Source organism: Cupriavidus sp. DB3, from assembly GCF_020418465.1.
GTDB lineage: Bacteria > Pseudomonadota > Gammaproteobacteria > Burkholderiales > Burkholderiaceae > Cupriavidus > Cupriavidus cauae.
This window is the reverse complement of record NZ_JAIZPL010000004.1, coordinates 56,597-111,138: the sequence shown is the minus strand read 5'-3', so window position 1 is coordinate 111,138 and position 54,542 is coordinate 56,597. Positions and strand designations below refer to the sequence as shown.

At 68.0% G+C, this 54,542-nt stretch carries 56 protein-coding genes, 1 tRNA gene and 2 riboswitches (2 of these 59 running past the window's edge); of the genes, 34 read left to right on the top strand and 23 right to left on the bottom strand.

Going from position 1 to position 54,542, the window contains the following annotated elements; translation table 11 throughout:
* A riboswitch (glycine riboswitch) is annotated at window positions 1–43 on the bottom strand (it extends 104 nt beyond the left edge of the window).
* 21 nt (window positions 44–64) lie between these two features.
* Window positions 65–161, bottom strand: a riboswitch (glycine riboswitch).
* 209 nt (window positions 162–370) lie between these two features.
* Window positions 371–2,455, top strand: a complete 2,085-nt coding sequence (locus tag K7G19_RS14055) for a UvrD-helicase domain-containing protein (RefSeq protein WP_226107785.1) — start codon at window positions 371–373, stop codon at window positions 2,453–2,455.
* Between the two features lie 272 nt (window positions 2,456–2,727).
* Window positions 2,728–4,347, top strand: a complete 1,620-nt coding sequence (hemN, locus tag K7G19_RS14050; RefSeq protein ID WP_226107783.1) for an oxygen-independent coproporphyrinogen III oxidase — start codon at window positions 2,728–2,730, stop codon at window positions 4,345–4,347.
* Window positions 4,348–4,553: 206 nt separating this feature from the next.
* Here the strand turns inward: hemN and K7G19_RS14045 are convergent, their stop codons facing one another.
* On the bottom strand, window positions 4,554–5,477 hold the full coding sequence (locus K7G19_RS14045) for a cytochrome c5 family protein (protein ID WP_149317500.1): 924 nt from the start codon (window positions 5,475–5,477) through the stop codon (window positions 4,554–4,556).
* 364 nt (window positions 5,478–5,841) lie between these two features.
* On the opposite strand from K7G19_RS14045, the gene K7G19_RS14040 reads away from it, so the two are divergent.
* Window positions 5,842–5,917, top strand: a tRNA-Arg gene (locus K7G19_RS14040).
* A 67-nt stretch (window positions 5,918–5,984) separates the two neighbouring features.
* Here the strand turns inward: K7G19_RS14040 and K7G19_RS14035 are convergent.
* The 6 genes from K7G19_RS14035 to K7G19_RS14010 all read right to left on the bottom strand — a co-directional run bounded on the left by K7G19_RS14035 (window position 5,985) and on the right by K7G19_RS14010 (window position 10,753).
* The gene (locus K7G19_RS14035; protein ID WP_226107781.1) at window positions 5,985–6,155 is read right to left on the bottom strand and encodes a hypothetical protein; all 171 of its coding nucleotides are present in this window, start codon (window positions 6,153–6,155) and stop codon (window positions 5,985–5,987) included.
* A 40-nt stretch (window positions 6,156–6,195) separates the two neighbouring features.
* Window positions 6,196–6,384 carry a PAAR domain-containing protein gene (locus tag K7G19_RS14030; protein WP_226107779.1) on the bottom strand — a complete coding sequence of 63 codons (189 nt, stop codon included), beginning with the start codon at window positions 6,382–6,384 and terminating at the stop codon, window positions 6,196–6,198.
* 144 nt (window positions 6,385–6,528) lie between these two features.
* Entirely contained in the window at window positions 6,529–7,758 is a 1,230-nt protein-coding gene (locus K7G19_RS14025; RefSeq protein ID WP_226107777.1) for a type II restriction endonuclease, read from the bottom strand.
* A complete protein-coding gene (locus K7G19_RS14020; protein ID WP_226107775.1) occupies window positions 7,755–8,225 on the bottom strand; it encodes a very short patch repair endonuclease in 471 nt (156 codons plus the stop codon). Before K7G19_RS14020 ends, K7G19_RS14025 begins: the two co-directional genes overlap by 4 nt.
* A 4-nt stretch (window positions 8,226–8,229) precedes the next feature.
* Window positions 8,230–9,498: a DNA (cytosine-5-)-methyltransferase gene (gene dcm / locus K7G19_RS14015; RefSeq protein WP_226107773.1), complete on the bottom strand. Its 1,269-nt coding sequence runs from the start codon at window positions 9,496–9,498 to the stop codon at window positions 8,230–8,232.
* A 526-nt stretch (window positions 9,499–10,024) separates the two neighbouring features.
* Window positions 10,025–10,753: a class I SAM-dependent methyltransferase gene (locus K7G19_RS14010; protein ID WP_226107771.1), complete on the bottom strand. Its 729-nt coding sequence runs from the start codon at window positions 10,751–10,753 to the stop codon at window positions 10,025–10,027.
* Between the two features lie 202 nt (window positions 10,754–10,955).
* On the opposite strand from K7G19_RS14010, the gene K7G19_RS14005 reads away from it, so the two are divergent.
* The 6 genes from K7G19_RS14005 to K7G19_RS13980 all read left to right on the top strand — a co-directional run bounded on the left by K7G19_RS14005 (window position 10,956) and on the right by K7G19_RS13980 (window position 16,203).
* Window positions 10,956–11,330 carry a VOC family protein gene (locus K7G19_RS14005; protein ID WP_150082029.1) on the top strand — a complete coding sequence of 125 codons (375 nt, stop codon included), beginning with the start codon at window positions 10,956–10,958 and terminating at the stop codon, window positions 11,328–11,330.
* Between the two features lie 70 nt (window positions 11,331–11,400).
* A complete protein-coding gene (locus K7G19_RS14000; protein WP_226107769.1) occupies window positions 11,401–12,090 on the top strand; it encodes a YafY family protein in 690 nt (229 codons plus the stop codon).
* Window positions 12,091–12,326: 236 nt separating this feature from the next.
* On the top strand, window positions 12,327–13,022 hold the full coding sequence (locus tag K7G19_RS13995) for an MOSC domain-containing protein (RefSeq protein ID WP_226107767.1): 696 nt from the start codon (window positions 12,327–12,329) through the stop codon (window positions 13,020–13,022).
* Window positions 13,023–13,146: 124 nt separating this feature from the next.
* On the top strand, window positions 13,147–13,545 hold the full coding sequence (arfB, locus tag K7G19_RS13990) for an alternative ribosome rescue aminoacyl-tRNA hydrolase ArfB (RefSeq protein WP_150082026.1): 399 nt from the start codon (window positions 13,147–13,149) through the stop codon (window positions 13,543–13,545).
* Window positions 13,546–13,861: 316 nt separating this feature from the next.
* Window positions 13,862–15,064, top strand: coding sequence for an MFS transporter (locus K7G19_RS13985; RefSeq protein ID WP_226107765.1), 1,203 nt, complete (start codon window positions 13,862–13,864; stop codon window positions 15,062–15,064).
* A 68-nt stretch (window positions 15,065–15,132) separates the two neighbouring features.
* Window positions 15,133–16,203: a GlxA family transcriptional regulator gene (locus K7G19_RS13980; protein WP_226108152.1), complete on the top strand. Its 1,071-nt coding sequence runs from the start codon at window positions 15,133–15,135 to the stop codon at window positions 16,201–16,203.
* Window positions 16,204–16,236: 33 nt separating this feature from the next.
* Here the strand turns inward: K7G19_RS13980 and htpX are convergent, their stop codons facing one another.
* Both htpX and K7G19_RS13970 read right to left on the bottom strand, forming a co-directional pair.
* Window positions 16,237–17,115: a protease HtpX gene (gene htpX / locus K7G19_RS13975; RefSeq protein WP_149317504.1), complete on the bottom strand. Its 879-nt coding sequence runs from the start codon at window positions 17,113–17,115 to the stop codon at window positions 16,237–16,239.
* Between the two features lie 103 nt (window positions 17,116–17,218).
* On the bottom strand, window positions 17,219–17,692 hold the full coding sequence (locus K7G19_RS13970) for a hypothetical protein (RefSeq protein ID WP_226107763.1): 474 nt from the start codon (window positions 17,690–17,692) through the stop codon (window positions 17,219–17,221).
* 309 nt (window positions 17,693–18,001) lie between these two features.
* Between K7G19_RS13970 and K7G19_RS13965 the strand changes: the two genes are divergently transcribed.
* The 4 genes from K7G19_RS13965 (at window position 18,002) to K7G19_RS13950 (ending at window position 20,078) form a co-directional block, all read left to right on the top strand.
* A complete protein-coding gene (locus tag K7G19_RS13965) occupies window positions 18,002–18,445 on the top strand; it encodes a Cd(II)/Pb(II)-responsive transcriptional regulator (protein ID WP_149317505.1) in 444 nt (147 codons plus the stop codon).
* A gap of 133 nt (window positions 18,446–18,578) precedes the next feature.
* Window positions 18,579–18,845 carry a hypothetical protein gene (locus K7G19_RS13960; protein WP_149317506.1) on the top strand — a complete coding sequence of 89 codons (267 nt, stop codon included), beginning with the start codon at window positions 18,579–18,581 and terminating at the stop codon, window positions 18,843–18,845.
* Between the two features lie 199 nt (window positions 18,846–19,044).
* Window positions 19,045–19,464 carry a nucleoside diphosphate kinase regulator gene (gene rnk, locus K7G19_RS13955; protein WP_149317507.1) on the top strand — a complete coding sequence of 140 codons (420 nt, stop codon included), beginning with the start codon at window positions 19,045–19,047 and terminating at the stop codon, window positions 19,462–19,464.
* 260 nt (window positions 19,465–19,724) lie between these two features.
* Window positions 19,725–20,078 (top strand): hypothetical protein, encoded by a 354-nt coding sequence (locus K7G19_RS13950; protein WP_226107761.1) that lies wholly within the window; start codon window positions 19,725–19,727, stop codon window positions 20,076–20,078.
* A gap of 212 nt (window positions 20,079–20,290) precedes the next feature.
* Here K7G19_RS13950 and K7G19_RS13945 read toward each other — a convergent pair whose 3' ends face one another.
* The 6 genes from K7G19_RS13945 to gcl form a co-directional block, all read right to left on the bottom strand.
* Window positions 20,291–21,160 (bottom strand): neutral zinc metallopeptidase, encoded by an 870-nt coding sequence (locus tag K7G19_RS13945; protein WP_149317509.1) that lies wholly within the window; start codon window positions 21,158–21,160, stop codon window positions 20,291–20,293.
* Window positions 21,161–21,389: 229 nt separating this feature from the next.
* The gene (gene pyk / locus K7G19_RS13940; RefSeq protein WP_226107760.1) at window positions 21,390–22,859 is read right to left on the bottom strand and encodes a pyruvate kinase; all 1,470 of its coding nucleotides are present in this window, start codon (window positions 22,857–22,859) and stop codon (window positions 21,390–21,392) included.
* Window positions 22,860–23,017: 158 nt separating this feature from the next.
* Complete coding sequence (locus tag K7G19_RS13935) at window positions 23,018–24,328, bottom strand: glycerate kinase (protein WP_226107759.1); 1,311 nt, start codon at window positions 24,326–24,328, stop codon at window positions 23,018–23,020.
* 119 nt (window positions 24,329–24,447) lie between these two features.
* A complete protein-coding gene (glxR, locus tag K7G19_RS13930; protein WP_149317512.1) occupies window positions 24,448–25,362 on the bottom strand; it encodes a 2-hydroxy-3-oxopropionate reductase in 915 nt (304 codons plus the stop codon).
* Window positions 25,363–25,431: 69 nt separating this feature from the next.
* Window positions 25,432–26,214, bottom strand: coding sequence for a hydroxypyruvate isomerase (gene hyi / locus K7G19_RS13925; RefSeq protein ID WP_226107758.1), 783 nt, complete (start codon window positions 26,212–26,214; stop codon window positions 25,432–25,434).
* Between the two features lie 95 nt (window positions 26,215–26,309).
* The gene (gcl, locus tag K7G19_RS13920) at window positions 26,310–28,100 is read right to left on the bottom strand and encodes a glyoxylate carboligase (RefSeq protein WP_149317514.1); all 1,791 of its coding nucleotides are present in this window, start codon (window positions 28,098–28,100) and stop codon (window positions 26,310–26,312) included.
* A 245-nt stretch (window positions 28,101–28,345) separates the two neighbouring features.
* On the opposite strand from gcl, the gene K7G19_RS13915 reads away from it, so the two are divergent.
* Together K7G19_RS13915 and K7G19_RS13910 are read left to right on the top strand one after the other, a co-directional pair.
* The gene (locus K7G19_RS13915; protein WP_149317515.1) at window positions 28,346–29,266 is read left to right on the top strand and encodes a LysR family transcriptional regulator; all 921 of its coding nucleotides are present in this window, start codon (window positions 28,346–28,348) and stop codon (window positions 29,264–29,266) included.
* 34 nt (window positions 29,267–29,300) lie between these two features.
* The gene (locus K7G19_RS13910; RefSeq protein WP_226107757.1) at window positions 29,301–29,672 is read left to right on the top strand and encodes a DUF2784 domain-containing protein; all 372 of its coding nucleotides are present in this window, start codon (window positions 29,301–29,303) and stop codon (window positions 29,670–29,672) included.
* Window positions 29,673–29,696: 24 nt separating this feature from the next.
* Here the strand turns inward: K7G19_RS13910 and K7G19_RS13905 are convergent, their stop codons facing one another.
* The gene (locus K7G19_RS13905) at window positions 29,697–30,386 is read right to left on the bottom strand and encodes a GntR family transcriptional regulator (RefSeq protein ID WP_226107756.1); all 690 of its coding nucleotides are present in this window, start codon (window positions 30,384–30,386) and stop codon (window positions 29,697–29,699) included.
* Between the two features lie 42 nt (window positions 30,387–30,428).
* Window positions 30,429–31,880 carry a C4-dicarboxylate transporter DctA gene (locus K7G19_RS13900; RefSeq protein ID WP_149317518.1) on the bottom strand — a complete coding sequence of 484 codons (1,452 nt, stop codon included), beginning with the start codon at window positions 31,878–31,880 and terminating at the stop codon, window positions 30,429–30,431.
* A 467-nt stretch (window positions 31,881–32,347) separates the two neighbouring features.
* Between K7G19_RS13900 and K7G19_RS13895 the strand changes: the two genes are divergently transcribed.
* Together K7G19_RS13895 and K7G19_RS13890 are read left to right on the top strand one after the other, a co-directional pair.
* Window positions 32,348–33,613, top strand: coding sequence for an allantoate amidohydrolase (locus tag K7G19_RS13895; protein WP_226107755.1), 1,266 nt, complete (start codon window positions 32,348–32,350; stop codon window positions 33,611–33,613).
* An 89-nt stretch (window positions 33,614–33,702) separates the two neighbouring features.
* Window positions 33,703–34,971: a M20/M25/M40 family metallo-hydrolase gene (locus K7G19_RS13890; RefSeq protein WP_150082005.1), complete on the top strand. Its 1,269-nt coding sequence runs from the start codon at window positions 33,703–33,705 to the stop codon at window positions 34,969–34,971.
* A 158-nt stretch (window positions 34,972–35,129) separates the two neighbouring features.
* Here the strand turns inward: K7G19_RS13890 and K7G19_RS13885 are convergent, their stop codons facing one another.
* Window positions 35,130–35,714, bottom strand: a complete 585-nt coding sequence (locus K7G19_RS13885; RefSeq protein ID WP_226107754.1) for a GNAT family N-acetyltransferase — start codon at window positions 35,712–35,714, stop codon at window positions 35,130–35,132.
* 119 nt (window positions 35,715–35,833) lie between these two features.
* Here K7G19_RS13885 and arsC point away from each other — a divergent pair, with 119 nt between their 5' ends.
* Window positions 35,834–36,193, top strand: coding sequence for an arsenate reductase (glutaredoxin) (arsC, locus tag K7G19_RS13880; protein ID WP_226107752.1), 360 nt, complete (start codon window positions 35,834–35,836; stop codon window positions 36,191–36,193).
* A 236-nt stretch (window positions 36,194–36,429) separates the two neighbouring features.
* Here the strand turns inward: arsC and K7G19_RS13875 are convergent, their stop codons facing one another.
* The 3 genes from K7G19_RS13875 to K7G19_RS13865 all read right to left on the bottom strand — a co-directional run bounded on the left by K7G19_RS13875 (window position 36,430) and on the right by K7G19_RS13865 (window position 38,201).
* Window positions 36,430–36,648, bottom strand: coding sequence for a hypothetical protein (locus K7G19_RS13875; RefSeq protein ID WP_149317523.1), 219 nt, complete (start codon window positions 36,646–36,648; stop codon window positions 36,430–36,432).
* Window positions 36,649–36,828: 180 nt separating this feature from the next.
* Entirely contained in the window at window positions 36,829–37,533 is a 705-nt protein-coding gene (locus tag K7G19_RS13870) for an exonuclease (protein WP_226107751.1), read from the bottom strand.
* Window positions 37,534–37,550: 17 nt separating this feature from the next.
* Window positions 37,551–38,201 carry an MBL fold metallo-hydrolase gene (locus K7G19_RS13865; protein WP_226107750.1) on the bottom strand — a complete coding sequence of 217 codons (651 nt, stop codon included), beginning with the start codon at window positions 38,199–38,201 and terminating at the stop codon, window positions 37,551–37,553.
* Between the two features lie 371 nt (window positions 38,202–38,572).
* Here K7G19_RS13865 and K7G19_RS13860 point away from each other — a divergent pair, with 371 nt between their 5' ends.
* A complete protein-coding gene (locus K7G19_RS13860) occupies window positions 38,573–39,346 on the top strand; it encodes a septal ring lytic transglycosylase RlpA family protein (protein WP_226107749.1) in 774 nt (257 codons plus the stop codon).
* 256 nt (window positions 39,347–39,602) lie between these two features.
* On the opposite strand, the gene rsmI is transcribed toward K7G19_RS13860, so the two are convergent.
* Window positions 39,603–40,502 (bottom strand): 16S rRNA (cytidine(1402)-2'-O)-methyltransferase, encoded by a 900-nt coding sequence (gene rsmI / locus K7G19_RS13855; protein ID WP_226107748.1) that lies wholly within the window; start codon window positions 40,500–40,502, stop codon window positions 39,603–39,605.
* A gap of 18 nt (window positions 40,503–40,520) precedes the next feature.
* On the opposite strand from rsmI, the gene K7G19_RS13850 reads away from it, so the two are divergent.
* From K7G19_RS13850 to K7G19_RS13835, 4 genes are all read left to right on the top strand, one after another.
* On the top strand, window positions 40,521–41,000 hold the full coding sequence (locus tag K7G19_RS13850) for a YraN family protein (RefSeq protein ID WP_226107747.1): 480 nt from the start codon (window positions 40,521–40,523) through the stop codon (window positions 40,998–41,000).
* A gap of 172 nt (window positions 41,001–41,172) precedes the next feature.
* Window positions 41,173–42,075 carry a BON domain-containing protein gene (locus K7G19_RS13845; protein WP_149317528.1) on the top strand — a complete coding sequence of 301 codons (903 nt, stop codon included), beginning with the start codon at window positions 41,173–41,175 and terminating at the stop codon, window positions 42,073–42,075.
* Between the two features lie 412 nt (window positions 42,076–42,487).
* Window positions 42,488–42,817 (top strand): cytochrome c, encoded by a 330-nt coding sequence (locus K7G19_RS13840; RefSeq protein ID WP_370639543.1) that lies wholly within the window; start codon window positions 42,488–42,490, stop codon window positions 42,815–42,817.
* Between the two features lie 95 nt (window positions 42,818–42,912).
* Window positions 42,913–44,208 carry an NAD(P)/FAD-dependent oxidoreductase gene (locus tag K7G19_RS13835; protein ID WP_226107746.1) on the top strand — a complete coding sequence of 432 codons (1,296 nt, stop codon included), beginning with the start codon at window positions 42,913–42,915 and terminating at the stop codon, window positions 44,206–44,208.
* A 23-nt stretch (window positions 44,209–44,231) separates the two neighbouring features.
* Here the strand turns inward: K7G19_RS13835 and K7G19_RS13830 are convergent, their stop codons facing one another.
* Window positions 44,232–45,638 carry a hypothetical protein gene (locus tag K7G19_RS13830; protein ID WP_226107745.1) on the bottom strand — a complete coding sequence of 469 codons (1,407 nt, stop codon included), beginning with the start codon at window positions 45,636–45,638 and terminating at the stop codon, window positions 44,232–44,234.
* Between the two features lie 283 nt (window positions 45,639–45,921).
* Here K7G19_RS13830 and K7G19_RS13825 point away from each other — a divergent pair, with 283 nt between their 5' ends.
* From K7G19_RS13825 to soxB, 11 genes are all read left to right on the top strand, one after another.
* On the top strand, window positions 45,922–46,320 hold the full coding sequence (locus K7G19_RS13825; protein WP_149317532.1) for a helix-turn-helix transcriptional regulator: 399 nt from the start codon (window positions 45,922–45,924) through the stop codon (window positions 46,318–46,320).
* A 153-nt stretch (window positions 46,321–46,473) separates the two neighbouring features.
* Window positions 46,474–47,880: a sulfite dehydrogenase gene (soxC, locus tag K7G19_RS13820; RefSeq protein WP_226107741.1), complete on the top strand. Its 1,407-nt coding sequence runs from the start codon at window positions 46,474–46,476 to the stop codon at window positions 47,878–47,880.
* The gene (locus K7G19_RS13815) at window positions 47,864–49,141 is read left to right on the top strand and encodes a c-type cytochrome (protein ID WP_226107739.1); all 1,278 of its coding nucleotides are present in this window, start codon (window positions 47,864–47,866) and stop codon (window positions 49,139–49,141) included. Before soxC ends, K7G19_RS13815 begins: the two co-directional genes overlap by 17 nt.
* Window positions 49,142–49,268: 127 nt before the next feature.
* On the top strand, window positions 49,269–49,598 hold the full coding sequence (locus tag K7G19_RS13810; protein WP_149317535.1) for a c-type cytochrome: 330 nt from the start codon (window positions 49,269–49,271) through the stop codon (window positions 49,596–49,598).
* A 240-nt stretch (window positions 49,599–49,838) separates the two neighbouring features.
* The gene (gene soxY / locus K7G19_RS13805) at window positions 49,839–50,294 is read left to right on the top strand and encodes a thiosulfate oxidation carrier protein SoxY (protein ID WP_149317536.1); all 456 of its coding nucleotides are present in this window, start codon (window positions 49,839–49,841) and stop codon (window positions 50,292–50,294) included.
* Between the two features lie 92 nt (window positions 50,295–50,386).
* Window positions 50,387–50,698, top strand: coding sequence for a thiosulfate oxidation carrier complex protein SoxZ (soxZ, locus tag K7G19_RS13800; RefSeq protein ID WP_149317537.1), 312 nt, complete (start codon window positions 50,387–50,389; stop codon window positions 50,696–50,698).
* 105 nt (window positions 50,699–50,803) lie between these two features.
* Entirely contained in the window at window positions 50,804–51,262 is a 459-nt protein-coding gene (locus tag K7G19_RS13795; protein ID WP_226107737.1) for a DsrE family protein, read from the top strand.
* 89 nt (window positions 51,263–51,351) lie between these two features.
* Window positions 51,352–52,185 carry a sulfur oxidation c-type cytochrome SoxA gene (gene soxA, locus K7G19_RS13790; protein WP_226107735.1) on the top strand — a complete coding sequence of 278 codons (834 nt, stop codon included), beginning with the start codon at window positions 51,352–51,354 and terminating at the stop codon, window positions 52,183–52,185.
* Window positions 52,186–52,204: 19 nt separating this feature from the next.
* A complete protein-coding gene (gene soxX, locus K7G19_RS13785) occupies window positions 52,205–52,906 on the top strand; it encodes a sulfur oxidation c-type cytochrome SoxX (protein ID WP_226107734.1) in 702 nt (233 codons plus the stop codon).
* A gap of 63 nt (window positions 52,907–52,969) precedes the next feature.
* The gene (locus tag K7G19_RS13780) at window positions 52,970–53,485 is read left to right on the top strand and encodes a TlpA disulfide reductase family protein (protein ID WP_226108151.1); all 516 of its coding nucleotides are present in this window, start codon (window positions 52,970–52,972) and stop codon (window positions 53,483–53,485) included.
* A gap of 79 nt (window positions 53,486–53,564) precedes the next feature.
* A protein-coding gene (gene soxB / locus K7G19_RS13775; protein ID WP_226107733.1) for a thiosulfohydrolase SoxB crosses the window boundary here: on the top strand, window positions 53,565–54,542 show its 5' portion. 744 nt of this gene lie beyond the right edge of the window; only the first 978 of its 1,722 coding nucleotides appear in the window; the start codon lies at window positions 53,565–53,567; its stop codon lies beyond the right edge, outside the window.

Below are 54,542 nucleotides of genomic sequence, written 5' to 3'. Positions count from 1 at the left end.
TCCGGCTGATGAATGACGGGTGTCGCTCTCCAGAGTTCGGCATACATCGTGTGCATGCTGCATGCCGATCCGCCCGGTCCATGGTGCCTGAGAGTTTTCGGGTGATTCCCCTTCGGCGGCGCGAATGACGATACAGTCGCGCGCTCTCCCGGACGGATGGCGCGACTCTAACCGCAGCCTTGGCGGCTGTCAACGCGAGAGCGGCGCGTCGCAGGAGTCGGTTCCGGAGCCTCGGCCGGACCCGCCCCCGTGTTAACATCGCCGGCTTCGACCCATTCGCGACCCGTCCCCCAACGCGTCGCGCCTGCGGCCCGCGTCCCTTGCGATGCCGTACGACCTCCGGCTGTACCCGACCTCCGATCCCCGACCGATGACCCACGGACTGAACGCCGCCCAATCCGAAGCCGTCCGCTATCTGGACGGCCCCTGCCTGGTGCTCGCCGGCGCGGGCTCGGGCAAGACCCGGGTGATCACGCAGAAGATCGCGCATCTGATCGAGGACAAGGGCTTCGAGCCCCGCCATATCGCCGCGGTGACCTTCACCAACAAGGCCGCCAAGGAGATGCAGGAGCGGATCGCCAAGCTGATGGAGGGCAAGACCCGCGACGGCAAGCGCATTCCGCTGCGCCAGCTGACCGTCTGTACCTTCCACTCGCTCGGCGTGCAGATCCTGCGCGCCGAGGCGGAGCACCTGGGCCTGAAGCCGCAGTTCTCGATCATGGACGCCGACGACTGCTTCGGCCTGATCCAGGAACAGCTGGCGACCACCGACAAGAAGCTGATCCGCAGCGTGCAGAGCACGATCTCGCTGTGGAAAAACGGCATGGTCGATCCGGAAACCGCGATCGCCGAGGCCACCGATGCCGACCAGCACCAGGCCGCGCTGATCTACCGCAACTACGTCGCCACGCTGGCGGCCTACCAGGCGGTCGACTTCGACGACCTGATCCGTCTGCCGGCCGAGCTGTTCGCCCGCGACGAAACCGTGCGGCTCAAGTGGCAGAACCGGCTGCGCTATTTCCTGGTCGACGAATACCAGGACACCAACGCCTGCCAGTACCAGCTGCTGAAGCTGCTGGCCGGCGGCTCGCATCTGCGCGCGCCCGCCTTCACCGCGGTCGGCGACGACGACCAGGCGATCTACGGCTGGCGCGGCGCCACGCTGGACAATCTGCGCCTGCTGCAGACCGACTTTCCGAACCTGAAGGTCATCAAGCTGGAGCAGAACTATCGCTCCACGGTGCGCATCCTGCAGGCGGCCAACGCGGTGATCGCCAACAATCCCAAGCTGTTCGACAAGACGCTGTGGAGCGAGCACGGCATGGGCGATCCGATCTCCGTGACGCAGATGAACGACGAGGAGCACGAGGCCGAGTCGGTGGTGTTCAAGCTGTCGGCCCACAAGTTCGAGCGGCGCGCGCAGTTCCGCGACTACGCGATCCTTTATCGCGGCAACCACCAGGCGCGGCTGTTCGAACAGATCTTGCGCCGCGAGCGCATCCCGTATGTGCTGTCCGGCGGGCAGAGCTTCTTCGACAAGGCCGAAATCAAGGACATCTGCGCCTACCTGCGGCTGATCGCCAATCCGGACGACGATCCCGCCTTCATCCGCGCGGTCACTACGCCGCGGCGCGGCGTCGGCAATACCACGCTGGAGGTGCTGGGGACCTTCGCCGGCCAGGCCAAGGTCTCGCTGTTCGAGGCGGCGATGATGGGCGGCATCGAAGGCAAGCTGCAGCCGCGCCAGCTCGAGCCGCTGCGCACCTTCTGCGAGGCGATGGTGCGGCTGGCGGACCGCGCCGCGCGCGACCCGGCCACCGAGGTGCTCGACGACCTGATGGAAGGCATCCACTACGAAGCCTATCTGTACGACACCTTCGACGAGCGCCAGGCCCAGGCCAAATGGACCAATACGCTCGAGTTCCTCGACTGGCTCAAGCGCAAGGGCACCAAGCCGGAGGCCGCCGATGGCGAGGCGACCGGCTTCGACACCGCCGATGGATTTGGCGACGAGGGCAAGAACCTGCTGGAGCTGACGCAGACCGTCGCGCTGATGAGCATGCTCGAAGGCCGCGAGGAAGATCCCGACGCGGTGCGGCTGTCGACGCTGCACGCGTCCAAGGGCCTCGAGTATCCGCATGTGTTCCTGGTCGGCGTGGAGGAGGGCATCCTGCCGCATTGCCGCGAGGACGAGGATCTGAGCGACGAGAAGATCGAGGAAGAGCGCCGCCTGATGTATGTCGGCATCACGCGCGCGCAGCGCAGCCTGCATATCAGCTGGTGCAAGAAGCGCAAGCGCGCGCGCGACACCTACTCGTGCCAGCCGTCGCGCTTCATCGGCGAGATGAAGCTCGAGGAGGCCCCGGCACCGAAGGACGAGACGCCGGCGATGAGCCCGAAGGACCGGCTGGCGGGCCTGAAGGCGCTGCTCGGCACCAAGGCCACTACCGGCTGAAGCGGCTGAGGGGGCTGAGGGGGCTGAGGGGGCTGAGGGGCTGAGGCGCAGCGCCGGGTACGCCCGTCCCTTCGTATCGGCGTCGATACAAGGCAGCCAGGGCCTGCAACATCCGGCTGCTACGGTGGCGGATCGCCGATCGGACTTTGAGGGCGCAGGCGCGTGGCGCCGAAGCGCCGAGAGAACAGCCGAATCGCCGGCCCTTGATGTCGATCAAGTCCTGCGCACGCTGGTCTGGCTAGCATCGAAGCGGATTCCTCAGAAGGCCGCCGATGGCAACGACCGTTCCGCATTTCGCTTCCGAAGTCGCTTCCGAAGCCGTTCCCGAAGTCCCTGCCGAAGCCGCTTCCCCAGCCGCTCAGCATGCCGCCATCCGCCGCGGCGATCTCGCCGATTTCCGCGCGCTCGCCGAACGCATCGACGTGAACGGACCACGCTACACCTCGTATCCGACCGCCGACCGCTTCGATGCGGGGTTCGGCGACGAGGCGTATCTGTCCGCGCTGGACGACTGCCGGGCAGGGGGCGCCGCCGCGCCGCTGTCGCTCTATCTGCATATCCCCTTCTGCGAGAACATCTGCTACTACTGCGGCTGCAACAAGATCATCACGCGCGACCACGGCCGCAGCGCGCGCTACGTTCGCTACCTGGCGCGCGAGATGGCGCTGGTGGCGGCCCGCCTGGGCGAGTGCCGGCCCGTCGTGCAATCGCACTGGGGCGGCGGTACGCCGACCTTCCTCGATCCCGCCGAAATGCGGCAGGTCATGGCCGCGCTGCATCGGCACTTCGATCTGCGGCCGGACGGCGAGCATTCGATCGAGATCGATCCGCGCCGCGTCGACGACGAACGGATGGCGCTGCTCGCCGAGCTCGGCTTCAACCGCGTCAGCCTAGGCGTGCAGGACTTCGACCCCGAGGTCCAGGCCGCGATCCATCGCGTGCAGCCGGTGCAGGACACGCGCCGCGTGGTCGCCGCCTCCCGACGGCTCGGCTTCCTGTCGATCAGCATGGACCTGATCTACGGCCTGCCGCACCAGACGGCGGCCCGCTTCGGCGCCACCATCGAGCGCGTGCTGGAGATGCGGCCCGACCGCCTGTCGCTGTACAGCTACGCGCATCTGCCGCATGTCTTCAAGCCGCAGCGTCGGATCGACGAGGCCACGATGCCGTCGGCCGGCGAAAAGCTGGACATCCTGGTCTCGGCCATCGAGCGGCTGACCGCGGCCGGCTACGTCCATATCGGCATGGATCACTTCGCGCTGCCCGACGACGCGCTCGCCCGCGCCCAGCGTGAGGGACGGCTGCAGCGCAACTTCCAGGGCTATGCGACCCATGCCAGCCATGACCAGCTCGGCTTTGGCATCTCGGCGATCGGCGCGGTCGCCGGCCGTTACGTGCAGAACGCCCGCACGCTGGACGCGTACTACGGCGCGCTCGATGCCGGCAGGCTGCCGGTGCTGCGCGGCCATGTCTGCGACGCCGACGACCGGGTGCGCAAGGACATCATCGGTGCGCTGATGTGCGATGGCGAACTGGATACCGCCGAGGTCGCGCGCCGGCACGGCATCGACTTCGACGCCGAGTTTGCCGCCGAGCGGGCGGAACTTGCGTCGCTGGCCGCGCAGGGGCTGGTACGGCTGTCCGACGCGCGGATCGAGGTGACGCCGCTGGGCCGCCTGCTGGTGCGGCGCGTGGCGATGGTGTTCGATCGCTATCTGCGGGACGACCGGGTGGTCGCGAGGCAGCCGGGTTCGGATTGCTTGTCGAATCCGCTTTCTGGTTCCAATACCGATCCCGTTTCGGAAAGGGCGATGGCGCCCCCGCTGCAGCGGATGCCGTCGACATCCCGCCCCGGCGCGGCGCCCACCGCCCGGTACTCGCGCGTGGTGTAGCGAAGCCGAACGCCGGACGTAAATCGCCAAAGCCGGTGGCGCACCCGCTGCTGCGGAAGCCGCCGACATCGCGCTCCGGGCCGGTGCCGACCGCCCGGTACTCGCGCGTGGTCTAACGCGGCGAACTCCGGACGTAAAAAAAGCCAGCGAGATCCCGCTGGCTTTTTTTATCCTGCCGAGGCGAGCGCCGCGCGGCGCCCCCGGTCTTATTTCGACGCGTTGACCATGTAGTCGGCCGCGGCGATCACGTCGGCGTCGGGGCCGGCGTAGCCACCCTTCGGCGGCATCACGCCCTTGCCCTTCAGCGCGAAGTTGTGGACCGCGTCCATGCCTTCCTTGATGCGCGGGGCCCAGGCGGCCTTGTCGCCGACCTTCGGCGCACCGGCGACGCCGGCGGCGTGGCAGGCGGCGCAGACCTGATCGTAGACGCGCTTGCCCACCTCGGCCGAAGCGGCCGCGGGGGCCGCAGCCGTGGTTTGCGCCGGTGCGGCGGCCGCCGGAGCCGGCGCGGCCGGTGCCGCCGGGGCAGCGGCGGCAGGAGCCGCAGCAGCGGGAGCGGCCGCGGCAGCGTCAGCCGCCGGTGCGGCAGGTTCCGAAGCGGCAGCGGTGGTCGCCGCGGCCGGAGCCGGCGCGGCGGGCTCCTGCAGCTTGCCGCCGGCCGAGTTGACCAGATGCACCATCGCGCGAGCCAGTTCGTAGTCGGCGAAGTCGTCCGGCGAGGTGCCGGCACGCGGCGGCATCGCGCCCTTGCCTGCGATCACCGATTTCATCAGGCCGTCGTAGCCCTGGCCGAGGCGGGCACTCCAGTCGCCGGCCGCGCCGAACTTCGGCGCACCCGCCGCGCCGGTAGCGTGGCAGGCCGCGCAGACGGCGGTATAGACCTGTTCGCCGGTCTTGAAGACGCGCGGCGCATTGGGATCGCGCAGTTCGAGCGAGGCGACCGGCTTGATGCGGTCAACCACCGCTTCCGCCGTATCGGTGGAGCCGGCGCCTTCCGGGCCACCGTAGCCGACGAAGCTGACCAGCAGGATGATCACGGTGATCGGCACCACGAAGGCGGCAATCACCACAGCGATCAGCTGCTTCGGGGTCTTGATGGGAGACTCGTGTTCGTTATGGACGTCGCTCATGCTGAACTCTCGATTTTGCAGGAAACCCGTGACCGCTCCGCTTGGCGGCCTTTCGTTGGTCCGTGTCTTGGGCCTGACTGCCGCCCCCTCCGCGCATCCGAGTCTGCCGAGCCTGACAGCCACACCCCATGCCGCCTGGCGCGCCGTCCGTGTGGACGAGACGCAGCCCCGCTTTTGCGCAAATAACGGGCGATTATAGCCGTAAAGCCCCTCCCGATGGCGCGAAAAGCGCCTCGGACGAAACCCGTAGGCCCGGGGAAAACGTGCGCCGGCATGGACGCGCTACGGCAAACGCGGTATCCTATGCGACTTTCCGACGGCGGCATTCGCCGCAGTCGACCGCGCGGCTCCCGCCGCATCTCGTGCGCCCGTAGCTCAATGGATAGAGTACTGCCCTCCGAAGGCAGGGGTTGCTGGTTCGATCCCAGCCGGGCGCGCCAAGTCCCACAACGGTTTGTCCGGCACTTTCCCGTTCTGCTTCGCAGGGGTCCTGCACCCAAATTGCACCTACACGCAGGTGCCTGCCACCGACTGCATCTCTGCGAGCCGGGCAACCGACTGGGCCAAGTGGTCTGCCGACAGATGCGCATAGCGGTGCATCATCTCCATCGTTTCCCAGCGGGCCGGCGTCTTGAGCACCTGCGGCGGCGTACCGGCTGCACGTGTCAGTTCGCCCATGTCTGTCTGCCGCAGATTGTGCCGCCCGAAGTCCCGGATTTCAGCACGCTCGATCGCCCGCCGCCACGACGCCGTGCTCGTGGTTAGAACTTGGCATATCGGGGAGGCAGACGGTCAAATCGCCGTCACTTGCCATCGATTTACCAGCGACGGTGCTGGTGGCGTCGCCGGTCAGAACCGTACCGCCATGGGACGTGCGGTCGCCGACGGAGTTGATGCCAGTTAGCAAACGATCCTCCTGATTCGAAGAAGCGCATGTAGTGTCGCAATCATGTTGGCCGCCACAAGAGAAGGTCCCGGTGAAATTCTAGAAACCCTTTTCTCAGGGTTATGAATTCACCATCGGCAGATCGGGGGAGAGCGAAAACGCTGGTCAGCGTGGGGCCAACCGCGCCTGCTGATCGCGCACATGGAGAATCAGGTCCGCAACAGACATAAGCCACGCTTGTTGTGTTGGGCTGAACGTACCTTGGATCGATCGCGGCACCACTAGCTGAAGCTGATGCGACCGCATCTCTGTCGTCTGATGCTCTGAAACACGTGGTTCAAGGGTGAGCAAATGCTTGGCGGGCACACGTTTCGCCTCGGCCAATACCTGCCTCCATCGGTCTTTCAGCGTAGATTTCACGCCCAATACTGTAAGGCCACAAGGATCGAAGGCGGGATCATGATACTCGGCCTCACCCGGAAAAAGGAAATCAGGTTTCGACTTGTTCTCCGTTCTCGCCTGTGTCGCAAAGCGTAAACCGTGATTGTGAAATACAACTGCAGCATGGTTCTGGAGGGCGGCGCCGGCTCTCGATTTCCGCCGGTTTTGCACCGAGAGCGAGAAGCTCATGAAATCGTCCACCTTGTCGCCGGCAAAACCGGAATGCAGGCGTTCGGCAATGAGATGACGCTCGAGCGTTCGGAATAGGACTTCCTCGCGCTCGAACCAAGCCAGCAATGCGTCGTCGGGAGAATCCAACGAGGACACCGTAGGGAGGGTCTCGCGTGCAAAGGCGGAGAACTCAACGGTTCGTGGGAAAGCCCCGCCGAATCGCCTTAGCATTTGGTCGAGATAGTCCTCGGCCGTGTCCTCGATTTCGATGCCAATCTGTTCGAGAATGAAGCGGGATGCGAACTCCAGCTTCACTTGGTCGCTTTCCAGCTCGCCTTTCACGCTGAACCCGGGATGCATAAGCTCAGAAAGGCCACACAACCACTGGACTTGACTTGCTATGGTCGAGCCCGCCTCTGCGACTATTACAAGGATGGTGTTGTCCGGCCGCTTCGCGATAACGAGTAGGTCGCCTTCGGCAAAGCATTGGGAAGCCGTAGTCGTCGGGAAATATAGCCGGCATTCCGACCTCTTCGGATGCCGCTCGCGCGCGTCGTACCAGGTCAAGAAGCCATCGGAAACGACGGGCTCTGCGTCGTCGTCGGTGAGATATATGAACTTTGCCACGAACGTCTTTTTCGGCGCTGCCGGGCCAAGGATCTTCTTGAGCTGTGTGACGCCATCGAATTCGTGCTGATTGCTCCGGCCAGGGTCCGCCTCGACCGCACTCAGTCTCTTTGCCGCAATAGCCTCAAAATACTCGCTAAGGTAGCCGTGCTTCATTTGTCTTGTATGGAGGGGGATGGAATCTCGAGAAGCTGCGTGGCGTCGCTATCCTTTAGCCACGTCGAAATGCGATCGACCAGTAGTTCGAGCGTATGCTCTGGCTGACTGCGCAACGCACACTCCCATATTACGGCAAGTCGCCAACCCTTCTCCAAGAGCCGTTCGCTCGCAACTAGATCGCGACGCCGGTTGGAATCAATCTTGTCCAGCCAGAATTGTGTTCGAGTCTTCGGGGTCTTGAAAAGCGCGCATGTATGTCCATGCCAAAAACACCCATGAACAAAGATCGCAACCTGATATTTGGGCAGTACGATGTCCGGCCTGCCTGGTAGATCCCTGCAATGGAGGCGGTACCGGAAACCTCGCCTGTGAAGCGCGTGCCGTAGCGTTACTTCAATTTTTGTGTTTGTGCCCCGGATGCCGGACATCATCCGGCTCCGCGTAGCATGATCTACGATATCCACGTCGTCAGGCGAACAACCTAGGCTGAAGTGCGTCCTCGTTGTCCCGTTGCTTCAGTTCCATTAAAAACGGCTTCATGTGGCCTGCAACGGCTTCGATTAGTGGAACGACAACGGAATTGCCAAACTGCTTGTATGCGCGCGTATCGGAAACAGGGATCCTGTACGTATCTGGATAGCCCATCAGTCGGGCACACTCGCGGGGCGTAAGACGCCGCGGATTGCGCCCCCTTCCACGCGAAACAAGAATTTCCGATCCATCTTTGTAGTACCGTGCGGACAGCGTACGAGCGATATCGTTTGGCCCCACCATCCCAAATCCGAACCCGTTACCTTTAGCTTCGTGCTTGGCCCTGTAGGCTTGCAGGTAGGCCCACAGCCGATCGGTGAGGATGTACTTCTTCTGTACAGTACCTTTGGGCGTGATGTAGGCCCCACTATCAACATCGGCCTCAGTACCGTCCTCCCGATGCAATATGTCGCTGATGCGCGGTCCCTTCTCCAACGCGGGTAGTACTAGGCCATTCCAGTCGAAGCCCATATCCTCCCGGAAACCGACTATCAGTATGCGTTCCCGGTGCTGCGGCACGAAATGCTGCCCGTCGATAACCTTCCAGGCAATGGAGTACCCAAGCTCATCGCGCAGGGTTTCACAAATGACCCGGAACGTATTCCCTTTGTCATGGCTGACAAGATTCTTGACATTTTCCAGCAGAAAGGCCCGCGGCCGTTTCGCGGCAATAATCCGCGCCACGTCGAAAAAGAGAGTCCCTTGCGTGGTGCACTCGAAGCCGTGCGGCCGTCCGAGCGCATTCTTCTTGGATACCCCGGCGATCGAAAATGGCTGGCAGGGGAATCCGGCAAGCAGCACATCATGGTCCGGAATCTCCGTAGCCGGGTCGAGAACCTTCGTTATGTCCCCGGCGATCTCGTGATCGTCGTTCGGGAAGTTCGCACGATACGTCCTCTGGCTGTACGAGTCCCACTCACTCGTGAACACACATCGCCCACCGTGCGCCTCAAAACCTAGGCGGATACCCCCGATCCCCGCGAACAGGTCGATAAAAGTGAAGTCGCCGGTGGCGGATATATTGCCCGCCGGCGCCAAGATGTCTTTCAGCGCCGGGAGAATGAGGCTCGGGACAGGCACTTCACCCCGTTCCCATCGAGCGATGGTTTTTGCACTTTTCTCAAGCCGTTCGGCCAGAGCCCGTTGCGAATATAGACGTCGCGCCTCGTGGAGCATATGGAGGCACTCGGGTGCATTTGTCGTCATGTCTGCCTCTGGGAAGAATTGCGGACATTCTGTCCATCAGCTGTCCCCCCGTCAAGAAAAACCTGTACAAACATACAGTTCATAGCCTTGCGACGGTTTGCGGAAGATTTCCCGCCTCATCCGCCACTTCATCGGTTGGTTACTCATGCACTTGCATACGAGCGGTGTACCGCGCAATGCCATGGGCGGATTTGCGCGTGGGAGCTGCTGGTGAGCCGTCGGCCGGAAGAGGGAGGCCCTGACGGGGTGGCGCGCCCATCGTGCTAGCCGATCCTGAGGCCGAGCACTTCCCCAGGCACGAATTTGTCGTGTCTGGTGGCGGATCCACTGCACCTAGTTTGCGCGTCGCACATGGCATTGACTATAAAGTGTCTTGGCTCGTCACCAAGACTCCGAAGGCAGGGGTTGCTGGTTCGATCCCAGCCGGGCGCGCCAAGTCCCACAACGGTTTTCCGCTTTTTCTCCGTCCTGCCCTTGAGGCGCAATGCACTTGCACTGCACCTAGATTGCACCGACGCGCGATCGTCTATCGCGCTACGGCGACCAGAAGCATCATCGGCCGTTCCATTTCTTCGTCCAGGCCGGGATTCGATTCGATTTGCTCGGCCGACGGTGCAAATTCCTCGACGGCCCGGATCGTGAACCCTGCTCGTATCAGCGTATTGAGCGTGGTGCCGATCGTCCTGTGGTACTTCAACACGCCTTTCGCGAACCAGTCGGTCCGTCGTTCGCCCTCGACCGAATAACGATTGACCGGCCACGTCTTGCGACCCTGCTCATCGACCATCCAGTGTGGATTGGAGGCGGCCATGAAAACCGGATGTTCGATGGTGAACACCATGCTTCCCCCTGGCGCGAGGGCGCGATAAATCATCCGGGCCAGCCGCTCGAAGTCCTCGACATAGTGAAACGCCAGCGCGCTGTAGGCGAAATCAAAAGCCGCCTCTGGCAATTCGACGGTCTCGATATCCGCGATCCGATATTCGATGTTGGGATCGGTGGTGTCCGCTTTTGCCCGCGCCAGCATGTTCTCGGAAATATCAAGTCCAAGAACCGATGCGGCGCCTTGCCCGCGCATCCATCTCGATGCCCACCCGAAACCACAACCGAGGTCGACGACACGCTTCCCTGCCAGACCGGGGAGCATCGCCCGGATGGCCGGCCACTCGGGAGCGCCGTCAAGGCCATGCACCTGGCGAGGTAACTGGCTGTAGCCATGAAAGAAATCCGGGTTGTCGTAGATGTTCTGCGCCATGATGAAAACCAGAATGTCGTCGCGGTCGTGCCAGTTTAGTGCGATCGATGCCCCCGCCCCCGCCCCCGCCCCCGCCCCCGCCTCCCGCTTCTCGCTTCTCGCGTATCCGTCGGATACCCACCGCCACCATCCTCCTGACACCACGCTGTCAGCAGCCCCCTCGCAAACTGCGGTCTCCTTCAACGACCACCGAGTTGGCATCATGCAAAACGTTCTGATCAACTGGCTGGAAATTCCCGTCGTCGACATGGGCCGGGCCGTGCAGTTCTACGAGCGGGTATTCGAGACGCAGCTGCGCCGCGAGACGATGAGCGAAATCGATATGGCAATCTTTCCGCATTCCCATTCGGGTGGCGCGCTGGTGGCCGGCGAGGGTTTTCGGCCGAGTACCGAGGGCAGCCTGCCTTATCTGCATACGCCAGCGCTCAATGAGCTGCTGGGCCGGGTGGCCGCTGCCGGTGGCAAGACGGTGTTCGGGCCGATGGAGCTGCCGGACGAGATCGGCCGGATCGCCCATATCATCGACAGCGAAGGCAACAAGATCGGCCTGCACGAGCCCGTGCCAGCCAACCGCTGACCGTGTGACCCTGGCCTGACTCGCCCGAACCGCCTGACTGATTCCCTGCCTCACTCACTGACTCACGCCAATGAGCCGCCGCGCCGACCGACTGTTCCAGATCGTCCAGGTCCTGCGTGGCCGCCGCCTGACGACGGCGGCGCTGCTGGCGCAGCGGCTCGGCGTGTCGGAGCGCACGGTTTATCGCGACATTCAGGCGCTGTCGATATCGGGCGTGCCGGTCGAGGGCGAGGCCGGGATCGGCTATCGGCTGCGGGCGGACTTCGACGTGCCGCCGTTGATGTTCTCCGGCATCGAGGTCGAGGCGCTGGTGGCCGGCCTGCGGATGCTGAAGGCCTGGGGCGGTGGTGCGCTCGCCGCCGCGGCCGATCCGGCGCTGGAGAAGCTGGTGGCGGCGCTACCGCCGACGCGCCGGCTGTCGGCGCAGCAGAGCCGGGTCTTCGCGCCGGCCTATATGCACGACAGCAAGGTCCGCGAGGCCTTCGACGTCGTCCACGGCGCCATGGGCGAGCAGCGGCTGCTGCGGCTCGATTACTGCGATGCGCAGCAGCGGCTCACTGAACGCGTGGTGCAGCCGCTCGGCCTGTTCTTCTGGGGCAATGTCTGGCTGCTGGCGGCTTGGTGCACCGCGCGCGAGGACTATCGCAGCTTCCGGCTGGATCGCTGCCGGGCGATCCGGATACTCGACGACCATTTCCACGAGACGCCAGACCGTTCGCTGAACGGCTTCCTGAAGGCGGTGAAGGCGACCGGCTACTGAGGAGGGGGTTGAGCCGCGGCAGCGTTCTCCACGAGGCGCCAAACTGTTCGCTGAATGGCTTCCTGACGGCGGTGAGGGCGACGGATTACTGAGCAGTGCCCTGCCACTCTGCGCTGTCCCCATACGCTCAACGCCCGCGCAGCGTTCCGGTGTTCGGCGCTACACTTGCCGGCTCGATGTCCGCCGGTGCGCCACCGGCGTCGATCCCTACCCATCACCGTCAAGGAGAGTCCGCCGTGAGCCCGTCCCAGGTCACGATCCGCGCGGTATTGACCGGCACCGCCAAGCCCTACGGCATGCCAGCCAAGACCGGCAAGCAGAGCGCGATCGACAAGCATCCCGTCGGCGCACCCGTCGCGGTGCATACGCTTGGACTGCACGGCGACGAGCAGGGCGACCGCCGCATCCACGGCGGGCCGGAGAAGGCGGTCCATTGCTATCCGTGGCAACACTACGCGAACTGGCGGCACGACATCGGACCCTTGCCGGTGCTGGCGCGCGCTGGCGCGTTCGGCGAGAACCTGAGCTGGGCGGGCGGCGACGAGCATGACGTCTGCCTCGGCGACGTCTGGCGGATCGGCTCGGTGACCCTGCAGGTATCGCAGCCGCGGCAACCGTGCTGGAAGCTGAACGTGCGGTTCGGCCGCGACGACATGTCGGCGCTGGTGCAGCAGAGCCTGCGGATCGGCTGGTATTTCCGCGTGCTGGAACCGGGCAAGTTGCAGGCCGGCGACGCCGCGGTGCTGCTGGAGCGGCCGCACGCCGACTGGTCGGTGGCGCGCCTGGCCGGCCTGGTACGCGACCGCGAGACCGATCCCGCGCTGCTCGACGCGGTGCTGGCGTTGCCGCTGGTCGACTCGTGGCGGCGGTTGTTCGAGCGCCGGCGCCAGAGCGGCGCGGTCGAGGACTGGACCGCAAGGATGCGGGGGTAGCGGGCTCACTGCCAAGGCCAGCCACCGTCCTGGCCGGAACTTTGCCCAATGCGCGCCGGCCTGACCTGAAGCGCGCCGTCACGCCGTCATTGCCCCATTGCCGCGTTGCCCTTATTGATCGACCATGCCCGCCGTCATCCCCCACCACGAGTACCAGATCACCGCGATCCGCGCCCAGGGGGCGGGCGGGCAGAACATCAACAAGGTGTCGAACGCGGTGCATCTGCGCTTCGATATCCGCGCGTCCTCGCTGGCCGAGGACCACAAGCAGCGCCTGCTGCAATTGCACGACCACCGCATCACCCGCGACGGCGTGATCGTGATCAAGGCGCAGCAGCATCGCAGCCTCGAACTCAATCGTGACGAAGCGGTGCGGCGCCTGCATGAGCTGGTCGACAGCGTCGCCGTGCCGCCGGCGGTACGGCGTCCGACGCGGCCGACGTTTGCGTCGAAGCTGCGGCGGCTGGAGGGCAAGACCCAGCGCAGCCAGATCAAGGCCTTGCGCGGGCGGGTGGCGGAGTAGGGCGGCGGCACGTCCCTCACTCCTCGCTCCTTCGCCGCCTCACCTCTCGCCCCTCGCACCCGCGGCCCTCGTCCCTCACCCCTCACCCCTCGGGCTTTCGGCGCTCCTCCCTCACCGCGTCGCTCCTCGCGCCCTCGGCCCTTCGCCGTCGCCCCTTCGGCCCTTCGTCCGCCCCTCGGCTCTTCGCCCTCGGCCTTCGCACCTACCCCCGCCCCTTGGCAGAAATCCACGGATCGTTGTCCGAAGGCCAGGCGGCGGGACTTTTAAGCTCGGTGGCATCCCTGCGAATGGCCAGGGCATCCCGAGGAAAGTCCCGATGAAGCCGATGTCCCCGATGACCCATGCCCGCGTGCTGGCGATCTGCCAGGCGCTGTTCACCTCCGCCCTGTCCGTCGACCTGACGCTGACCGGCCTGGTCGGCTACACGCTGGCGCCCGACAAGGCGCTGGCCACCGTGCCCTTCGCCCTTATCACGGTGGCCTCGGCGGTGACGGCGATCGCCGCGGCCTTTCTGATCGAGCGGCTCGGGCGGCGGCTGGCCTTCTGCCTGGGCGGGATCGCCTGCACCGCGGGCGGGCTGATCTCGGTCTGGGCCATCGCCCATCACGATTTCCTGGCCTTCTGCGCCGGCACCGCGCTGGTCGGCGTATTCCAGGCCTTTGCCCGCTTCTATCGGCTGGCCGCCGCCGATGCCGCGCCGGTTGCCGACAAGCCGCGCGCGATCTCCGCCGTGCTGACCGGCGGCGTGGTCGCCGCGGTCTGCGGTCCGGCCATCGCCGCCTGGTCGACCGACCTGATGAGCCCGCTGCCATTCGCCGGCTCCTACGCCGTGGTCGCGGCGTTCGGCGTGGCGACGGTGCTGCTGCTGGCGTTTGCCTATCGCGAGCCGCCTCCGCCGCCGGCCGGCAGCAACCCCGAGTCGCAATTGCCGGCGCGTCCGCTGGGCGAGATCGTGCGCCAGCCGGTGTTCCTGGCGGCCTTCGCCAACAACGGCATCGGCAACGCGGTGATGATGTTCGTGATGACGGCCACGCCGATCGCCGCGGTGGCCTGCAACCACACCATCGCGCAGGGCGCGCAGATCATCGAATGGCATCTGGTCGGCATGTATGCGCCGTCCTTCGTGTCGGGCTGGCTGCTGCAGCGCTTCGGCAATCCGGCGATGCTGATCGCCGGGATCGGGCTGTCGGCGCTGTCCAGCGTGATCGCGCTGGCCTCGACCTCGCTGCCCGCGTTCTACGTCGCGCTGCTTTGCCTGGGCGTCGGCTGGAATTTCATGTTCGTCGGCGGCACGACGTTGCTGACCAGCAGCTATCGCGATGCGGAGCGCGCGCGGACGCAGGCGGTGGCGGAGTTCTCGACCGCGGTGCTGACGGCGGTGGCCACGCTGGCGGCCGGCCAGATCCTGCACCACTACGGCTGGGATGCGGTGAACCTGGCGGCCCTGCCGGCGCTCGCCGTGGCGCTGCTGATCACGCTGGGCTGGCAGCGGCGCAGCCGGGCGCTGGCGCCGGTATGATCGGCCGCATCCCGGTCTTCACGCTCGCCCTGGCGAGAACCTTGCCCGACATGCCCAAGCCCACGTCCATGCCCAGCCATCTGCATTCCGTCCCCGACACGCCGCGCGTGGTGCTGATCGTCGCGCCGGACCCGGCCCAGGAACTCGACGTGACCGGTCCAACGGCCGTGTTCGGGCAGGCCAACCGCCTGTCGGGACGGCCCAATCCCGCCTATCAGATCCGCATCGCCAGCGTCAGCGACGATGCGGTGATCCGGACCGAGAGCGGCATCCGGCTGCTGGCCGACGCGCCGTTCCACCGCATCGCCGAGACGCTGCCCGGCCCGATCGACACGCTGCTGCTGGCGGGCGGCGCCGGCCATGCGGCGGCCGCCGACAACGCCGCGCTGATCCACTGGCTGCGCGAGATGGCGCCGCGCGTGCGGCGGCTGGGCGCGGTCTGCACCGGCGCCTTCGTGCTGGCGCGCACCGGGCTGCTCGATACGCAGCGCGCCACCACGCACTGGCGCCACGCGGAGAAGCTGGCGCGGCGGCATCCGCGCGTGACGGTCGATGCCGATCCGATCTGGATCCAGGCCGGGCGGCTGTACACATCAGCCGGCGTCACCGCGGGCATGGACCTGTCGCTGGCGCTGGTCGAGGACGATCTGGGCCACGCCACCTCGCTGGCGGTGGCGCGCGAGCTGGTGCTGTTCCTGCGGCGGCCGGGCAGCCAGGCGCAGTTCTCCAGCGCGCTGCAGGCGCAGGCGGCGCAGAGTCCGGAGCTGAGGGATTTGCAGGGATGGATCGCCGACCATCTCGACGCGGACCTGTCGGTCGGCGCGCTGGCCGAGCGGGTAGCAATGAGCCCGCGCAATTTTGCGCGGGTCTTCGCGAAGCAAGTAGGGCAGACGCCTGCCCGCTATGTGGAGACGCAGCGGGTCGAGGCGGCGCGGCGGATGCTCGAGCAGAGCGAGCGCCGGCTGGAGACGGTGGCGCGCATGGCGGGATTCGGCAGCGCCGACGGCATGCGGCAGGCCTTCCTGCGCCATCTGCGGACCACGCCGGAACGCTATCGCGCCGCGTTCCGGGCGCAGTCGACGCAAACGCAGTCGCAAACGCAGACGCCGGAGCGGGAACCGGTGAACGCCGCCGCCTGAGCGACGGCCGTCCCACGGTCCCGCAGTCCGACTTCAGCGCGTGCCCTGCAGCGCCGCGATGCGGGCCTCGATCGGCGGGTGGCTGGAGAACAGCGCCAGCCACGACTTGCCGCCCGAGATGCCCATCGCCTGCATGTTCTGCGGCAGGCCGTCGGCTTCCATGCCGCCCAGGCGGCGCAGCGCGGCCACCATCGGCGAGGGCGTGCCCATCAGGCGGGCGGCGCCGGCGTCGGCGCGGAATTCGCGATGGCGCGAGAAGGCCGCGACGATGATGCTGGCGAGGATGCCGAACACGATTTCGCAGACGATCACCGTGACCATGTAGCCGATGCCGGGGCCGCTCGACTCCTCGTCGTTACGGCGCAGCATCGAGTCGACGAAGTAGCCGACGATGCGGGCGAGGAAGATCACGAACGTGTTCACCACGCCCTGGATCAGCGTCAGCGTCACCATGTCGCCATTGGCCACGTGCGCGACCTCGTGCGCCAGCACGGCCTCGACCTCGTCGCGCGACATGCTCTGCAGCAGGCCGGTCGACACCGCGACCAGCGAGCTCTTCTTGGTCGCGCCGGTGGCGAAGGCATTGGGTTCGCCCTCGTAGATGGCGACCTCGGGCATCGGCAGGCCGGCGCGCTGCGCCAGCTTCTCGACGGTCTGCATCAGCCACAGCTCGGTGCTGGTGCTCGGATGGGTGATGACCTGCGCGCCGGTGGACCATTTGGCGATGGTCTTGGACATCAGCAGCGAAATGAAGGCACCGCCGAAGCCCATCAGCGCGGCGAAGGCCAGCAGCGTGCCGAGGTTCAGGCCGTTGGCGGTCAGGAAGCGATTCACCCCGAGCAGGCTCGCGGTGATGCTCAGCACGATCATGACGGCGAGGTTGGTCGCCAGGAAAAGCAGGACGCGTTTCATCTTGGTTCAGTCAACAGGGAAAAGGCGCGGACAGGGCCGCATGGCGAAGGCCCGTGAGAGGTCACGGGGCTTCGGGTTCGGAATCGGCGCGGACGGCCTGGGATCAGCCGCGCGGCGGGCGCGGCAGCAGGGGCAGGTCGGGTTCGGGCAGCCGTAGCGCGGCGTAGGCAGGCGGGCCGGTGCGGCCGCCGGCGTCCGTCATCGCGGGCGCCGAGGGGAGCAGCAGCTGTTCAGCCAGGTCGGCGCCCGACGGCGCGGCTTCGCCGGCGTCGGCAAACGGCGTGGGGCCGGGCGCGCTGGAGTCCGATGCCGGATCGCAGAGAGGGCCGAGCACATCGGTGGCGGCACTGCCGGCGCTGCCGGCGCTGGTGCCGCTGGCCAAGACCGCGTCGAAGGCACCAATGATATCGATCGCTTCGGCGACCTCGACCGCTTCGATCGCATGCACCGCCGCGCCGCCCGCGGGCATGCCGGCGCCTGCCCAGCCATGCAGCGGCAGCAGGGCGAGCAGCAGCGGCAGCAGCGACAGCCGGAGCAGCCGCTGCAGCGATCGCACGAAGGTGGCGGGGCGCAGCACGAGATTCAGTGGGGTATGGAAAAGTGCCGGGCGGGTACGCTGGCCGCACCCGGTTGCGGCGATTCTACCTGAGATGCGAACGCACCATTCGCGATGGGAGATCGCTCGATTTGTGCGCCCTCGGGAAGACCGGAGCCGGCGCCTCGGGAAGACCGGAGCCAGCGCGGCGGAAGACCGGAGCCGGCGCCCTCGGCAAGACCGGGGAGCCGGAGGTCCCTCCGGCATCCGAGGAAGCAGTTACCGGCAAGCCGCTCCGGGCTGGACTACACTGCCCCTTGAAAACCCTGTAATCGCTACAAGGTGAGTGTCATGAGAATCGGAGAACTCGCCCGCCAGTCGGGCTGCGACGCGGAGACCATCCGCTATTACGAGCGGGAGGGCCTGCTCGATGCGCCCCAGCGCGAGGACAACGGCTATCGCCGCTACGGCGACGCCCATCTCGTGCAGCTGAACTTCGTGCGCCATTGCCGCTCGCTGGGCATGAGCCTTTCCGATGTGCGCCGGCTGCGCGATTTCGCGCGCGATCCGAGCGCGGCCTGCGACGGCATCAATTCGCTGCTGGACCGGCAGATAGAGCAGATCCACGCGCAGCGCCTTGCGCTGGAGGCGCTGGAGAGCCAGCTGCGGGCGCTGCGGCACACATGCGACGAGGGCCACCGCGCCAGCGAATGCGGCATCCTGCAGAACCTGCAGCAGGCGGCCGGCGGCGGGCCGTGCGAGTGCCACCGCACCGAAGCGGGCCATCCGCACTGAGCCGTGGCGGCCCGGGGCCACGCCGCTTTGCCTGTGCTGTGCTAGCATCCCGATAACCGGTCACGCGATTCGTCGCGCCCGCTTTTTTTTTTGAGGCCTCGCTTTCCGTTTCCGGATTCCGACGTTTGGCCTCATGGACCTGGCCACCGGACCGCCGGGGCCAAATCCTCAACCGAACCCTTTGCCGATGTTCGCTCGCCGCTTCGTCTCGTTCGCCCAAGCCCGCCGCCTTGCCCGGCTGGCTGGCGCGCGCGTGGCGCGGCAGATCGCGAACGCGGCCCGCATGCGCGCACCGCTGATGCGCGCACCGCGCATGGCGGCCGGCCTGGCCGCCGTCCCTTCCCGCCGGATCACGCGCCGAATCTCCACCCCGCTTGATCCCGCCCGGTTCCCAGCCTAGCCGCACCGCAGTCGCGCCGGGCCAGCCGAACCGGGCCCGAGCCTCCTTTTCCGGATCGTTTTCCCGCCACGCGCGCCGCTCGGAGTAGCCGCACGCCGGGCGCCACCGCGCCGTCACCGCGCGGACGCCGATCCGGCCGAATCCAACAGACAAGCAAGACCAGCGCGCCCAGGCGCGCGCAAGCCATACAGGAGCCGCCATGACCGCATCCGCTTCGCTGCAGCCCACGCTGTATCTGACCGAACTCGACGTGACCCGACTGGAGCGCATCGCCAGCCGGGCCCCTGCCAACGGCATCGCCGAGATGCTGGACGACCTGCTGGCCCGCGCCGCGATCGTGCCGCCCGACGCGATTCCGCAGGACGTGGTGACGATGAATTCGTCGGTGCGCTGCGCGCTGGAGGGCGACCCGGCGCCGCGCGAGTGGACGCTGGTGTACCCGGACAGCGCCGATTTCGAGGCGGGCCGGATCTCGGTGTTCTCGCCGGTCGGCCAGGCGCTGCTTGGCGCCCGCGCGGGCGAGACGGTCAGCTACCGGCTGCCGGACGGCCGCGAGCAGCGGGTGACGGTGCTGGAGCTGTCCTATCAGCCCGAGGCCAACGGCCAGTTCACGCTGTAGTTCAGGCTGCGGTTCACGTCGCTGTTCACGCTTAGTTCACGCTGGAAAGGGCCGGCGGCCCGGCCGCGGCGCCTCGCGCGGGGCGCCGCTGGTTCCGCCACCTTGTCGTTTCACGGCGCGCAACTCACCATTCGTCGCAGCCCCATTTGTGGCCGCAAGGCCAGGGACTAACCTTCAACCCGTGCTCACATGGCGACATAGATCGCTCAGGGGCAGCAGGTAGCTGACACATAAATAAAGCTCAGTTGAAGGAGTCCCAAATGATCACCAGCCGTATCATCGGCGGCGCGTTGGCCGTCATCGTGGCCGCGACCTCGGCGGTCGCCGTGGCCGCGCCCGCCACCTCGAGCAAGGTCGGCAAGTTCGACGTCTATGCCGATGCGCTACGCGCCGGCAAGTTCAACACCTTCACCGACGGCGCCCGCCAGGGCAAGTTCGATACCTTCAGCGAAGGCGCTCGCCAGGGGCGGTTCGATCCCTACAGCGAAGGCACCCGCCAGGGCCAGTTTGACAGCTTCAGCGAAGGCGCCCGTGCGCCGAGCGGCGAGATTGCCGCCAGCTCGCTGGACAACGCCCGCAGCGGCGACGGCTCGCTGTACGGCTATCGCGTCTGACTCGCGTCTGACTCGCGTCTGATGCCGGGCCGGCGCCGCGTCCCCGGTGGCCTGTCTCGGGCCACCGCCACGCAAGCGCGCCGGCCACACCGGCTAATCGGTTTATCTCCCACCTGCCCGGTTGACCTCCTTTCCTCCTTCTCTCTCTCTCCGGGTGGGTGTTTTTTATTCCGCAGGTCCGCGCAGTTCCTTGTCTGCCGCGCGCGCCGGCTTTAGAGCTGGCGCGCCGCGAAGGCGTCGCAGCGGCCGATATCGGCCGACTCGAGCCCGCGCCGCAGCCAGCGGACCCGCTGCTCGCTGGTGCCGTGCGTGAAGGCTTCGGGCACGACATAGCCTTGCGACTGGCGCTGCAGACGGTCGTCGCCGATCGCGGCGGCGGCCTGCAGTCCTTCTTCGATATCCCCGGGTTCGAGCAGCTGCTGATTGGCGCGTTGCGCGGCCGCGGCCCAGACGCCGGCCAGGCAATCGGCCTGCAGCTCCATCCGCACCGACAGCTGGTTGGCCTGCGCCTCGCCCATGCGGCGACGCGCGCTGTCGACCTTGTCGGCCACGCCGAGCAGGTGCTGCACATGGTGGCCGACCTCGTGCGCGATCACATAGGCCTGGGCGAAGTCGCCGGCCGCGCCGAAGCGCTTGCGCAGCTCGTCGTAGAACGCCAGGTCGATATAGACCTTCTGGTCGGCGGGGCAATAGAACGGTCCCATCGCGGACTGGCCCATGCCGCAGGCGGTCTGCGTGGCGCCGGTAAACAGCACCAGCGTCGGCGGTTCGTAACGCCGGTTCAGCTCGGTTTCGAACAGGTGCGACCAGGTGCGCTCGGTGCTGCCGAGTACCTTGCGCACGAACACGGACATGGGATCGGTGGCGGGCGGCCCCTGGGTGGCCTGCTGCTGCGGCGCCTCGGACTGCTGCAGCACCGAGGCGCCCTGCATGATCACGGTGGGATCGATGCCGAAGAAGTAGGAGGCGGCGAGCGCGACCAGGATCGTGCCGATGCCGATGGTCTTGCCGCCGGCACCGAAGCCTCTGCCGCCTCGCCGGTCTTCCACATGTTGGCTTTCGGCTTCGTCGTCAAGGCGCATGGTGGCTCCGCTGGTTCAGGTACGCGGCCACGGAAGAGGGCACAGGGGCCCGGCCGCGAAGTGCCGCCAAGTATAGCAATGGCGGCACTGGCGCGGGTTTGCGGGGAAGCCCGCCGGCTTCAGGCGGGCAGGGAGCCCGGGCTTGGGGGTGGGCGCTCCGACGCACGCGGGAAGGTCCCGGCTTGCGCGGGCGGCGCGCACCAGCTCAGGCTGGCCAGAGCACCTGGCTTCAAGCGGGCACGGCGTTCGAAGCTTCGAGCGCCGCGGCGGCCGGCACCTTCGTGCCGCCGACCTCGGCGACCCGCAGCAGGTTGGTCGTGCCGCCCTGGCCGAACGGCATGCCCGCCGCGATGGTGATCTGATCGCCGGGCTCGGCATAGCCTTCGGCCAGCGCGGCGCGCGTCGCCGCGTCGACCATCTCGTCGACGCTCTGCACGTCCGGACTGACCGTCGAATGCACGCCCCAGGCCAGCGCCAGCCGCCGCGCGATCTCGACATGCGGTGTGATGCTGACGATCGGCGCGCACGGCCGCTCGCGCGCGGCGCGCAGCGCGGTCGCGCCCGACGAGGTATAGGTCACCGTCGCCGCCGCCCCGATGATCTGCGTGACCTCGCGCAGCGCCGCGCAGATCGCATCCTGCCGCGTCGACAGCGGCGCCTCGTGCTGGGCGTCGAGCAGATTGCGATAGAGCGGGTCGCGTTCGACCTCGGTGATGATGCGGTTCATCATCGCGACCGCGGGTACCGGGTGGCGGCCGTTGGCCGATTCGGCCGACAGCATCACCGCGTCGGCGCCGTCGTAGATCGCGCTGGCGACGTCCGACGCCTCGGCGCGCGTCGGCACCGGCGAGTCGATCATCGATTCGAGCATCTGCGTGGCGATCACGATCGGCTTGCCGAGCTGGCGGCACACGCGCAGGATGCGCTTCTGTACGCCGGGTACGCGCTCCGGCGGCAATTCCACGCCGAGGTCGCCGCGCGCGACCATCACCGCGTCCGACACCCGCACGATCTCGTCGAGCTGCTGCAGCGCGGCCGGCTTCTCGATCTTCGACAGCACGCCGGCGCGCGTGCCGATCAGCTCGCGCGCCTCGACGATGTCCGACGGGCGCTGCACGAAGGACAGCGCGATCCAGTCCGCGCCCAGCGACAGCGCGAACTCGAGATCGCGGCGGTCCTTGTCGGTCAGCGCCGGAATCGGAATCACCGCGTCCGGCACGTTGACACCCTTGCGGTCCGACAGCGTGCCGTGATTGACCACGCGCGTGACGATGCTGCCCGCGGACACCGATTCGATCCGCAGCTGCACCTTGCCGTCGTCGATCAGCAGCGACTGCCCCGGCGCGGCGACGCGGAACAGCTCGGGATGGGGCAGATGCACGCGGGTCGCATCGCCCGGGGTCGGATCGCTGTCGAGCACGAAGGGATCGCCGGCCTTGACCGCGAGCTTGCCCACCGCGAAGGTGCCGATGCGCAGCTTCGGCCCCTGCAGATCGGCCAGCACCGCGATCGGACGGCCGGTCTCGGCCTCGACCTGGCGCACGGCCTGATAGCGCTGCCGATGGTCCTCGTGGGTGCCGTGGCTGAAGTTGAGCCGGAACACGTCGGCGCCGGCCTCGAACAGCTGCCGGATCACCGCGATATCGGTGCTCGCCGGTCCCAGCGTGGCAACGATCTTGGCTTTGCGCTGGCGTCTCATGGTGTCTCCTGTTGCGGTGTTTTCAGTGGTGCGGTGTTGCGGTATTGCGGTTGTGATGGGGCACGTTGCCGTGCCGGGCGCGATTCCGTGTCGCGATCGTGGTTGCGGTCGTGCACGTTGCCGATGGCGACAGGCGTGACGACGTCGCAGCGCCATCGTCAGAGAATCAGCATGGCGCGGAAGTCGTTGACGTTGGTGCGCGTCGGCCCGGTGACGATCAGATCGTCGAGCGCGGCGAAGAAGCCGTAGCCGTCGTTGTCGGCCAGGCGCGCGCGTGCCGACACGCCGCGCGCGGCGGCGCGCTCCAGCGTGTCGGGCGACAGCAGCGCGCCGGCGTTGTCTTCGGAGCCGTCAATGCCGTCGGTGTCGGCGGCGATCGCATGCACGCCGGGCAGCCCGTCAAGCGCCACCGCGAGCGACAGCAGGAATTCCGCGTTGCGTCCGCCGCGGCCGTTGCCGCGCACGGTGACCGTGGTCTCGCCGCCCGACAGCAGCACGCAGGGCTTGCGCCACGGCTGGCCGCGCTGGGCGACCTGGCGTGCCAGCGCGGCGTGCACCAGCGCGACCTCGCGCGCCTCGCCCTCGATGCAATCCGAAAGGATATGGGCCTCGATGCCGAGCGCACGCGCACGCGCGGCGGCGGCTTCGAGCGCCTGCTGTGCGGTGGCGAGCGTCACGGCGCGATGTCCCTCGAAGCGTGGATCACCGGGCTTGGGCGTTTCACCGGCACCGCTCTGCAGATGCGCGCGCACGGCCGCCGGTACCTCGATGCCGTATTTGTCGATCACCGCCAGCGCATCCGCGCAGGTGGTGGCGTCGGGCAAGGTCGGACCGCTGGCGATCAGCGTCGGATCGTCGCCCGGGATGTCGGAGATCAGCAGCGTCTCGACGCGCGCCGGCGCGCATTGCAGCGCGAGCCTGCCGCCCTTGAGCGCGGACAGATGCTTGCGCACGCAGTTCATCTCGCCGATGTTGGCGCCGCTGCGCAGCAGCGCCTTGTTGACGGCCTGCTTGTCGGCCAGCGTCAGCCCCCGTGCGGGCGCGGCCAGCAGCGCCGAGCCGCCGCCCGAGATCAGGCACAGCACCAGGTCGTCGGCGCTCAGTCCCTTGACCATCTCGACCATGCGCTGCGCGGCCTGCTGCCCGGCTGCATCGGGCACCGGATGTGCGGCCTCGACGACCTCGATGCGCGAGCACGGCGCGCCGTGGCCGTAGCGCGTCACCACCAGTCCGGACAGTTCCCCTTGCCAGTGGGCCTCGACCGCCTGCGCCATCGACGCGGCGGCCTTGCCCGCGCCGATCACTACGGTGCGGCCCTTCGGCGGAGCCGGCAGTTGCGGCGGCAGGCACTGGCCCGGACTGACCGCGGCGACCGCGGTGTCGAACAGCTCGCGCAGCAGCGCGCGCGGATCGGCAAGACTGTCGCGACGCGTCGGCGTCAGCAGGGCGGCGTGGGAATCGGAATACATGGCGGTGCGCGATGGGATGGCGGGATGGCGTGGCGGTGAGCGTCCGCGCCGGCGAACACGGCGCGGACGAGGCGGGCGCGTGGATCGCTCGCACGCGCCACTGCGACTTGCTTCGCGGCTTACTTCGCGATCGTATGGTTCGACATCAGCTCGATCGCGCGGCACAGCGCCGAGTGATCCTGCTTGCCGAAGCCATTGGCGGCGCAGGTGTTGAACAGCTCCTGCGCGGTCGCGGTGTTGGGCAGCGCCACGCCCAGCGCCTTGGCGCCCTGCAGTGCCAGGTTCAGGTCCTTCTGGTGCAGTTCGATGCGGAAGCCCGGATCGAAGGTGCGCTTGACCATGCGTTCGCCGTGCACCTCCAGGATGCGCGACGACGCGAAGCCGCCCATCAGCGCCTGGCGTACCTTGGCCGGATCGGCGCCGGCCTTGGAGGCGAACAGCAGCGCCTCGGCGACGGCCTGGATGTTCAGCGCGACGATGATCTGGTTGGCGACCTTGGTGGTCTGGCCGTCGCCGTTGCCGCCGACCAGCGTGATGTTCTTGCCCATCAGCTCGAACAGCGGCTTGACCTCCTCGAAGGCCTCGGCCGGGCCGCCGACCATGATGGTCAGCGTGGCGGCCTTCGCGCCTACTTCGCCGCCCGACACCGGCGCGTCGAGATAGGCCGCGCCCAGCTTGTTGATGCGCGCCGCGAAGTCCTTGGTGGCGATCGGCGAGATCGAGCTCATGTCGACCACGATCTTGCTGTGCGAGGCTTCCTTGCCGGCCGCCTTCAGCGCGGCGGCCACGCCCTTCTCGCTGAACAGCACGCTTTCCACGTGCGGGGTGTCGGGCACCATGATGATCACGATGTCGGCGCGCTTGGCGACCTCCTCGGCGCTGGTGCAGACCGTGACGCCAGCGTCGACCAGGGCCTGCGGGGCGGGGTTGACGTCATGGACGAACAGCGTGTGGCCGGCCGCGCGCAGGTGGCCGGCCATCGGCGCGCCCATGATGCCCAGGCCGATGAAGCCGACGTTGCGTTGGTTTGCCATGGTGAGTCTCCTTGGAATGGTGATGAATGAAATCTGTTCTGGTTCTGTCGCCGTTGCGGTCCGGCGCGATCACTGCACGCCGAACTGCGCGCGCCAGCCCAGGCCCGCCTCGGTGCTCGTGCGCGGCTTGTATTCGCAGCCGACCCAGCCGGTGTAGCCGATCTGGTCGAGCCAGGAGAACAGGAAGCCGTAGTTCAGCTCGCCGGTGCCCGGCTCGTTGCGGCCCGGGTTGTCGGCCAGCTGTACATGCTTGATGCGCGGCAGGTTGGCCTTCAGCGTCGCGGCGATTTCGCCTTCCATCCGCTGCATGTGATAGATGTCGTACTGCACGTACAGGTTGGGCTCGCCGACCTGGTCGATCAGATCCAGCGCCTGCTGCGTGCGCGACAGGAAGAAGCCCGGAATGTCGAAGGTATTGATCGGCTCGATCAGCAGGTCGATCTTCTCGGCGGCGAGCTTGCGGGCGGCAAAGCGCAGGTTCTCGACCAGCGTCTCCTGCGCCTGCTCGCGCCGGACGTTCTGCGGCAGGATGCCGACCAGGCAGTTCAGCTGCTGCACGCCCAGCACCTTGGCGTACTGGATCGCGTCGCCGACGCCGTCCTGGAATTCGCCGACCCGATCCGGATGGCAGGCGATGCCGCGCTCGCCCGCTTCCCACTTGCCGGCCGGCAGGTTGTGCAGCACCAGGTCGAGCTGGAAGCGGTTGAGCCGATCGGCGATCTGGTCGGCGTGAAACGCATAGGGGAACAGGAACTCGACGCCGCGAAAGCCCGCGCGCGCGGCGGCTTCGAAGCGGTCGAGGAAGCCGATCTCGTTGAACAGCATGGTCAGATTGGCAGCCAGTTTCGGCATGAATGTCTCCAGAGTCTGGGTAGGGTTGTCGGTGTGGCCATCGGGGCGGCGGAAGCATGGCTGTGTGAACAAGCCCGCCTCCGCCTGCGCGCGCGTCAGGCCGTTTCCGCTTCTTCCTTCAGGATCGCCGTGTCGGCCTCTTCGTCGACGCGGTCCTCGATCGGCTCGAACTCGTTGATGTTGTCGATCTCGGTGCCCATCGCGATATTGGTCACGCGCTCAAGGATCACCTCGACCACCACCGGCACCGAGAATTCGGCCATCAGGTCGCGCGCCTCGGCGAAGGCCGGCGCGATGTCCTCGGGCTTGAACACGCGGATCGCCTTGCAGCCCAGGCCCTCGACCACCTTGACGTGGTCGACGCCATAGCCCTGGAGCTCGGGCGCGTTGATGTTGTCGAAGGCCAGCTGCACGCAGTAGTCCATGTCGAAATTGCGCTGCGCCTGGCGGATCAGGCCGAGATAGGAGTTGTTCACCAGCACGTGGATGTACGGCACCTTGAACTGCGCCGCCACCGCCAGCTCCTCGATCATGAACTGGAAGTCATAGTCGCCCGAGATTGCGACCACGTCCGATTCGGGCGAGGCCACCTTGACGCCGATCGCCGCCGGAATGGTCCAGCCCAGCGGGCCGGCCTGGCCGCAGTTGATCCAGTGGCGGGGCTGGTTGACCGACAGGAACTGCGCCGCGGCAATCTGCGACAGGCCGATCGTGCTGACGTAGCGCACGTCGCGCGGGAAGTACTGGTTCATCTCGCGATAGACGCGCTGCGGCTTGACCGGAACGTTGTCGAAATCGCTCTTGCGGTGCATGGTGCGGCGGCGCTGCTGCACCTCGGCGACCCAGGCCTTGCGGCACGGCAGCCGGCCGGCCTGCTTCATCTCGCGGGCGACCTCGACGAACTGCTCGAGCGCCAGCTTGGCATCGGAGACGATGCCCAGGTCCGGACCGAACACGCGGCCGATCTGCGTCGGCTCGATATCGACGTGCACGAACTTGCGGCCCTTGGTGTAGACCTCGACGCTGCCGGTGTGGCGGTTGGCCCAGCGGTTGCCGATGCCCATCACGAAGTCCGACGCGAGCAGGTTCGCATTGCCGTAGCGGTGCGAGGTCTGCAGCCCGACCATGCCGGCCTGCAGCGGATGGTCGTCGGCCAGCACGCCCCAGCCCATCAGCGTGGGCACCACCGGCACGTTGACCAGCTCGGCGAATTCGACCAGCAGTTCGGCGGCATCGGCATTGATCACGCCGCCGCCGCAGACGATCAGCGGCTTGGCCGAGGCGTTCAGCATCGAGATCGCCTTCTCGATCTGCGCGCGCGAGGCGGCCGGCTTGTACGGCTGCAGCGGCTGGTACGTTTCCGGATCGAATTCGATCTCGGCGACCTGCACGTCGAACGGCAGATCGATCAGCACCGGACCCGGACGGCCCGAGCGCATCAGATGGAAGGCCTGCTGGAAGACCTGCGGCACCAGCGCCGGCTCGCGCACGGTCACGGCCCACTTGGTCACGGGCTTGGCGATCGATTCGATATCGACGGCCTGGAAGTCCTCCTTGTACAGGCGGGCGCGCGGCGCCTGGCCGGTGATGCAGAGGATGGGAATCGAGTCGGCCCAGGCCGAGTACAGCCCGGTGATCATGTCGGTGCCGGCCGGGCCGGAGGTGCCGATGCAGACGCCGATATTGCCGGCCTCGGCGCGGGTATAGCCCTCGGCCATGTGCGAGGCGCCCTCGACGTGGCGGGCCAGGTAGTGGTCGATCGAGCCCGTCTTGCGCAGGGCCGAGTACAGCGGGTTGATGGCGGCGCCGGGTACGCCGAACGCCACGGTGATGCCTTCCTTTTCCAGCACGGCTACCGCCGCGTCCACTGCTCTCATCTTCGGCATGTCTGTCTCCAAGGGTGATCCAATCCGTTGGAGTCGATGCTATTACCGCCTCGGCGCTGCGATAAAGGGAAGAGAGATCAGTTGATTCCATACCTGAGGTTTGGAATGATGTCGTATGGCGCGTGCGCCGGCGCACCGTCCGCCTTCACCGGCGTCATGCGCCGCGGCGCATTGCCGGCATAGCGCGCGGCGGATGCCGCGGCATGGCGGCGCGGCGCAAAATCGTGCGCGGGAGGAGACAAACGTTGGACAAACTCAAACAGATCGAGGCCTTCATCTCGGTGGTGGAGCAGGGCAGCATGGCCGCCGCCGCGCTGACCCAGGGCGTGACGCCGGTGATGATCGGCCGGCGCATCAATGCGCTGGAGGCGCGCATCGGCGTCAAATTGCTGCACCGCTCCACGCGGCGCATCGTGGTGACCGAGCAGGGCGCGGCCTTCATGGAGCAGTGCAAGAAGGCGCTGGCGGACCTGGACCGCGCCGAGATGCTGATCGCCGAGGGGCGCCACAAGGCGACCGGGCATCTGATCGTTTCCGCGCCGGCGGCGTTCGGCCGCAAGCATGTAGCGCCGCACGCGCCGGCATTCCTCGCCAACAATCCCGAGGTGCAGATCTCGTTCAACCTGACCGACCGCGTGGTCGACCTGGTGCGCGAGGGCTACGATGTCGGCATCCGCATCGGCGGCGCGATCGACCCGAATTTCGTCGCGATCAAGCTGGCGACCAACAAGCGCGTGGTGTGCGGCACGCCGGCCTACTTCGCGCGGCACGGCGTGCCCCGCACGCTGGACGACCTGGCGCAGCACAACTGCCTGGCGTTCAACCTGCAGGGCGGACAGCAGCGCGGCTGGTATTTCCGGCAGAACGGCAAGGCCGTCAGCGTGCGCGTGACCGGCAATCTCGACTGCAACGACGGCGAGCTACTGCACCGCTGGACCTGCGAGGGGCTGGGGCTGGGCTGGCGCTCGACGTGGGAGATCCTGCCGCAGCTCGAGAGCGGGGAACTGATCACGGTGCTGGACGAATACGCCTTGCCAGATTACGACATCCTGGCGGTGTACCCGCAGCAGCGGCCCGTCCCGGCGAAGATCCGCTTCTTCATCGAACACCTGAAGACCGAATTCAACCGCCCGGGCTACTGGACCGCGCGCGCCGGCGGCGCGTAAGGACCCGCAGCGCTCGTTTTGCAGAGGAGGGCCGATGGCTGCCTGGCTGGCCGACGCCGTGGTGCTGCTGCACCTGCTGTTCGTCGCCTTCGTGGTCGCGGGCGGCGTGCTGCTGTGGCGCTGGCCACGCGTCGCATGGCTGCATCTGCCGGCCGCGCTGTGGGGCGCCACCGTCGAATGGACCGGCTGGATCTGCCCGCTGACGCCGCTGGAGAACCGCCTGCGGCATGCGGCCGGCGAACAGGGCTATGCCGGCGGCTTCGTCGAGCAGTATCTGCTGCCGCTGCTGTACCCGCAGGCGCTGACGCGCGAGACCCAGTTGTGGCTGGGCGCGCTGGTGGTAGGGATCAATGTCGCGGTGTATGCGCTGTGGTGGTGGTCGCGCCGGCGCCGGCGCTGGCGTTGACGGCGCGCGCCGCCGCAGCGGAACTCACGCCAGCAGCGCCGCCACCAGATCCTTGCCCGCCGGTGCGGGCACCTCGTCGAAGTGCAGCGCGCCCTCGACATGGCTCAGGTGGCCGACCATCAGTTCGACCGCGCGCTCGGCGTCGCCGGCGCGCGCCGCTTCGATGAATTCGCGATGCTCGTCGGACGAGCACGCCGCGTCCCGGCGCGACTGGTACAGCATGGTGATCACCGCGCTGCGCATCGACAGCTCGTGCAGCATCTCGGTGAGCACCTTGTTGCCGACGACCTCGGCCAGCAGGATATGGAAGTCGCTGAGCAGCCGGGTGCGGGTCTGCGCGTCGTTGCCGGCCAGCGCCTTTCTTTCGGCGGCCAGATGCTTGTCGATCCGTTTGTAGTCGGCGGCCGTGGCGCGCGCGACGAACTCGCGGGCCAGCGCGGCCTCGAGGATGCGCCGCACGGCGAAGACCTCGCGGGCCTCCTCGGCGCTGGGCTTGGCGACGAATGCGCCCTTGTCGGGCACGATCTGGATCACCTTGTCCTTGGACAGCATCAGCAGCGCCGCGCGCACCTTGGTACGGCTGACCCGGTAGACCGCCGCCAGGGCCTCCTCGCGCAGCTTGGTGCCGGGCGGCAGGCGGTGCGAGACGATCGCCGCGACGATGTCGTCGGCGATCGCCTCGGCGGTCATGGCAGGGTCGATATGCTCGGGCATGGGGCGCAGCGCGGGCGGCGCGCTTGGGGGAAATGCCGAATTCTATCGTCCCGTGGCTTTACCCGGCACCGGCGCATACCCGGGGGCCGCGTGGCCACCCTCCAGCCCGTCCAGGCCATCGAGCACCGGGGCGCTCAGTCCCTCGTCCAGTTCGGCGGCCGGGATCTCGCCGTTCAGCACCGCATGCGCGCGTTCGCGGTCGATGTCCTTCTCCCAGGCCGCGACCACCACGGTGGCGACGCAGTTGCCGATCAGGTTGCCCAGCGCGCGGGCGATGCCGATGAACCAGTCGACCGACAGCACCAGCACCAGGCCGATCGCCGGGATCGCCGGATGCGCGGACAGCGTCGCGGCCAGGATCACGATGGCGGAGCCGGGGATGCCGTGCGCGCCCTTGGAGGTCACCAGCGCGACCGCCAGGATGCCCAGCAGGTCGGCCATCGACAGCGCGGTATTGGTGGCCTGCGCGATGAACACCGCGGCGAGCGTCAGGTAGATCGAGAAGGCGTCGAGGTTGAACGAGTAGCCGGTCGGGATCACCAGGCCGACCACCGACTTGCGGATGCCCATGAACTCGAGCTTGCGCATGATCTGCGGCAGCACGCTGTCCGACGAGGCGGTGCCCAGCACCACCAGCAGCTCGGCGCGCAGGTACTTGATCAGCTTGAACACCGAGAAACCCGACAGCCGCATCACGGTACCGAGCACCACGGCCACGAACACGACCACCGCGCCGTAGAACAGCACCACCAGGAAGCCCAGCTGCTTGAGCGAGCCGATGCCGTACTTGCCGACGGTGAACGCCACCGCGCCCAGCACGCCCAGCGGCGCCAGCTTGATGATGAAGCCCATCATCTTGAACAGCGTCTGCGAGAAGGTGTCGATCAGCCGGACCAGCGGCCGGCCCGGCTCGCCGATCAGCGACAGCGCGCAGCCGAACAGTACGGACACCAGCAGCACCTGCAGCACGTCGCCCGACGAGAAGGCGCCGATCACGGTCGACGGAATCAGCTTGAGCAGGAAGTCGACGGTGCCGCCGCTGGCCACCTTGGCCGCGTTGTCGACATAGGCGCTCATCGCCGAGGCGTCGAGCGACGCCGGGTTGACGTTCATGCCGGCGCCCGGCTGGAACACATAGGCCAGCAGGATGCCCAGCGCCAGCGCGATGGTGGTGACGATCTCGAAATAGACCACCGCCTTGACGCCGACGCGGCCGACCTTCTTCAGCTCGCCGGCGCCGCAGATGCCGGCCACCACCACGCAGAACACGATCGGCGCGATCAGCATCTTGATCAGCTTGATGAAGGCGTCGCCGAGCGGCTTGAGCTTGGCGGCGAACTCCGGAAAGGCCAGACCGAGCACGGTGCCCAGCACCAGCGCGATCAGCACCTGGCCGAACAGCGAGCGCGTGAAGCGGTGGATCGGATGGCGGGGGACAGGATTGGGGGTAGGCGTGTGCGGCCGGCCGGCGCCGGGCAGGGCGGGTTGCTGCATGACTTGTCTCCAGACGGGCGGGTCCGTGTCGGTGTGACGGCTCACCCTGTTCGATTCAGGACTGCCACCGGCGCCGCTGTGGGCAACGGTGTCTCGGGTTCGGCACACCCGGTGCAATGGATGTGGCTCGCGTGGAAGGCCCCCCTGTTGGGGCGGAATTCACGCCGGCGACTGTCTGGACCGGATTGTCCGCAGCGCTTTGTCGGAACCTGGACCGGAATATAGTGCATATCTTTTTTGTATGCAATTTTTGAATTCACTGTGCTAACATGGTCTGCATCGATGACCCCGTGCGCGTCCCGGCGCCGGGGAACAGCGCACCACACAAGCACAACAGCCACCGCGCCAGGCGGGCAGCCCAACCGGCTCGCCAAGCCGCAAGCGAGCGCGCTACAGTCATCGCATCCCCGTTCGGGGGCCCGGGTGCCGGCGTACAGCCGGCACGATCCGTTCAGCAGGAGACACGCATGGCAGCATCCACAACGCCCACCTCGGTGTCCGGCACCGAAGTCGGCGCGCGCATCATGGCCTGGGCCGACGCCCTCGCCGTCCACACCGAGCAGCCGGGCATGCTGACTCGCACCTATCTGACCGACGCGCACCACGGCGCCGCCGCCCAGCTGGCGGCATGGATGGAAGCGGCCGGCATGACGGTGCGCCGCGATGCCGCCGGCAACGTGATCGGCCGCTATGAAGGCACCGAGCCGGGCGCGCCGGCGCTGCTGACGGGTTCGCATTTCGACACCGTGCGCGATGCCGGCCGCTACGACGGCAATCTGGGCGTGATCCTGCCGATCGCCTGCGTCGCCGAATGGCACCGCCAGGGCAAGCGCTTTCCGTTCGCGATCGAGGTGGTCGGCTTTGCGGAGGAAGAGGGCGTGCGCTTCAAGGCGACGCTGCTGGGCAGCCGCGCGATCGCCGGCACCTTCGACAACAACGTGCTCGACAACGTCGACGACAGCGGCAAGACCATGCGCGAGGTGATGCGCGCGGCCGGCTTCGACCCGGCTGGCCTGCCCGCGGCGGCGCACGCGCGCGACAAGGTGCTGGCCTTCGTCGAAGTCCATATCGAACAGGGCCCGGTGCTGCTGAACGAGAACCTGCCGGTCGGCGTGGTGACCGCGATTTCCGGCGCGACCCGCTTCATCGTCGAGCTCGACGGCCTGGCCGGCCATGCCGGCACGGTGCCGATGGACATGCGCCGCGACGCGGCGATGGCCGGTGCCGAGATCGGGCTGTTCATCGAGCGCCGCTGCAGCGGCACGCCGGGCCTGGTCGGCACCGTCGGCCAGTTCAATGTGCCCAACGGCGCCGCCAACGTCGTGCCGGGCCGCGCCGTGTTCTCGATCGATATCCGTGCCGGCGAGGATGCGGTGCGGCAGGCCGCCGTCGCCGACGTGCTGGCCGAGATCGAACGCGTCTGCGCGCGCCGCAAGGTGCGCGCCCAGGTCCGCAAGACCCACGAGGCCGCCAGCGTGCCGTGCGCGCCGTGGCTGCAGCAGCAATGGGCGGCGGCGATCGAGCGCCAGGGCGCGCCGGTGCGCCTGCTGCCGTCCGGCGCCGGCCACGACGCAATGGCGATCGCCGCGATCGCCGACGTGGCGATGCTGTTCGTGCGCTGCGGCAACGGCGGCATCAGCCACCATCCGACCGAGACCATGACGGTCGAGGACGCCGCGCTGGCCGCGCGCGTGTTCAGCGATTTCGTCGAACACTTCAGCGCCCGTCCTTGATCCGGGCGGCCTGCCGACCACATGCCGGCCGCCTTCATTCCGAACAAACTCCCGCGCCCAGCGCGCCCTCAGCCAACCAGCGAAGAGCCATGACCGCACGAGACAACATGAACCCCACGCAAACCACGCTGACCCACTTCATCGACGCGAACCGTCCCGCGCAGGAGGCCTTCCTCGCCGAGCTGGTCAAGGTGCCGTCGGACAATCCCCCCGGCGACTGCGACGCCCACGGCGCGCGCGCACGGCAACTGCTCGAAGGCCTGGGCTTCCAGGTCGAGGCGCACAAGGTGCCCGACGAGCTGGTCAAGGCGGCCGGCATGATCAGCGCCACCAACCTGATCGTGCGCAAGACCTTCGGCAACGGCGGCCCGACCATCGCGATGAACGCGCACGGCGACGTGGTGCCGCCGGGACTGGGCTGGACCAAGGACCCGTACGGCGGCGAGATCGCCGACAGCGAGCACGGCCCGGTGATGTACGGCCGCGGCGTGGCGGTGTCGAAGTCGGATTTCGCCACCTACACGTACGCGGTGCTGGCGCTGATGGAAGCGGAAAAGCAGGGCGCCAAGCTCAACGGCACGGTCGAGCTGCAGTTCACCTATGACGAGGAAACGGGCGGCGACATCGGCCCGAAGTTCCTGCTGGACCAGGGCCTGACCAAGCCGGATTACGCGATCTCGGCCGGCTTCTCGTACGGCATCACCTCGGCGCATAACGGCTGCCTGCACGTCGAGGTCACCGTCAAGGGCAAGCAGGGGCATGCCGCGATGCCGCATACCGGCGTCGACGCGATCGAAGCCGCGACGCACATCCTGCAGGCCGTCTACGGCCTGCGCGCCGAGCTGGCCACGCGCAAGTCCAAGGTGCCGGGCATCGACACCGCGACGCTGAATGTCGGCCTGATCAAGGGCGGCATCAACACCAACGTGGTGCCCGACCTGGTGACCTTCCGCATCGACCGCCGGATGATCCCGGAAGAGATCGGCTTCGACGCGGAAGGCGAGATCCGTGCGGTGGTCGAGAAGGCCGCCAAGGACCGCCCGGGCATCGAAGTCAAGGTCGAGCGCATCATCCTGGCCGAGCCGCTGTCCGAGCTGCCCGGCGTGGAGAAGCTGATCGGCGCGCTGAAGAGCCGCGCCGAGGAAGTGTTCGGCGTCGACATCCCGGTGCACGGCGTGCCGCTGTACACCGACGCCCGCCACTACACCAGCCGCGGCATCCCGACCGTGCTGTACGGCGCCGGCCCCCGCACGCTGATGGAAGCCCGTGGCCACAACTCGGACGAAAACCTGCGGCTGAACGACCTGAACCGGGCCACCAAGGTGGTGGCGCTGGCGTTGTCGGATTTGATGTCGTGATCTGCTGTCGCGATCTGCTGTCGCGATCTGATGTGGTGATTTGACCCGGGGCCGGCACCGCCCTGTGGATGGACAAACGGCCCGCTGACGCGGGCCGTTGGCATTGGCGCGCAGCCTCGCGGCCTGAGGGGCAGCGTCGCGGCCACGTCCGTCGCGGCTCAACCCGCCGCGACATCCCCCGGCAACGCCGTCGCCCCTGCCCCCAACGGCCGCTGCATCAGCGCCGTATCGATCCACTGGCCGTGCTTGAAGCCGACCGCCTCCAGCCGGCCGGCCATGCGGAAGCCCATGCGTTCGTGCAGCGCGATCGAGCCGTTGCCTTCGCCGCCGGCGGGGCAGGCGATCACGGCGACCATCTGGCGCCACGGGCCGTGTTCGCAGCGGGCGAGCAGCGCGGCCAGCAGGACGGCGCCGATGCCGCGGCCGCGATGGCGCTCGTCCAGGTAGATCGAATCCTCGATGGTATGACGGTAGGCGCTGCGCATGCGATAGGACGACGCGTAGGCGTAGCCCGCCACCACCGGGCGGCCGTCGATCTGCAGCTCGGCCACCAGATAGGGCAGGCCCTTGTCCAGCACGGCGGCGCGGCGCTCGCGCATTTCGTCGAGCGTGGGTGGTATTTCCTCGAACGAGGCGCGGCCGTGGACAACGTGGTGGGTGTAGATGGCGTGGATCGTGGGGAGGTCGTCGTCGGTGGCATCGCGCACGGTCGGCGCGGCAACGGTGGCCTGGTTCGTGGTCATGGCGTCTGGCGTGGTATCGAAGGAGGGCGCGCGGCGTACCGGTTCGCCCGCGCTGCTTGTAGCTTGTATAGTCCGTCGTGTTTGCAGATGACAACGTTTGCGTTTCGAGGGACGGACCCATGATCAAGATTTACCACAATCCGCGCTGCTCCAAGTCGCGCGACACGCTGGCGCTGGTGCAGCAGGCCGCCGAACGCCTGGGCGAACCGGTCGAGGTGGTCGAGTACCTGAAGACGCCGCCGACGCTGGCCACGCTCAAGCAGCTGCATGCACTGCTCGATGTGCCGGTGCGGCAGATGGTGCGCGACAACGAGGCGATCTACGGCGAGCTCGATCTGGCCGATCCGGGCCTGAGCGACGCCGAGGTGCTGCAGGCCGTGGCCGATCATCCGATCCTGCTGCAGCGGCCCATCGTGGTGCGGGGGCAGCGCGCGGCGATCGGCCGTCCGCCCGAGAATGTCGCGGCGCTGCTTTCCTGAGCGCCGGATCGAACCGAGCCTCTGATCGAATCGAGCTTCGGATCGGACCGTGCCCCGGACTGAACCGAGCCCGGATCGAAGCGAGCCCGGATCGAAGCGAGCCCGGATCAAAGCGAGCCCGGATCGAAGCGAGCCCGGATCAAAGCGAGCCCGGATCAAAGCGAGCCCCAAATAGAAACCGGCCTCCGTGTGGAGGCCGGCCCGGTGCTGGAGGCGCGGTAGCTTCAGGCGGGTCGTTATTTGACACCCAGCCAGTGCATGGCCTCCTGACCGAAAGCGATGGCCGCCAGGACGATCAGCAGCAGGACCAGCGCCACGGTACTGACGTAGACCGTGGCCTTGGCGATGTCGGCCTCATCGTCGGCGGGGTGGGAGTGGGCGACACTGTGCGCGTGCGGTGGCCGGTGCAGCCGTTCGGCCAGATGCCGCCAGTGAAGATCGGGATGGAAACGCATGATCGACACCTCCTCGACAGGAACGCGCGTCAGGCGGTCTTCACCATAGCAACGGACCGCCATGCATGGCGAGGCCGCCGCAGTTGCGCACGGCGCGGCGTCGGAACGGCCATGCACGCTTTTACTATAGGCGATCGCGACATGGCGGACCCGCGGCGTGGCGCCGACGCGACCTAAGGGTCAACCCTGCCGCGCCAGGTCGTCGGGCAGCGCGGACGTGCCGGTGGGCTCGGCCGGGGATGCAGGGCCTGCAGGAGATTCCGTGGATTCCGTGGATTCCGGGGCGATCGCCGCGAGTGCGGCTTCGCGTTCGCGCAGCGCGGCCAGCATGTTGCAGAACATCGCCCCCTGTTCGAGCGCGTCGTCCAGCGCGACATGGGTATGCGGCAGCGGATCGATCCATGCCTGCGGCAGCGCGGCCTTGACGGTGCGGCGGTAGCGCAGGCCGGTCAGCGAGAAACCGAGCGTCTTGATGTCGAGCGCGGCCCAGCCGAACGGCGAGCGGCCGGCGAAACGCATCATGTACCAGAACATCCAGGTGAAATCGAAGCCGGCGGGGAAGGCCACGAACACGGGTTTGCCCGGCAGCGCTTCGACCCATTCGACATAGCGCACCAGCGCCTGCTCGGGCGGCTGCAGGTCCCGCCGGCAGGCGGCCCAGGCCTCGGGCTCGGTTTCCCACCATTTCATCTGCACCGGATGGCCGACCGCGCCGGGCAGTGTCTCCAGATTGGCCGAGAAGGTGCCGAGCACGGTCTTGTCGGCGAGCATCGCCACCGAGGCGAACGACAGCATCGAATGCGGGCCCGGGATCGGACCGTCGGTCTCGACGTCCGTGCTGACGTAGATCTCGGGGCGGGTATCGGGCAGCTGTCGCTTGGCCATGGTCGGAGGGTGGGCCGTCAGGCCACGTCGATCAGATGATCGGCGACGAAGGGGTTGTCGCGCCGCTCGTTGCCGAAGGTCGACACCGGACCGTGCCCCGGCACGAACGTCACGTCGTCGCCCAGCGGCCACAGCCGCGTGCGGATCGAGCGGATCAGGTCGGCATGGTTGCCGCGCGGGAAATCGGTGCGCCCGATCGAGCCGGCGAACAGCACGTCGCCGACGATGGCCAGGCGGTGCGGCCGCGAGAAGAACACCACGTGGCCAGGCGTATGCCCGGGGCAATGGTAGACCTCGAGCGTTTCGTCGCCGAACTGCACCGTATCGCCCTGATCCAGCCAGCGATCGGGCTCGAACGCCTCCGCGTGGCCAAAGCCGAAGCGCTTGGTCTGCTCGGGCAGCTGGTCGATCCAGAACTGCTCGTCGCGATGCGGCCCTTCGATCGGCACGCCGAACTCGCGCGACAGCGCGGCGGCGCCGGCACAGTGATCCAGATGGCCGTGCGTCAGCAGGATCTTTTCCAGCGTCACGTCCTGTTCCTTCAGCGCGGCCTGGATCCGGTCCAGATCGCCGCCGGGATCGCAAACCGCGGCGCGCCCGGTGCGCTCGTCGATCAGCAGCGAGCAATTCTGTTGGAAGGGCGTGACGGGAATCAGCAGGACTTTCATCGTTGAGGGGTCGGACGATCGCCGGGGATGCGCGGCGTATGGGGTTGGATCGGCGTTCTGGTGGATGTGCCGGCCTATGTCGTCGCATTGTAGCGTCGGCCTTTGGTAGACATGGCGACGTACCAAATATGTGAACTGTGATGCCTTTTCGTTGCATCGACGTCAACGGCAGGGATAGTCCGGAGAATCGCCGCAATCCGTTGTCAGTTCGGGGATTGCGAGCAATTGCACGCCGTAGCCAGACAATTCGTAACAAAATCGCTGTAAATCGCGCGCGCGACCGATGTTAGACTCGCGCGATGCTTTGGCCGACCCACCCCCTTACCCATGCTCGCCGCGCGCTCCGCTACGGCTTTCACGCCGTCTGTGCGTTGACGCTGGCCGCCTGTGCGGTGTCGCCGAACGACGATCCCAACAGCGCCGCGGCCGACCAGAATGCGGCGCCGACCGCTGCCACGCCCGCCGCAAAACAGGCACAGGCACGCAAGTCCAAGTCCGCGAACAACGACAACCGTGCCGACGCCCGCAACGAGGCGCCAGCTGTGGCAAGCACCGAGACGCCGGCCCCGACCGGCTCGTGGCGCCTGTTCAGCTGGGGCGACGACGACAGCAGCGACAGCGAATCGGCGTCCCGCGGCACGCCGCGCGGCTCGTCGCTGGAAGGCCTGCGCGCGGATATCGGCACGTTCGAGCAGCGCGGCACGGCGTCGTGGTACGGCAAGCAATTCCACGGCCGCAAGACCGCCAACGGCGAGCGCTTCGACATGGGCGCGATGACCGCCGCCCACCCGTCGCTGCCGCTGGACAGCTGGGTGCTGGTGCGCAATCTGCGCAACGACAAGGTGGCGGTGCTGCGCATCAACGACCGCGGCCCGTATCACGGCAACCGCGTGCTCGACGTGTCGTATCGCGCCGCCAAGCGGCTGGGCTTCGTCGACCGCGGGCATACCCAGGTCGAAATCCGCCGGCTGTCGCGTACCGAACTGGCCGCGCTGGGACCGCTGCGCGAGCCCGGCATGGACACGGGCGCCACCGACGGCGGCGGCGACGGTGTGGACGACGACGACACCGTGGCCAAGCCGGTCAAGGCCAAGCGCGTGGTACTCAAGACCCGCAAGACGGCCAGCAAGGCCAATGCGCGCTGAGGCCGGTTTCTCCTTCCTCGCCTCCTTCCTCGCGCATCGGCGCGCCTCCGACTGCGCCGCAGTCAGAGCCATCGTCAGGGCCACGGTCCGAGCCCCTGCTGGAGCCACAGTCACCGCTCCAGTGAGCGGCTACGCGGCCCGCTGCACAGCTCCCCGTTCCACCCGGCTTCCCCACCGGAGCGCCTGAGCGGCGCCGACCATGATGCCGGCGCGCATGGCTTCGCCCCGCATCTTCCCGGTCTGCATCGTTCCGGTCTTACTCCTGCTCGCGGCGCGCCAGCGCCATCGCATAGAGCGCCGCGGTATCGGCCCCGGTGATCGCCGCGGCCAGCTTGGCGGCGCGCTTGGCCGGCAACTCCTCCAGCAGCAGCGCCAGCACCCGCTGCGCGTTCGCGTCCAGCGCCGCCTCACCCTTTGCCGGTGCGCCTGCCCCTTCGATCACCAGCACGAACTCGCCCTTGGCGCGCGCCGGATCGGCCGCCAGCCAGGCCGGCGCGTCGGCGACCGCCATCGTCTCGGCCTGCTCGAACAGCTTGGTCAGTTCCCGGCCGATCAGCAGGCGGCGCGTCGGCGGCAATTGCTGCGCGAGTGCGGCCAGCGTGTCGGCAATGCGGTGCGGCGCTTCGTAGACGACCCAGGCATGCTCGAGCGTCGCCAGCGCGGCGATCGCCTCGGTGCGCGCCTTGGCCTTGCTGGGCAGGAAGCCGGCGAAGGTGAAGCGCCCCGCGCCGGTATCGAGCATCTCGCCGGCGACCGACAGCGCGGCCACCGCGGCGCTCGGACCAGGCAGCGGCACCACGCGATGGCCCGCCGCACGCACCGCCTCGACCAGCCGTGCGCCCGGGTCGGAGATGCCCGGCGTGCCGGCATCCGAAACATAGGCGATGCGTTCGCCGGCGGCCAGCCGCTCGGCCACGCGCACGCCGGCCTCGCGCTCGTTGTGCTCGTGCACCGCCAGCAATGGCCGCTGCAGGCCCAGGCGCGACAACAGCTGGCCGGTATTGCGGGTGTCCTCGCAGGCGATCGCGTCGGCAAGGCCGAGCACATGCAGGGCCCGCAGCGTCAGGTCGGCAAGGTTGCCGATCGGCGTGGCGACGATGTACAGCGTGCCGGTGGGATAGGACTGGCCGGTTGCCAGCGAGATCCAGTCAGTCATGCTTGAGAACTTCCGTTGATGCGCACATTCAAAACCACGGCACGAGGCTCGGCACGCGACCTGGCGAAGGACTCGGCGAGGGATTCGGCGAGAGATTCGGCGAGAGATTCGGCGAGAGACACGTCGAACACCGGGACGAAGGACACGTCGAAAGCGCGCGGCGAACGCGCCGAGGCGCGGGCGCTGGCCTATCTGCAGGGCCAGGGTCTGGCGCTGGTGGTCCGCAATTATCGCTGCAAAGGCGGCGAGCTGGACCTGGTGATGCGCGCGCCCGACGGTACGCTGGTCTTCGTCGAGGTCCGCTCGCGCAGCAGCGACGCGTTCGGCGGCGCGCTGGCCAGCATCACGACGACCAAGCGCCAGCGCATCCTGCAGGCCGCCAATCACTATCTGGCGACGCTGGACCATGCGCCGCGCTGCCGGCTCGATGTGGTGGCGATCGGACCGCGACGGCTCGAATGGCTGCGCGATGCGTTCGGCGCGGGCGAGTCGGAATGACAGGACGGCGCCATCGACATCGAACCAGCGCATTCGCCAGGGGCCGCGGCCGCCAGGCTGTCCGTCATAATGCGCGTTGCCGCGCACGGCCAACTGGCATTGCCCTGGCGCGGCACAGGCTGCCCTGCCGACTGCCGATCCTCTTTCGCATTACCGCTACAGCAAGGAACGCATGAAGACTTCGCTTTTTTCGCGCGACGCGCTCGCTGAACCGACGCCGGTCCGCGCCCCCGCCCAGGCCCGTGGCGCCAGCCGGCTCGCCGCCATCGCCCGTGCCGCCGCCACCGCCACGCTGATGCTGACCGCCGCGACGCAGTTGAGCGGCTGCTTCCCGGTGATCGCCGGCGCCATGGGGGCCGGCGTGATGAGCGCCACCGACCGCCGGCCGACGTCGATCCAGGCGGTCGATCGCGGCCTGCAGCTCGAGATCGAGAACACGCTGGCGACGCGCTACAGCGGCGCCGCTCGCGTCAACGTCACCGTGTTCAACAAGAAGGTGCTGCTGACCGGCGAGGTCAAGGACGCCAATCTGCGCCAGCAGATCGAGCAGTACGTGCGCGGGCTGCCGAACGCGCGCGAGGTCATCAACGAGCTGGAGGTGGTGTCGTCGCCGTCGTTCGCCCAGCAGAGCCAGGACGCCTTCGTGACCAGCAAGGTCAAGACGATGCTGATGACCGCCGAAGGCGTGCCGTCGAATTCCACCAAGGTCACCACCGAACGGGGCGTGGTCTATCTGATGGGCCTGGTCACCCGTCCCGAGGGCGATCGCGCCACCGAGACGGCACGCAATGTCGGCGGCGTCAGCAAGGTGGTCAAGGTGTTCGACTACATCGACGAGGCCGAGCGCGCCCGCCTGGACGCGGCCGCATCGTCGCAGAACGCCGCGCCGGGCGAACCGGTCGGCGGCACGCCGGCGCCGGTGCAGAGCACCCCTGGCGCCGCGGTGCCGACCAACTCGACCCCCGCGCCCATCGGCCCCGATCTGTCTTCGCCGGTGACGGCGCCGACGACGGCACCGACGACCGCGCCGGTGCCCGGTGCGGTCGGCCTGCCTCCGGGCCGCAACCTGCCCTGATCCGCTCGCTCCGTCTCCCGACGTTCAGGCGCGCCGGCCATCCGGCCCTGCGCGCCTCCCATGCTCCCTCCACCCGCCTGCCGCTCCCCCGCGTCTTCCTCGCTCCCACCCGTCTGCCGCGCCCTCCGCGTCTTCCTCGCTCCCACCCGCCGGCCGCGCGCTCCTCGCCTTCCTTCCTCCACCGTCCGGCTGCTCCCGCCTTGCCCGCGGCTGACCTACGCTGATGTTGCGGCGGCCCAACGGCGCTCGCCGTCCGATCATCTGCGAAAACCGCAGTACGCCCGCGCCGGCCGATGTGATAGGGTTGCCCTGCCTTGCGCGTCACTCACGCGCCCCGGCCGGTCGCTCGTCCGGTCCGCGCCGTGCGGCCGATCGATGCGCCGAAGTGCCGATCCCAGCGAGGAGCGAGACCATGAAAAACAACAATCCCCTGCGAAGCGCCGCGGCTGGTGTGGCCGCCCTCGCGATGTTCGTCATCGCGCCGGCCAGCGCCGCCGATCCCACTACCGAGCAGGCGCGCAACTGGGCCGCGGCCTGCGCCAGCTGCCACGGCCCCTCCGGCCGCGCGCCCGCCGGCAGCCCGGTGCCCGGTCTGGCGGGCCGGCCGCAGTCCTATCTGATCGAGCAGATGCAGGCGTTCAAGACCGGCAAGCGCGAGGCCACGGTGATGCACCAGATCGCCAAGGGCTATACCGACGAGCAGATCGCGGCGATGGCGAAGTGGTTCGCCGCGGTCAAGTAATACGCACAAGTCATGCGGTCCAGGGAACGCGATCCAGCGATGCGATCCAGTAGTGCGATCCAGTAGTGCGGTCAAACAAGCGAGGGGAAGCTGACATGCAACGACGCGAATTTCTCGGCGCGGCAGCGGCCGCCGCGGCCATCGGGCCGGCGGCCGTCGGCACGCTGCTCGGCGGCTGCGCCAGCGCCGGCACGGCGCGCGCCAGCGGTGGCAAGGTGGTGGTGGTCGGCGGCGGCTACGGCGGCGCGACCGCCGCGCGCTATCTGCGCGAATGGAGCGACAACACCATCGACGTGACGCTGGTCGAGCCAAATCCGACTTTCATCTCCTGCCCGCTGTCGAACCTGGTGCTCGGCGGCAGCAAGCGGATCGAGGACCTGACGGTGTCCTACGATGCGTTGAGCCGGCGCCACGGCGTCAAGGTGGTCCGTGACACCGTCGCCGCGATCGACCCGTCGAAGCGCCAGGTACGGCTGGCCGGCGGCGGCACGCTGCCGTATGACCGGCTTGTGCTGTCGCCGGGCGTCGACTTCATGCCCGACGACGTGCCCGGCCTGAAGCGGCCCGGCGGCGACCAGATCCTGCACGCATGGAAGGCCGGCCCGCAGACGGTGGCGCTGCGCCGCCAGCTCGAAGCGATGCGCGACGGCGGCACCTATGCGCTGACGGTGCCGCTGGCGCCCTACCGCTGCCCGCCGGGGCCGTACGAGCGCGCCTGCCAGGTGGCGCACTATTTCAGCCAGGCCAAGCCGCGCAGCAAGGTGCTGATCCTCGACGCCAATCCCGACGTGACATCGAAGGCCGCGCTGTTCAAGCAGGTGTGGGCCAGCAAGTACAAGGGCATCGTCGAATACCGGCCGCAATACCGCACCGTCGATATCGACCCCGCCACGCGCACGCTGAAGTTCGAGGTCCAGGACGACGAGCGGGTCGACGTCGCCAACGTGGTGCCGGCCCAGCGCGCCGGCGCGATCGCCGTCAACACCGGCCTCGCGACCGCCAATGGCCGCTGGTGCGAGGTCGACTTCCTGACCTTCGAATCGAGGGCCGTGCCGAACATCCACGTGCTCGGCGACGCCATCCAGATCGCGCCGCTGATGCCCAAGTCCGGACACATGGCGAACCAGCACGGCAAGATCGCGGCGGCGGCGATCGTCGCGCTGCTGTCCGGCCGGCAGCCCAATCCCGAGCCGCTGTACAACAACACCTGCTACAGCTTCACTTCCGATCGCGAGGTGATCCACGTCGCCAGCGTGCATCGCTACGACGCACAGAAGAAGACCATGGTGACGGTGCCGGACTCCGGCGGCGTGTCGACGGCGCCCAATACGCTGGAAGCGACCTACGCCTTCGCCTGGGCCAATGCGATCTGGGCGGACGCGCTGGGGTAAGCAATGACTCGGCAAGGCCGGCGTCAGGCCACCGCAAACGACCGTGCCGCTGCCGGGGAACGACGCGGTGCGCTCCCCGCATCGGCCGGAATCTCCTCGCGTGCGCCATAGCGACTGGTCCATGCCCGGCCCCATGTGCCGATGACGGGCGAAATACGGCAGTACTGCGCGACGTAGGTCTTGTTCGGGTGCGTCCGCAGTAGCGGCTGCAGCGGTCTGATGTCGCCGCCGGCCGCCAGGGTGTCCCGCGCCGTCCGGTCGATGGCCGTCGCGATGACCGAGTGGCCCCAGACCAGCTGCAGCGCACTGCGCGACAGTATCGTGCCCGGTTGCGCCTGCTGGTCCACGGCAGTGCCCATCAGGAATGCCGCTACCTTGCGCCCGTTTTCCGGGCTGATGCGCCAGCCGTCGTCGGGCGGATTCATGTGGAGCAGGTCCAGCAGGGACAGCCGTATCCGATGGATGGCCGACTTGTCCGACAGCACGAAGTTCATCGCGCGGTGATACGCCCCGAGGCCGCAGGCGACGTGATCGTTCGCCAGGATGGCCGCGTCCTCGCTCGTCGCCACGGTGTCGCGCAGTGCGATCCACAATTGCGGAACGCGGTCGCGGCCCGCGCGATCCCTGGCAAAGGAGCTGTACCGCCCCTGGATCATGAAGGACAGCACCCGCTTGCGGGCATCGTGGAACGACATGCCGCGGATTTCGTTGGCAAGTGTGTCGGCGATGCACTGGACGGTGGCATCGTCATCGAGCATGCGGCTGAAGCCCGCCACGGCGCTCCCCTGGTGCATCGGATCACCGGTTCCCGCGAGGCAGAGGATGTCCCGGCTGGTGCCGCACAACGCCACGAGCCGCCGAATGGTGCCGGGGTCGCGCCACGCTGCCTCGGCGACGACCGGCACGGAGATCGACAGGGCGATACCCTGCAGCGCCGATTGATCGCCCTTTCTGGCGGCCGTCCGAATTCGCGCCAATGCCGCCGATGCATTCCTGAAGACCTCCATCGAGGAAGCCATGAACGCAATGTCCTCGCTTGCCTCGGCCCACTTCTGTTGCCCGAGCCAATTCACCGCAGTGTCATAGAGGCCGTCCACGTAGCGGAACGCGTGGAACTGTGTCTCGCTCAGCGATACCTGGCCGTCCAGGCCGATGCCACGAAACACCTTGTCGAACAGCTTCCTGCAGAGGCTGCGCTGCTTCTGCACCGCTTCGTCGAGCTCTGCAATCGCGCGCGTGGGCCGATTGGCACGCGGTGGGGTCAGATAGCGCAGATGGCCCGAATAGGGACCGATCTGCACGGAGCCCGTTGCTTCGAAATATGGCGCCGCGCAACGCATCGCGCCAGCAGCGTCCCTGGCCGCGGCCGCGCCTTCGGCGGCTGCCATCAGCGCCTTGTGGGAACAGAGGGTAGGAAAAACCGAGGCCATGCTTCGTTGCTCCTTCGTCGTGGTGGAGGGACGCAATGTATGGGCGCGGGCTATCCCGGCTCGATCGTCTAACGACGCGGACTTTAGCAAGGTTGCGTGGGTGGCTCGCATTCTCACGTCGCTGCCAGGCGGCGCCAGACATGACGCCGACAGGACGCCGACAGGACAGCGGCATGGCTCGACATGGTGCGATTTGGCGAGCGTGGCCTGCGCGCCGTCGTTGCCCGGAGCCGGGGGTAAACGATATATGCGTCTTCACGCATATACGCATATAGTGAATCGCATGAACGAACTGGATCGCGTTTTCGAACAGGTGTCGCACTACTTCGCGCTGCTCGCCGAGCCGACGCGGCTGAAGATCCTGCACGCGCTGTGCGACGGCGAGAAGCCGGTCGGCGCTGTGGTCGAGACGGTGGGTTCGTCGCAGGCCAATGTGTCGCGGCATCTGAACGCGATGTTCCGCTCCGGCGTGCTGGCGCGGCGCAAGGAAGCGAACCTGGTGTACTACGCGATCGCCGACCAGAGCGTGGTGGAGCTGTGCCGGACCGTGTGCGTGCAGGTGGCCGCGCGGATCGAGGACGACGCGCAGCAGGTCGCGATGGTGGACCGCTTCATGCCCACCGAGCCGAAGCGGCGCGGCGCGTCGCCGCGCAAGACGGGCGGAGCCGGCGCGGTGCGCTGACAGCAGCACGAAGCGCGCATCGGTCGCCACCGGCGCGCGCTGAACCAGCAGCACGAAGCGCGCAGCGGTCCTCACCGGCGCGCGCCCCAATACGAACAGGCATGCCGACCGCGCCCGCACGGGAGCGCGGCGAGCGGCCGGAGGAGACCGAACGTGCCGGACCGCAGTCGCCCGGGTCGCATCGAGCCCGCGCCGGAACACTTCGTCAGTGCCGACCTGCAGCAGCAGATCGGGCGCCACGGCATCGACAGCCGCCGGCGCGATCTGCTGCGCGGCAGCTTTCTTGCGGCGGCGGGCGCCACCGCGGCCGCGGTGGGGCTGGTCAAGCCGGCCCGCGCCGCGACCGGCAATGCCGCGGCCTCTACGGCAACCTCTACGGCCACCCACACCGCCGCCGACGGCGATCCCGCGATCCTGAAACCCCAACCCTGGGCGACCTCGCTCGGCCAGCCAGTTGCCGCGCGCCCCTACGGCCAGCCCTCCAGCCACGAAACCGCGCTGATGCGGCGCGAATCGCCGGGTTTGACGCGCGTGTCGGCCGCCTCGGTCAGCTTCGCGCCGCTGCAGGGCCTGTTCGGCATCATCACGCCCAACGGCCTGCATTTCGAGCGGCATCACCAGGGCTGGCACGACATCGACCCGACCCGCCATCGGCTGATGATCAACGGCCTGGTCAAGGCCCCGCGCGTCTATACGATGGACGAGCTGATGCGGCTGCCGTCGGTGTCGCGCATGCACTTCATCGAATGCGGCGCCAATACCGGCATGGAATGGGGCAATGTCGCGGTGCCGACGGTGCAGTACACCCACGGCATGCTGTCCTGCTGCGAATTCACCGGCGTGCCGCTGCGCGTGCTGCTCGACGACGCCGGCGCCGACCAGCGCCGCGGCCGCTATCTGCTGGCCGAAGGCGGCGACGGCTCGGCGATGACGCGCACCATCCCGATGGAGCTGGCCGACGAGATCATCGTCGCCTGGGGCATGAACGGCGAGATGCTGCGGCCCGAGAACGGCTACCCGTTGCGGCTGGTGGTGCCCGGGGTGCAGGGCGTGTCGTGGGTCAAATGGCTGCGCCGGCTGGAGCTGGGCGACCGGCCCTGGAACACCAAGGAAGAGACGCTGCACTACGTCGACATGATGCCGGACGGCATGCTGCGCCAGTACACGTCGATCCAGGAGTGCAAGTCCGTGATCACCACGCCGTCGGGAGGCCAGCGGCTGACCGGCAAGGGCTTCTACAACGTCAGCGGGCTGGCGTGGTCGGGCCGCGGCAAGGTGCGCCGCGTCGATGTCTCGGTCGATGGCGGGCGCAACTGGCGCACCGCGCGGCTGGAGACGCCGGTGCTGCCCAAATGCCTGACCCGCTTCAATCTCGACTGGGTCTGGGACGGCTCGCCGGCGATCCTGCAGAGCCGCGCGATCGACGAGACCGGCTACGTGCAGCCGACCATCGTGCAACTGCGCGCGGTGCGCGGCACGCGTTCGATTTACCACAACAACGCGATCCAGAGCTGGCTGGTCGCGGCCAGCGGCGAGGTGTCCAATGTCCAGGTGCGATAGCGGCGATGAGGGCGATCGCGGCAAGCGCGGCAATCGCGCCCGCGCCGGCGCCCGCCCGGGCCGGCGCCGTGGCGCCATGCTGGCCGGCCTGCTGATCGGCATCGCGGGCGGGGCGGCCCTGTCGATTCCGGCGGTGCGTGCCGCGCAGGCGGGTTCCAATGCCGCGGTCCAGGACGCGGCGCTTTCCGGGGGCGCCCCGGTCTCCAAGGGCACCCCGGTCTCCAGGGACGCCGCGGTTTCCAGGGACGCCAAGGCCGCCCGCGCCCAGCTCGGCCGCACCGCCACCGCCGCCGAAGTGAAAGCCTGGGACATCGACGTCCGTCCCGACTTCCAGGGCCTGCCGCCCGGGCGCGGCACCGTCGCGCAGGGCCAGACCGTCTGGGACGCGCGCTGCGCCTCCTGCCACGGCGACTTCGGCGAATCGAACGCGGTCTTCACGCCGATCGCCGGCGGCACCACCGCGGCCGATATCGCCAGCGGACGCGTCGCGGCGATGACCGGCTCCCAGCCCTACCGCACCTCGCTGATGAAGCTGAGCACCGTCAGCACGCTGTGGGACTACATCCACCGCGCGATGCCGTGGGACGCGCCAAAGAGCCTGACCGTCGACGAGGTCTACGCGGTGACCGCCTACATCCTGAACCTGGGCGACATCGTGCCGTCCGACTTCACGCTGTCGGACGCCAATATCGGCGAAGTCCAGCGCAAGCTGCCGAACCGCAACGGCATGACGACCGAGCACGGCCTGTGGCCGGGCCGCGGCAAGCCGGACACGCGCAATACCGCCTGCATGACCAATTGCGCCGGCAAGGTCGAGGTCAGTTCGCTGATCCCGGAATACGCGCGCGGCACGCATGGGGACCTGGCGGCGCAGCAGCGCGGCTTCGGCCCGGTGCGCGGCGTCGCGACCGGGTCGCCGGAGGACGAGGCGAAGGACAAGCCGGAGGGCAAGGCCGCGGCCGCGACTGTAGGCAACGCGGCGGCCAACCCGGCGCCCACCGCCGCCGCCCAGCCCCTCGGCGCCAGGCTGACCGGCCAGTACCAATGCCTGGCCTGCCACGCGCAGGACCGCAAGCTGGTCGGACCGTCGTTCCACGAGATCGCCCAGCGTTACAAGGGCAAGGACGCGCACGGTCCGCTGGCGCAGAAAATCCGCAGCGGCGGGCAGGGCGCGTGGGGGCCGGTGCCGATGCCGCCGCAACCGCAGGTTCCAGAATCGGATATTCAAGCCATGGTGAAGTGGATACTTGAGGCAAAATAGCGTATTGGGCCGCCTGGCGCCCCCATCGAAGGGGCCGGGCCGGACCAATACGCCGCCGTGCCGGGCAGATTCGCTGCCACACGGCCGTGCCGTCCCCACGGCTCATTCCAGTTCGGAGAGGAGAACAATGAAGCAGTTCGTGATTGCAGCCATGATGCTGGCCGGTGCGGCCTCCGCCCACGCCGCCGTCGATGCGGCCAAGGCCCAGGAGATCGCCACCAAGAACGCCTGCATGGGCTGCCACCAGGTGGACAAGAAGCTGGTCGGGCCGGCCTACAAGGAAGTCGCCGCCAAGTACAAGGGCGACAAGACCGCCATGGCTAAGCTGACCGACAAGGTCAAGAAGGGCGGTTCGGGCGTCTGGGGCCCGGTGCCGATGCCGGCCAACCCGAATATCAGCGATGCCGATGTGAAGACCGTGCTGGAGTGGATTCTGGCGGGCGCACCGGCCAAGTAATGCCTGGTGACGGGCCGGCGTATCGGCGGCATTCGTGATTGCGCCGATACGCCGGCCACTGCAAGAGAGCAACAGCAGTCATTGCAGCAACAACAGCAACAACGGCAGTAAGCGGACGGTCCCGGCGCCTCGCGTCAGGGGCCGCTCACCGGGCGGCGATGCACCGCCCGCGCCAGGCCGGCCGGCCTGGCGACCAAAACGAATACCGCGGGGCGGGTAGAAGCAGGAGTGCAGGACACCATGAACATCACAAGACGAGAGATGCTGCGCGTCAGCGCCGTCGTGTCGCTGATGGCGGCCGCCGGCCTGATCGGCGAGGCGCAGGCGGCCGAATGGAACAAGGCGGCCTTCGAGGGCAAGAGCGTCAACGACGTGATCAAGGCCCTGGGCGGCGGTGCGCCCGAGAAGAGCGGCTCGATCGCCTTCAACGCGCCCGATATCGCCGAGAACGGCGCCGTGGTGCCGGTGGCGGTCACCAGCAATCTGCCCGACACCGAGCAGATCGCGATCCTGGTCGAGAAGAATCCCAATACGCTGGCCGCGGATTTCGTGATCCCGGCCGGCACCGAGCCGTTCGTCTCCACGCGCGTGAAGATGGGCCAGACCTCCGTGGTGCATGCGGCCGTCAAGGCCGGCGGCAAGTGGTATGTCGCCTCCAAGGAGATCAAGGTGACGCTGGGCGGCTGCGGCGGCTGACAAGCCGATCGCAGGCACAGGCGCCGCGCTGACCGCCGCGGCGTCCCGCTTTCCCAGACTGCCCATCGCAACCATCGCAACAGGAGAACGTCATGGCAGACCCGATGCGCGTACGCGCCACCGAGAACGGCGGCGTGGTCGACGTCAAGATTCTGATGAAACACGATATGGAAACCGGCCAGCGCAAGGACGCGTCCGGCAAGACCATCCCGGCCTGGCACATCCAGACCGTGATCGCCCAGTGCAAGGGCAAGGAGGTCTTCCACGCCAACTTCGGCCCGGCGGTGTCCAAGGACCCGTTCCTTAACTTCAAGTTCAAGGGCGGCGCCAAGGGCGACAAGGTCACGGTGACCTGGGTCGACAATCGCGGCGACAAGCGGACCGACGAGGCCACCATCTCGTGATGCCGGCGCGGACGGCAGGTTGCCGGCCGCTCTGGTAAGGTGCCCCTTCGGTAGCCGGGTCGGCGGCCGCGCACGAGGCGCGGCGGACGCGGCGGAAGGAAGATCATGCGTCGAGCATTCTTTGCAAAGGCGGCCGCCGCGCTGGCGGCGGTCGGACTCGGTAGCCGGGCCGCGGCCCAGACGGCGGGCGCGCCGCGGAGCGGGGGCGGACGCCACCGGGTGGTGTACCAGCTGTCGGAAGGCAACGACCAGGCGGTGCGCGCGATAGGCAATCTGCGCAACCATCTGGCCGGCGCGCCCAATACCAAGATCGTCGTGGTCGCGCTCGGCTACGGCGTGGATTTCCTGGTCGAGGGCGCCCGCGACGCGCGCGGCAACACCTTCGATGCCGCGGTCGGCGCGCTGGCCGGCATGGGCGTCGAGTTCCGCGTCTGCCGCAACACGCTGACCGCCCGCCAGATTCCCGAGAACAAGCTGCTGCTCGAAACCAAGATCGTGCAGGCCGGCGTGGTCGAGATCGCGCGGCTGCAGCAGGACGAAGGCTACGCCTATATCAAGCCGTAGCGTGCTGCGCGGCGCGATCCGCGCATGGAAGATCCGCGCATAGAACAACAGCGGCCCGCCTGGTCGGCGAGACCGAGAGGAGAAACCCCATGAGACCGAACCGACGCCGTTCTGGCTGGGCCGTGCTGGCCGCCGCCGGCGCCGTCGCGCTGACGGGCGCGATGGCCGTGCAGGCGCAGGGCGAAAGCAATACCACCGACGAAATCGCCAAGTACCGGCAGATGCTGGCCGAGGGCAATCCCGCAGAGCTGTGGGAAGCCGCCGGCGAGGAGCTGTGGAAAAAGCCGGCCGGGCCGAAGAACGTATCGCTCGAGCGGTGCGACCTCGGCAAGGGCCCCGGCGTGACCAAGGGCGCCTACGCCGAGCTGCCGCGCTATTTCGCCGACGCCGGCAAGGTGATGGACCTGGAGCAGCGGCTGGTGTGGTGCCGCACGACGCTGCAGGGGCTGACCGAGCAGCAGGCCAAGGCGACGCCGTTCTCGTCCTCGGGCAAGCGTTCCGACATCGAGCGGCTGGTGGCCTTCGTCACCGGCGAGTCGCGCGGCGTCAAGATGAACGTCAAGCTGGACCATCCGGAAGAGAAGCAGGTCTACGCGCTCGGCCAGAAGATGTTCTATTACCGCGGCGGCGCCTACGACTTCGCCTGCGCGACCTGCCATGCGGTCGACGGCCAGCGCATTCGCCTGCAGGACCTGCCCAATCTGCTGACCGACAAGGGCGCCCAGGCGGCCTACACCACCTGGCCGGCGTACCGCGTGTCGCAGGGCGAGGTTCGCACCATGCAGCACCGGCTCTACGACTGCCTGCGCCAGCAGCGCTTCCCCGAGCCCGCCTACGGCTCCGATGTGATCACCGCGCTCACGATGTTCCTGGCGCGCAATGCCAACGGCGGCACCTACGACGGCCCGGGCCTGAAGCGCTGAACCAGGGGGAGAGCACGACATGATCCAGACAGAACAATCGCGCCTGCGCCTGCGCGCGGCAGCCGTGGCGGTGTGCGGCGCCCTGGCGATGCTGGCGGCGCCGGCGATGGCGCAGGACGGCGCGGCATCGAAGGGCAAGGCCTCGCCGAAGGCCGCGGCCACACTCCCGCCGGTTTCCGACGGCGACATGAAACGCCTGATCGCCAACTCGTTCACCTCGAAGGGCCCGGCCACGCTGCAGGGCGTGCTCGAGCGCGACGAGATGCAGCAGCTGTGCAGCGACTATCCCGACCGCACCAAGGTGCCGGCCGCGGTGGCGAAGAAGGTCGAGGCCGCCGAACAGCAGAAGATCCGCTATCCGGCCGACAACCGCTGGCTCGGCGACTGGAAGGAAGGCGAGAAGGTGGCCCAGCTCGGCCGCGGCATGCAGTTCTCCGACCCGCCCGGCGGCGTCAACGGCGGCAACTGCTATGCCTGCCACCAGATGACCAAGGCCGAGATCTCCTTCGGCAACATCGGCCCGTCGCTGTATCAGTACGGCAAGCTGCGCGGCAACTCGGAAGCGGTGCTCAAGTACACCTGGGGCAAGATCTGGGACTCGAACGCCTTCGCCGCGTGCTCGAACATGCCGCGCTTTGGCCATAAGGGCATCCTGACCGAGCAGCAGATCCGCGACGTGATGGCGCTGCTGCTGGACCCGGCCTCGCCGGTCAATCAGTAAGAGGGCGGGATGCGGGCCGCGGCGGTGGTGACGGTCGGCTGGAGGCAGGGGCCGCATCGCGCGATGCGCGCCGCGGCGTCGGGCATCGTCGCGGCCATCGCGTCCACCGTGGCGTTGGCGTTGGCGTTGGCGTTGGCATTTCCCGCCCCGGCCGCCGCCCTCGAAGTCGGCGACACCGTGCGCCTGCCCGCGGTCCAGCTGCTCGACGGCCGCACCGTGCCGCCCGAGCACTGGGCCGGCAAGCCGCTGGTGGTGCAGATCTGGGCCTCGTGGTGCCCGTTCTGCGCGCTGCAGAACCCGCGCCTGCAGAAGCTCTACGACAGCACGCGTGGCACGCCGCTGCAGGTGCTGACCATCAGCATCGACAAGGACCAGAAGGACGCCGTCGGCTATCTGCGCCAGCGCGGCTATACCTTCCCCGCGGCGATGGACACGCCGGCGCTGCGCGCCGCGATCGGTCCGCGCAAGGGCCTGCCCGAGCTGTACGTGATCGACGCCAGGGGCAAGGTCGTACAGAAGGAAGTCGGCGAGATGCTGGAGGAGGAAGTCGCCGCGCTGGCCAAGTACGCCAGGCCCTAGCGCGGCGGCAAAGCGGCCCGTCCCGGTCCTGCACCGATCCTGCCCGGACCGCGCGGCCGCCATCGAGAGGAAGACGACAATGAACCGACGCGAGTTCCTGCAGGTGCTGGCCATCGCCAGCGCCGCGGGCATGGCTTTCCCCACGCGCGACGCGCAGGCGGCCCAGGCCGCCGCCAGGCTGTACGACGTGCCGCGCTTCGGCAACGTGCACCTGCTGCATTTCACCGACTGCCATGCGCAACTGCTGCCGGTCCATTTCCGCGAGCCCAGCGTCAACCTGGGCATCGGCGACTATGCCGGCAAGCCGCCGCACCTGGTCGGCCAGGCCCTGCTGAAGCATTACCGGATCGCGCCAGGCAGCGCCGAGGCGCACGCCTTCACCTATCTCGATTTCACCGAGGCCGCGCGCCGCTACGGCAAGGTCGGCGGCTTCGCCCATCTGGCCACGCTGGTCAAGCAGCTGAAGGCCAGCCGCCCCGGCGCGCTGCTGCTCGACGGCGGCGACACCTGGCAGGGCTCGGCGACCGCGCTGTGGACGCGCGGCCAGGACATGGTCGATGCCGCGCTCGCGCTCGGCGTCGACGCGATGACGCCGCACTGGGAAATGACCCTCGGCGCCGAACGCGTGCGCGAGGTGGTCGACCGCGACTTCAAGGGCAAGGTCGCCTTCCTGGCGCAGAACGTCAAGACGAAGGACTTCGAGGACCCGGTCTTCGAGGCCTACACGCTGCGCGAGATGAATGGCGTGCCGGTCGCCATCATCGGCCAGGCCTTCCCCTATACGCCCATCGCCAACCCCGGCTACCTGGTGCCCGACTGGACCTTCGGCATCCAGGAAGAGAACCTGCAGCGCATCATCGACGAGGCCCGCGCCAAGGGCGCGCAGGCGGTGGTGCTGCTGTCGCACAACGGCATGGACGTCGACCTGAAGCTCGCCTCGCGCGTGCGCGGACTCGACGCCATCCTCGGCGGCCATACCCATGACGGCGTGCCGGCCCCGGTGCGCGTGCGCAACGCGGGCGGTACCACGCTGGTCACCAACGCCGGCTCGAACGGC

Excerpts from the sequence above, each read along its gene's own strand:
- arfB (WP_150082026.1), top strand. The coding sequence starts at position 13,147 with ATGCCCGCCGTCATCCCCCACCACGAGTACCAGATCACCGCGATCCGC.
- hemN (WP_226107783.1), top strand. The coding sequence starts at position 2,728 with ATGGCAACGACCGTTCCGCATTTCGCTTCCGAAGTCGCTTCCGAAGCC.
- K7G19_RS13885 (WP_226107754.1), bottom strand. The coding sequence starts at position 35,714 with ATGACCACGAACCAGGCCACCGTTGCCGCGCCGACCGTGCGCGATGCC.
- dcm (WP_226107773.1), bottom strand. The coding sequence starts at position 9,498 with ATGACGACAAATGCACCCGAGTGCCTCCATATGCTCCACGAGGCGCGA.
- K7G19_RS13830 (WP_226107745.1), bottom strand. The coding sequence starts at position 45,638 with ATGGCCTCGGTTTTTCCTACCCTCTGTTCCCACAAGGCGCTGATGGCA.
- K7G19_RS13870 (WP_226107751.1), bottom strand. The coding sequence starts at position 37,533 with ATGGCCAAGCGACAGCTGCCCGATACCCGCCCCGAGATCTACGTCAGC.
- K7G19_RS13845 (WP_149317528.1), top strand. The coding sequence starts at position 41,173 with ATGAAGACTTCGCTTTTTTCGCGCGACGCGCTCGCTGAACCGACGCCG.
- K7G19_RS14025 (WP_226107777.1), bottom strand. The coding sequence starts at position 7,758 with ATGAAGCACGGCTACCTTAGCGAGTATTTTGAGGCTATTGCGGCAAAG.
- soxZ (WP_149317537.1), top strand. The coding sequence starts at position 50,387 with ATGGCAGACCCGATGCGCGTACGCGCCACCGAGAACGGCGGCGTGGTC.
- K7G19_RS13935 (WP_226107759.1), bottom strand. The coding sequence starts at position 24,328 with ATGTATTCCGATTCCCACGCCGCCCTGCTGACGCCGACGCGTCGCGAC.
- soxA (WP_226107735.1), top strand. The coding sequence starts at position 51,352 with ATGAGACCGAACCGACGCCGTTCTGGCTGGGCCGTGCTGGCCGCCGCC.
- K7G19_RS13980 (WP_226108152.1), top strand. The coding sequence starts at position 15,133 with ATGCCCAGCCATCTGCATTCCGTCCCCGACACGCCGCGCGTGGTGCTG.
- K7G19_RS14055 (WP_226107785.1), top strand. The coding sequence starts at position 371 with ATGACCCACGGACTGAACGCCGCCCAATCCGAAGCCGTCCGCTATCTG.
- K7G19_RS13835 (WP_226107746.1), top strand. The coding sequence starts at position 42,913 with ATGCAACGACGCGAATTTCTCGGCGCGGCAGCGGCCGCCGCGGCCATC.
- K7G19_RS13780 (WP_226108151.1), top strand. The coding sequence starts at position 52,970 with ATGCGCGCCGCGGCGTCGGGCATCGTCGCGGCCATCGCGTCCACCGTG.
- K7G19_RS13865 (WP_226107750.1), bottom strand. The coding sequence starts at position 38,201 with ATGAAAGTCCTGCTGATTCCCGTCACGCCCTTCCAACAGAATTGCTCG.
- K7G19_RS14000 (WP_226107769.1), top strand. The coding sequence starts at position 11,401 with ATGAGCCGCCGCGCCGACCGACTGTTCCAGATCGTCCAGGTCCTGCGT.
- K7G19_RS13795 (WP_226107737.1), top strand. The coding sequence starts at position 50,804 with ATGCGTCGAGCATTCTTTGCAAAGGCGGCCGCCGCGCTGGCGGCGGTC.
- K7G19_RS13815 (WP_226107739.1), top strand. The coding sequence starts at position 47,864 with ATGTCCAGGTGCGATAGCGGCGATGAGGGCGATCGCGGCAAGCGCGGC.
- hyi (WP_226107758.1), bottom strand. The coding sequence starts at position 26,214 with ATGCCGAAACTGGCTGCCAATCTGACCATGCTGTTCAACGAGATCGGC.
- K7G19_RS13840 (WP_370639543.1), top strand. The coding sequence starts at position 42,488 with ATGAAAAACAACAATCCCCTGCGAAGCGCCGCGGCTGGTGTGGCCGCC.
- K7G19_RS13890 (WP_150082005.1), top strand. The coding sequence starts at position 33,703 with ATGACCGCACGAGACAACATGAACCCCACGCAAACCACGCTGACCCAC.
- K7G19_RS13960 (WP_149317506.1), top strand. The coding sequence starts at position 18,579 with ATGGACCTGGCCACCGGACCGCCGGGGCCAAATCCTCAACCGAACCCT.
- soxY (WP_149317536.1), top strand. The coding sequence starts at position 49,839 with ATGAACATCACAAGACGAGAGATGCTGCGCGTCAGCGCCGTCGTGTCG.
- K7G19_RS13985 (WP_226107765.1), top strand. The coding sequence starts at position 13,862 with ATGAAGCCGATGTCCCCGATGACCCATGCCCGCGTGCTGGCGATCTGC.
- K7G19_RS14045 (WP_149317500.1), bottom strand. The coding sequence starts at position 5,477 with ATGAGCGACGTCCATAACGAACACGAGTCTCCCATCAAGACCCCGAAG.
- K7G19_RS14035 (WP_226107781.1), bottom strand. The coding sequence starts at position 6,155 with ATGGGCGAACTGACACGTGCAGCCGGTACGCCGCCGCAGGTGCTCAAG.
- K7G19_RS13910 (WP_226107757.1), top strand. The coding sequence starts at position 29,301 with ATGGCTGCCTGGCTGGCCGACGCCGTGGTGCTGCTGCACCTGCTGTTC.
- pyk (WP_226107760.1), bottom strand. The coding sequence starts at position 22,859 with ATGAGACGCCAGCGCAAAGCCAAGATCGTTGCCACGCTGGGACCGGCG.
- glxR (WP_149317512.1), bottom strand. The coding sequence starts at position 25,362 with ATGGCAAACCAACGCAACGTCGGCTTCATCGGCCTGGGCATCATGGGC.
- K7G19_RS13875 (WP_149317523.1), bottom strand. The coding sequence starts at position 36,648 with ATGCGTTTCCATCCCGATCTTCACTGGCGGCATCTGGCCGAACGGCTG.
- rsmI (WP_226107748.1), bottom strand. The coding sequence starts at position 40,502 with ATGACTGACTGGATCTCGCTGGCAACCGGCCAGTCCTATCCCACCGGC.
- K7G19_RS13905 (WP_226107756.1), bottom strand. The coding sequence starts at position 30,386 with ATGCCCGAGCATATCGACCCTGCCATGACCGCCGAGGCGATCGCCGAC.
- K7G19_RS13945 (WP_149317509.1), bottom strand. The coding sequence starts at position 21,160 with ATGCGCCTTGACGACGAAGCCGAAAGCCAACATGTGGAAGACCGGCGA.
- K7G19_RS13900 (WP_149317518.1), bottom strand. The coding sequence starts at position 31,880 with ATGCAGCAACCCGCCCTGCCCGGCGCCGGCCGGCCGCACACGCCTACC.
- K7G19_RS13895 (WP_226107755.1), top strand. The coding sequence starts at position 32,348 with ATGGCAGCATCCACAACGCCCACCTCGGTGTCCGGCACCGAAGTCGGC.
- K7G19_RS13825 (WP_149317532.1), top strand. The coding sequence starts at position 45,922 with ATGAACGAACTGGATCGCGTTTTCGAACAGGTGTCGCACTACTTCGCG.
- K7G19_RS13950 (WP_226107761.1), top strand. The coding sequence starts at position 19,725 with ATGATCACCAGCCGTATCATCGGCGGCGCGTTGGCCGTCATCGTGGCC.
- gcl (WP_149317514.1), bottom strand. The coding sequence starts at position 28,100 with ATGCCGAAGATGAGAGCAGTGGACGCGGCGGTAGCCGTGCTGGAAAAG.
- K7G19_RS14005 (WP_150082029.1), top strand. The coding sequence starts at position 10,956 with ATGCAAAACGTTCTGATCAACTGGCTGGAAATTCCCGTCGTCGACATG.
- htpX (WP_149317504.1), bottom strand. The coding sequence starts at position 17,115 with ATGAAACGCGTCCTGCTTTTCCTGGCGACCAACCTCGCCGTCATGATC.
- arsC (WP_226107752.1), top strand. The coding sequence starts at position 35,834 with ATGATCAAGATTTACCACAATCCGCGCTGCTCCAAGTCGCGCGACACG.
- K7G19_RS13850 (WP_226107747.1), top strand. The coding sequence starts at position 40,521 with ATGCGCACATTCAAAACCACGGCACGAGGCTCGGCACGCGACCTGGCG.
- K7G19_RS14010 (WP_226107771.1), bottom strand. The coding sequence starts at position 10,753 with ATGGCGCAGAACATCTACGACAACCCGGATTTCTTTCATGGCTACAGC.
- rnk (WP_149317507.1), top strand. The coding sequence starts at position 19,045 with ATGACCGCATCCGCTTCGCTGCAGCCCACGCTGTATCTGACCGAACTC.
- K7G19_RS13965 (WP_149317505.1), top strand. The coding sequence starts at position 18,002 with ATGAGAATCGGAGAACTCGCCCGCCAGTCGGGCTGCGACGCGGAGACC.
- soxX (WP_226107734.1), top strand. The coding sequence starts at position 52,205 with ATGATCCAGACAGAACAATCGCGCCTGCGCCTGCGCGCGGCAGCCGTG.
- K7G19_RS13810 (WP_149317535.1), top strand. The coding sequence starts at position 49,269 with ATGAAGCAGTTCGTGATTGCAGCCATGATGCTGGCCGGTGCGGCCTCC.